Source organism: Butyrivibrio sp. WCD3002 (assembly GCF_000424265.1).
In the GTDB taxonomy this organism is placed as follows: Bacteria; Bacillota; Clostridia; order Lachnospirales; family Lachnospiraceae; genus Butyrivibrio.
Genome location: NZ_AUJO01000021.1, coordinates 1 through 57,671, shown reverse-complemented (window position 1 = coordinate 57,671; position 57,671 = coordinate 1). Strand labels below are relative to the sequence as shown.

The 57,671-nt window shown below is 41.6% G+C and carries 61 protein-coding genes and 3 pseudogenes (1 of these 64 running past the window's edge); 14 read left to right on the top strand and 50 right to left on the bottom strand.

Features of this window, described 5'->3' with window-relative positions; all coding sequences use genetic code 11:
* Positions 1–65: the start of a TetR/AcrR family transcriptional regulator gene (locus G608_RS0114065; RefSeq protein WP_013282475.1), read on the bottom strand. Its footprint begins 520 nt before the window's first position; only the first 65 of its 585 coding nucleotides appear in the window; it begins with the start codon at positions 63–65; its stop codon lies beyond the left edge, outside the window.
* A gap of 164 nt (positions 66–229) precedes the next feature.
* On the opposite strand from G608_RS0114065, the gene G608_RS0114060 reads away from it, so the two are divergent.
* The 5 genes and pseudogenes from G608_RS0114060 to G608_RS0114040 all read left to right on the top strand — a co-directional run bounded on the left by G608_RS0114060 (position 230) and on the right by G608_RS0114040 (position 7,026).
* Positions 230–1,717 (top strand): radical SAM protein, encoded by a 1,488-nt coding sequence (locus G608_RS0114060; protein WP_022766956.1) that lies wholly within the window; start codon positions 230–232, stop codon positions 1,715–1,717.
* A gap of 83 nt (positions 1,718–1,800) precedes the next feature.
* Positions 1,801–1,929: pseudogene (locus G608_RS0114055) on the top strand (4Fe-4S ferredoxin); the annotation flags it as partial.
* Between the two features lie 225 nt (positions 1,930–2,154).
* Positions 2,155–4,368 (top strand): EAL domain-containing protein, encoded by a 2,214-nt coding sequence (locus G608_RS0114050; RefSeq protein ID WP_026496577.1) that lies wholly within the window; start codon positions 2,155–2,157, stop codon positions 4,366–4,368.
* A gap of 127 nt (positions 4,369–4,495) precedes the next feature.
* A complete protein-coding gene (locus G608_RS0114045; protein ID WP_024864897.1) occupies positions 4,496–5,581 on the top strand; it encodes a tyrosine-type recombinase/integrase in 1,086 nt (361 codons plus the stop codon).
* A gap of 425 nt (positions 5,582–6,006) precedes the next feature.
* A complete protein-coding gene (locus G608_RS0114040; protein WP_026496576.1) occupies positions 6,007–7,026 on the top strand; it encodes a tyrosine-type recombinase/integrase in 1,020 nt (339 codons plus the stop codon).
* Positions 7,027–7,046: 20 nt separating this feature from the next.
* Here G608_RS0114040 and G608_RS0114035 read toward each other — a convergent pair whose 3' ends face one another.
* From G608_RS0114035 to G608_RS21255, 3 genes are all read right to left on the bottom strand, one after another.
* Complete coding sequence (locus G608_RS0114035) at positions 7,047–7,370, bottom strand: type II toxin-antitoxin system PemK/MazF family toxin (RefSeq protein ID WP_026496575.1); 324 nt, start codon at positions 7,368–7,370, stop codon at positions 7,047–7,049.
* The gene (locus tag G608_RS0114030) at positions 7,370–7,612 is read right to left on the bottom strand and encodes an AbrB/MazE/SpoVT family DNA-binding domain-containing protein (RefSeq protein ID WP_026496574.1); all 243 of its coding nucleotides are present in this window, start codon (positions 7,610–7,612) and stop codon (positions 7,370–7,372) included. The genes G608_RS0114035 and G608_RS0114030 overlap by 1 nt, the downstream gene beginning before the upstream one ends.
* A 126-nt stretch (positions 7,613–7,738) precedes the next feature.
* Entirely contained in the window at positions 7,739–8,125 is a 387-nt protein-coding gene (locus G608_RS21255; protein WP_242829395.1) for a hypothetical protein, read from the bottom strand.
* Positions 8,126–8,309: 184 nt separating this feature from the next.
* Between G608_RS21255 and G608_RS0114020 the strand changes: the two are divergent.
* Positions 8,310–8,471, top strand: a pseudogene (locus G608_RS0114020) (helix-turn-helix domain-containing protein); the annotation flags it as partial.
* A 53-nt stretch (positions 8,472–8,524) separates the two neighbouring features.
* On the opposite strand, the gene G608_RS23615 reads toward G608_RS0114020, so the two are convergent.
* The 20 genes and pseudogenes from G608_RS23615 to G608_RS0113905 form a co-directional block, all read right to left on the bottom strand.
* Positions 8,525–8,680 carry a hypothetical protein gene (locus G608_RS23615; RefSeq protein ID WP_196810205.1) on the bottom strand — a complete coding sequence of 52 codons (156 nt, stop codon included), beginning with the start codon at positions 8,678–8,680 and terminating at the stop codon, positions 8,525–8,527.
* 38 nt (positions 8,681–8,718) lie between these two features.
* Positions 8,719–9,507, bottom strand: coding sequence for a class I SAM-dependent methyltransferase (locus G608_RS0114015; RefSeq protein ID WP_026496572.1), 789 nt, complete (start codon positions 9,505–9,507; stop codon positions 8,719–8,721).
* Between the two features lie 260 nt (positions 9,508–9,767).
* Positions 9,768–10,241, bottom strand: a complete 474-nt coding sequence (locus G608_RS0114005; protein ID WP_026496571.1) for a GNAT family N-acetyltransferase — start codon at positions 10,239–10,241, stop codon at positions 9,768–9,770.
* Positions 10,242–10,582: 341 nt separating this feature from the next.
* Entirely contained in the window at positions 10,583–10,783 is a 201-nt protein-coding gene (locus G608_RS0114000) for an NAD(P)H-dependent oxidoreductase (protein WP_026496570.1), read from the bottom strand.
* 147 nt (positions 10,784–10,930) lie between these two features.
* Positions 10,931–12,025, bottom strand: coding sequence for an RNA-splicing ligase RtcB (locus G608_RS0113995; protein ID WP_035795713.1), 1,095 nt, complete (start codon positions 12,023–12,025; stop codon positions 10,931–10,933).
* Positions 12,026–12,328: 303 nt separating this feature from the next.
* Positions 12,329–12,526 (bottom strand): hypothetical protein, encoded by a 198-nt coding sequence (locus tag G608_RS21250; protein WP_035795692.1) that lies wholly within the window; start codon positions 12,524–12,526, stop codon positions 12,329–12,331.
* Between the two features lie 65 nt (positions 12,527–12,591).
* Positions 12,592–13,143: a hypothetical protein gene (locus tag G608_RS0113985; RefSeq protein ID WP_026496568.1), complete on the bottom strand. Its 552-nt coding sequence runs from the start codon at positions 13,141–13,143 to the stop codon at positions 12,592–12,594.
* 406 nt (positions 13,144–13,549) lie between these two features.
* Entirely contained in the window at positions 13,550–15,367 is a 1,818-nt protein-coding gene (locus G608_RS0113975; RefSeq protein WP_026496567.1) for a leucine-rich repeat protein, read from the bottom strand.
* Between the two features lie 520 nt (positions 15,368–15,887).
* Positions 15,888–16,139: a hypothetical protein gene (locus G608_RS0113970; RefSeq protein ID WP_026496566.1), complete on the bottom strand. Its 252-nt coding sequence runs from the start codon at positions 16,137–16,139 to the stop codon at positions 15,888–15,890.
* Positions 16,140–16,248: 109 nt separating this feature from the next.
* The gene (locus G608_RS0113965; RefSeq protein WP_026496565.1) at positions 16,249–16,782 is read right to left on the bottom strand and encodes a flavin reductase; all 534 of its coding nucleotides are present in this window, start codon (positions 16,780–16,782) and stop codon (positions 16,249–16,251) included.
* Positions 16,783–16,838: 56 nt separating this feature from the next.
* Positions 16,839–17,051, bottom strand: a complete 213-nt coding sequence (locus G608_RS0113960) for an SDR family NAD(P)-dependent oxidoreductase (RefSeq protein ID WP_026496564.1) — start codon at positions 17,049–17,051, stop codon at positions 16,839–16,841.
* Between the two features lie 124 nt (positions 17,052–17,175).
* Positions 17,176–18,318, bottom strand: a complete 1,143-nt coding sequence (locus G608_RS0113955) for an ATP-binding protein (RefSeq protein WP_026496563.1) — start codon at positions 18,316–18,318, stop codon at positions 17,176–17,178.
* A gap of 275 nt (positions 18,319–18,593) precedes the next feature.
* Positions 18,594–19,574 (bottom strand): phosphotransferase family protein, encoded by a 981-nt coding sequence (locus G608_RS0113950; protein ID WP_026496562.1) that lies wholly within the window; start codon positions 19,572–19,574, stop codon positions 18,594–18,596.
* A gap of 170 nt (positions 19,575–19,744) precedes the next feature.
* Positions 19,745–20,623 carry a J domain-containing protein gene (locus tag G608_RS0113940; protein WP_035795690.1) on the bottom strand — a complete coding sequence of 293 codons (879 nt, stop codon included), beginning with the start codon at positions 20,621–20,623 and terminating at the stop codon, positions 19,745–19,747.
* A gap of 1 nt (position 20,624) precedes the next feature.
* On the bottom strand, positions 20,625–21,503 hold the full coding sequence (locus tag G608_RS0113935) for an MBL fold metallo-hydrolase (protein ID WP_242829394.1): 879 nt from the start codon (positions 21,501–21,503) through the stop codon (positions 20,625–20,627).
* Positions 21,504–21,930: 427 nt separating this feature from the next.
* Positions 21,931–22,125 carry a hypothetical protein gene (locus tag G608_RS0113925; protein ID WP_026496559.1) on the bottom strand — a complete coding sequence of 65 codons (195 nt, stop codon included), beginning with the start codon at positions 22,123–22,125 and terminating at the stop codon, positions 21,931–21,933.
* A gap of 90 nt (positions 22,126–22,215) precedes the next feature.
* Positions 22,216–22,593, bottom strand: a pseudogene (locus G608_RS21245) (DUF554 family protein); the annotation flags it as partial.
* 66 nt (positions 22,594–22,659) lie between these two features.
* Positions 22,660–22,830, bottom strand: a complete 171-nt coding sequence (locus G608_RS23290) for a hypothetical protein (protein ID WP_155831034.1) — start codon at positions 22,828–22,830, stop codon at positions 22,660–22,662.
* Between the two features lie 24 nt (positions 22,831–22,854).
* Positions 22,855–23,400, bottom strand: a complete 546-nt coding sequence (locus tag G608_RS0113910) for an NAD(P)H-dependent oxidoreductase (protein WP_026496558.1) — start codon at positions 23,398–23,400, stop codon at positions 22,855–22,857.
* A gap of 28 nt (positions 23,401–23,428) precedes the next feature.
* Complete coding sequence (locus G608_RS0113905; protein WP_026496557.1) at positions 23,429–23,746, bottom strand: metallophosphoesterase family protein; 318 nt, start codon at positions 23,744–23,746, stop codon at positions 23,429–23,431.
* A 304-nt stretch (positions 23,747–24,050) separates the two neighbouring features.
* Between G608_RS0113905 and G608_RS0113900 the strand changes: the two genes are divergently transcribed.
* Entirely contained in the window at positions 24,051–24,248 is a 198-nt protein-coding gene (locus G608_RS0113900; protein ID WP_026496556.1) for a (2Fe-2S)-binding protein, read from the top strand.
* Positions 24,249–24,316: 68 nt separating this feature from the next.
* Here the strand turns inward: G608_RS0113900 and G608_RS0113895 are convergent, their stop codons facing one another.
* From G608_RS0113895 to G608_RS0113800, 20 genes are all read right to left on the bottom strand, one after another.
* Positions 24,317–24,856 (bottom strand): histidine phosphatase family protein, encoded by a 540-nt coding sequence (locus G608_RS0113895; protein WP_026496555.1) that lies wholly within the window; start codon positions 24,854–24,856, stop codon positions 24,317–24,319.
* Between the two features lie 15 nt (positions 24,857–24,871).
* Positions 24,872–25,507 (bottom strand): YunG family protein, encoded by a 636-nt coding sequence (locus tag G608_RS21240; protein WP_242829393.1) that lies wholly within the window; start codon positions 25,505–25,507, stop codon positions 24,872–24,874.
* A 29-nt stretch (positions 25,508–25,536) separates the two neighbouring features.
* Positions 25,537–25,977 carry a GNAT family N-acetyltransferase gene (locus G608_RS0113885; RefSeq protein ID WP_051209359.1) on the bottom strand — a complete coding sequence of 147 codons (441 nt, stop codon included), beginning with the start codon at positions 25,975–25,977 and terminating at the stop codon, positions 25,537–25,539.
* A 26-nt stretch (positions 25,978–26,003) separates the two neighbouring features.
* Positions 26,004–26,789 carry a class I SAM-dependent methyltransferase gene (locus G608_RS0113880; RefSeq protein WP_026496553.1) on the bottom strand — a complete coding sequence of 262 codons (786 nt, stop codon included), beginning with the start codon at positions 26,787–26,789 and terminating at the stop codon, positions 26,004–26,006.
* Positions 26,790–26,895: 106 nt separating this feature from the next.
* Entirely contained in the window at positions 26,896–27,159 is a 264-nt protein-coding gene (locus tag G608_RS0113875) for a hypothetical protein (RefSeq protein WP_035793279.1), read from the bottom strand.
* Positions 27,160–27,452: 293 nt separating this feature from the next.
* The gene (locus tag G608_RS0113870; RefSeq protein WP_026496551.1) at positions 27,453–27,920 is read right to left on the bottom strand and encodes a cysteine hydrolase family protein; all 468 of its coding nucleotides are present in this window, start codon (positions 27,918–27,920) and stop codon (positions 27,453–27,455) included.
* A 97-nt stretch (positions 27,921–28,017) separates the two neighbouring features.
* Positions 28,018–28,944 (bottom strand): glycoside hydrolase family 43 protein, encoded by a 927-nt coding sequence (locus tag G608_RS21235; RefSeq protein WP_051209357.1) that lies wholly within the window; start codon positions 28,942–28,944, stop codon positions 28,018–28,020.
* Positions 28,945–28,957: 13 nt separating this feature from the next.
* Positions 28,958–29,359 (bottom strand): hypothetical protein, encoded by a 402-nt coding sequence (locus tag G608_RS0113860; protein WP_026496550.1) that lies wholly within the window; start codon positions 29,357–29,359, stop codon positions 28,958–28,960.
* Positions 29,360–29,482: 123 nt separating this feature from the next.
* Entirely contained in the window at positions 29,483–30,613 is a 1,131-nt protein-coding gene (locus G608_RS0113855) for an aldo/keto reductase (protein ID WP_026496549.1), read from the bottom strand.
* A 44-nt stretch (positions 30,614–30,657) separates the two neighbouring features.
* A complete protein-coding gene (locus G608_RS0113850) occupies positions 30,658–31,584 on the bottom strand; it encodes an aldo/keto reductase (RefSeq protein ID WP_026496548.1) in 927 nt (308 codons plus the stop codon).
* A gap of 151 nt (positions 31,585–31,735) precedes the next feature.
* The gene (locus G608_RS0113845; protein WP_026496547.1) at positions 31,736–33,322 is read right to left on the bottom strand and encodes a bifunctional metallophosphatase/5'-nucleotidase; all 1,587 of its coding nucleotides are present in this window, start codon (positions 33,320–33,322) and stop codon (positions 31,736–31,738) included.
* 108 nt (positions 33,323–33,430) lie between these two features.
* The gene (locus G608_RS0113840) at positions 33,431–33,727 is read right to left on the bottom strand and encodes an STAS domain-containing protein (protein WP_026496546.1); all 297 of its coding nucleotides are present in this window, start codon (positions 33,725–33,727) and stop codon (positions 33,431–33,433) included.
* Between the two features lie 132 nt (positions 33,728–33,859).
* Positions 33,860–35,299 carry an N-acetylglucosamine-specific PTS transporter subunit IIBC gene (gene nagE / locus G608_RS0113835; RefSeq protein ID WP_330367024.1) on the bottom strand — a complete coding sequence of 480 codons (1,440 nt, stop codon included), beginning with the start codon at positions 35,297–35,299 and terminating at the stop codon, positions 33,860–33,862.
* A gap of 41 nt (positions 35,300–35,340) precedes the next feature.
* A complete protein-coding gene (locus G608_RS0113830; RefSeq protein ID WP_035795685.1) occupies positions 35,341–35,823 on the bottom strand; it encodes a PTS sugar transporter subunit IIA in 483 nt (160 codons plus the stop codon).
* A gap of 34 nt (positions 35,824–35,857) precedes the next feature.
* On the bottom strand, positions 35,858–37,831 hold the full coding sequence (locus tag G608_RS0113825; protein ID WP_035795683.1) for a glycoside hydrolase family 31 protein: 1,974 nt from the start codon (positions 37,829–37,831) through the stop codon (positions 35,858–35,860).
* A gap of 76 nt (positions 37,832–37,907) precedes the next feature.
* Positions 37,908–40,211 carry an Ig-like domain-containing protein gene (locus G608_RS0113820; protein ID WP_026496542.1) on the bottom strand — a complete coding sequence of 768 codons (2,304 nt, stop codon included), beginning with the start codon at positions 40,209–40,211 and terminating at the stop codon, positions 37,908–37,910.
* 157 nt (positions 40,212–40,368) lie between these two features.
* Positions 40,369–40,887 (bottom strand): cysteine hydrolase family protein, encoded by a 519-nt coding sequence (locus G608_RS0113815; protein ID WP_026496541.1) that lies wholly within the window; start codon positions 40,885–40,887, stop codon positions 40,369–40,371.
* A 190-nt stretch (positions 40,888–41,077) separates the two neighbouring features.
* The gene (locus tag G608_RS0113810) at positions 41,078–42,604 is read right to left on the bottom strand and encodes a hypothetical protein (protein ID WP_026496540.1); all 1,527 of its coding nucleotides are present in this window, start codon (positions 42,602–42,604) and stop codon (positions 41,078–41,080) included.
* Between the two features lie 239 nt (positions 42,605–42,843).
* Positions 42,844–44,394, bottom strand: a complete 1,551-nt coding sequence (locus tag G608_RS0113805; protein ID WP_026496539.1) for a hypothetical protein — start codon at positions 44,392–44,394, stop codon at positions 42,844–42,846.
* Positions 44,395–44,654: 260 nt separating this feature from the next.
* On the bottom strand, positions 44,655–45,227 hold the full coding sequence (locus G608_RS0113800; RefSeq protein ID WP_026496538.1) for a rhomboid family intramembrane serine protease: 573 nt from the start codon (positions 45,225–45,227) through the stop codon (positions 44,655–44,657).
* 176 nt (positions 45,228–45,403) lie between these two features.
* Here G608_RS0113800 and G608_RS0113795 point away from each other — a divergent pair, with 176 nt between their 5' ends.
* Together G608_RS0113795 and G608_RS0113790 are read left to right on the top strand one after the other, a co-directional pair.
* Positions 45,404–45,985 carry an SOS response-associated peptidase gene (locus G608_RS0113795; RefSeq protein WP_026496537.1) on the top strand — a complete coding sequence of 194 codons (582 nt, stop codon included), beginning with the start codon at positions 45,404–45,406 and terminating at the stop codon, positions 45,983–45,985.
* 13 nt (positions 45,986–45,998) lie between these two features.
* Positions 45,999–47,153: an MFS transporter gene (locus G608_RS0113790; protein WP_026496536.1), complete on the top strand. Its 1,155-nt coding sequence runs from the start codon at positions 45,999–46,001 to the stop codon at positions 47,151–47,153.
* Between the two features lie 58 nt (positions 47,154–47,211).
* On the opposite strand, the gene G608_RS21230 is transcribed toward G608_RS0113790, so the two are convergent.
* Together G608_RS21230 and G608_RS0113780 are read right to left on the bottom strand one after the other, a co-directional pair.
* Positions 47,212–49,413 carry a PEP/pyruvate-binding domain-containing protein gene (locus G608_RS21230; RefSeq protein ID WP_051209356.1) on the bottom strand — a complete coding sequence of 734 codons (2,202 nt, stop codon included), beginning with the start codon at positions 49,411–49,413 and terminating at the stop codon, positions 47,212–47,214.
* Between the two features lie 32 nt (positions 49,414–49,445).
* The gene (locus tag G608_RS0113780; protein ID WP_026496535.1) at positions 49,446–49,646 is read right to left on the bottom strand and encodes a CAP domain-containing protein; all 201 of its coding nucleotides are present in this window, start codon (positions 49,644–49,646) and stop codon (positions 49,446–49,448) included.
* 111 nt (positions 49,647–49,757) lie between these two features.
* Between G608_RS0113780 and G608_RS0113775 the strand changes: the two genes are divergently transcribed.
* Together G608_RS0113775 and fucO are read left to right on the top strand one after the other, a co-directional pair.
* Positions 49,758–50,486, top strand: coding sequence for a sulfite exporter TauE/SafE family protein (locus G608_RS0113775; protein WP_026496534.1), 729 nt, complete (start codon positions 49,758–49,760; stop codon positions 50,484–50,486).
* Positions 50,487–50,653: 167 nt separating this feature from the next.
* A complete protein-coding gene (fucO, locus tag G608_RS0113770) occupies positions 50,654–51,802 on the top strand; it encodes a lactaldehyde reductase (protein WP_026496533.1) in 1,149 nt (382 codons plus the stop codon).
* A 149-nt stretch (positions 51,803–51,951) separates the two neighbouring features.
* Here the strand turns inward: fucO and G608_RS0113765 are convergent, their stop codons facing one another.
* The 3 genes from G608_RS0113765 to G608_RS0113755 form a co-directional block, all read right to left on the bottom strand.
* Positions 51,952–52,776 carry a hypothetical protein gene (locus G608_RS0113765; protein ID WP_026496532.1) on the bottom strand — a complete coding sequence of 275 codons (825 nt, stop codon included), beginning with the start codon at positions 52,774–52,776 and terminating at the stop codon, positions 51,952–51,954.
* A 111-nt stretch (positions 52,777–52,887) separates the two neighbouring features.
* Positions 52,888–53,436: a TetR/AcrR family transcriptional regulator C-terminal domain-containing protein gene (locus G608_RS0113760; protein ID WP_035795697.1), complete on the bottom strand. Its 549-nt coding sequence runs from the start codon at positions 53,434–53,436 to the stop codon at positions 52,888–52,890.
* Between the two features lie 32 nt (positions 53,437–53,468).
* Positions 53,469–54,575 carry a GGDEF domain-containing protein gene (locus G608_RS0113755; RefSeq protein WP_026496530.1) on the bottom strand — a complete coding sequence of 369 codons (1,107 nt, stop codon included), beginning with the start codon at positions 54,573–54,575 and terminating at the stop codon, positions 53,469–53,471.
* Positions 54,576–55,092: 517 nt separating this feature from the next.
* Here G608_RS0113755 and G608_RS0113745 point away from each other — a divergent pair.
* Positions 55,093–55,329, top strand: a complete 237-nt coding sequence (locus G608_RS0113745; protein WP_051209354.1) for a hypothetical protein — start codon at positions 55,093–55,095, stop codon at positions 55,327–55,329.
* Positions 55,330–55,332: 3 nt separating this feature from the next.
* Here the strand turns inward: G608_RS0113745 and G608_RS0113740 are convergent, their stop codons facing one another.
* The gene (locus G608_RS0113740; protein ID WP_026496528.1) at positions 55,333–55,740 is read right to left on the bottom strand and encodes a DUF3237 family protein; all 408 of its coding nucleotides are present in this window, start codon (positions 55,738–55,740) and stop codon (positions 55,333–55,335) included.
* Positions 55,741–55,894: 154 nt separating this feature from the next.
* On the opposite strand from G608_RS0113740, the gene G608_RS0113735 reads away from it, so the two are divergent.
* Both G608_RS0113735 and G608_RS24570 read left to right on the top strand, forming a co-directional pair.
* Complete coding sequence (locus G608_RS0113735) at positions 55,895–57,352, top strand: integrase core domain-containing protein (RefSeq protein WP_442852210.1); 1,458 nt, start codon at positions 55,895–55,897, stop codon at positions 57,350–57,352.
* Between the two features lie 61 nt (positions 57,353–57,413).
* Positions 57,414–57,560 (top strand): hypothetical protein, encoded by a 147-nt coding sequence (locus G608_RS24570; RefSeq protein WP_196812581.1) that lies wholly within the window; start codon positions 57,414–57,416, stop codon positions 57,558–57,560.
* Positions 57,561–57,671 lie beyond the last annotated feature (111 nt).

Here is a 57,671-nt window from a genome sequence, read left to right as displayed (position 1 = left end):
TTATTATTCATCCTCAGAACTTCTTTTTTTTGCATTTCTGTTAAAGATTCTTTTGAGCTTTTCATTTTTTCTCCCTCTCGACGTTACAAAAAATGCAAGAATGTAACATCGGTTCACTTAAACGAAATATTGTCATGTCCGATGGTAGAGCCATTGTTATTAATATGCTGTGGCGTTACACTTGTTACATCAGAATAATTGTAGCATCGTTTGGGGAGGCATAACAAGTATGGAATTAGCAAAAAACATTTCTCACAAAGTACAAAGACAGGCTTTTAGCATACTGATTGACAGGTTCCTTGCAAATCTCGATAAAACGGAGAACAGGACTGCTACTTATCTTAAGCTTGTTGACCAGGCAGAGAAATTCTGGGGTAAAGATGGAGCCAGAAAAGAAAGCCTTGATAAAGTAAGAGCGGCATTTAAAGATCCGGATAACAGATGGGTTAAGTTTTTGAATAAAGTAATAGATGAGACAGATCCGCATGTTGCAAAGATGATGATGCTCAATCTTGGCTATGAGGCATTTTTCAGAGGCACAAAAATGATCAGGGCAAACAGGGAAAAATACGGATGCAATATCCCATGGCTTATTCTTTTTGACCCTACAAGCGCCTGCAATATGCACTGTGCGGGATGCTGGTCAGGTACTTATGGACCTAAGCACAATCTGTCTTTTGAAGATATGGACAAAATCGTTACCCAGGGAAAAGAGCTGGGAGTATATCTTTACATGATGACAGGAGGAGAACCTCTTGTAAGGAAGAAAGATATCTTGAAACTGGCAGAAAAGCACAATGATGTTGAGTTCTCTATCTATACCAATTCAACACTTATTGATGAGGATTTCTGTAAAGAAGTTGTAAGGCTTGGAAATCTCACATTCCAGCTTTCTATCGAGGGAACTCCTGAGACTAATGACGCAAGACGTGGCCTTGGTCATTATGATGCAGTAATGAATGCCATGGATCTACTCAAAAAGTACGGAATAGTTTATGGAACTTCCATCTGCTATACAAGAAACAACATCAAGGCAGTTACTGATCCTAAGTTCATCGAGTTTATAGCTGAAAAAGGAGCAAGATTTGGATTCTTCTTTCACTATATGCCGGTTGGAAACAATGCTGTTCCTGAGCTTATGCCAACGGTAGAACAGAGAAAGAAGATGGTGGATCAGATTAGATTCCTGAGAAGTGACAAATGTGACCTGGGATTCTTCCCTATGGATTTCCAGAATGATGGCGAAGCAGTTGGCGGATGCATAGCAGGCGGAAGAAATTACTTCCACATCAATTCAAGCGGAGATGCTGAGCCATGCGTATTTATCCACTTCTCCAACACGAATATACATACACATTCAATACTTGAGATGCTTCAAAGTCCTCTTTTCATGGAATATCATAAGGGGCAGCCATTTAATAAGAATCATTTAAGGCCATGCCCAATGCTTGAAAATCCGGCTCTTTTAAGGGACATGGTTGAAATATCCGGAGCTCATGGTACCAATGAAGAGTCTGAAGAAAGTGTTGAACATCTGTGTGCAAAGTGTGATGATTACGCAAAAGAGTGGGCGCCTGTAGCTGACGATATCTGGGCCGGACAGAAACACTATAAGAAGGCATATGAGAATTATGCAAAAAAGGATGAAAAGCCTCTAAACATAGTTGCATTTAAGCACAAACCCAGACAGCATCACTTTAAACATAAGAGAGCTTAAATGCCTCGAATTATATAGTATTGTTGTTTCATTTACCCTGTCGAATAAAGTTTTATACTTTTCTTTTTCTGATGCAAGGCAGGTTTACAATGATCGGATGTCCCAAACCGGATGAGGGAGATTACACTGAGAAACTGACAGAAGTTATCAGTAACAAGGACATAAGGGATGTTACTATTGCAAGGATGGAAATGCCATGCTGCGTCGGTCTATGGTGTTCCGATGACTCATATAGCGTCGGAACACTTTTTTTATGTTCTAATGGTGCTCCGTGAATCCCTGGTTCAAGTCCCGTATGCGCATAAGTTAGCAATGCCGGAATACTAGAAGTCGCCTTTATCGATTTGTTATTTATTATTTATCGTATTTTAACATAATAATGTTAGAATTAAGTGTGAGTATCTAAAGCAAAGAACAAACAATAAGGCGAGTGTATCATGAAATCAAAAAGGATCCATACTACTATCAGCATAGCCCTCCTTTTCCTGGTAATCTATCAGGGAGTCTTTTTGACGCCTGTTTATGCCTCGTCTGATTCTCCTGCTACAGAATTTACAGTCGGTGTGCCTGTAGACAGATGTCCTATGTTTTACATTGATAAAGACAACGGCAAGATTGCAGGAATCGGCGTTGATCTTATGGAATCCGCTGCCAAAGAAGCTGGTTTCAATGTCGCATTCAAAGCTATAAGTGAATCAAATCTTAAGGAAGCCCTTGATAGTACTGAGTACGATCTTGTTATGCCCTTTGGAAGTGCTGTTTCAAGTGCATCTGGTCAAGCGACCATCGTATCGGACAATCTCATCCAGACCCCATTTACCCTTGTGACTACAGATAAGCACTCTATTTCTGACATAAATACCATCAGAGTAGGCATGCTAAAATCACAGGGCGGAGTAGCAGAAACTGTAAAGCAGTTATACCCTGGAATAACGATAAACCTTTACAATTCCATGGCTGATTGCATTAAAGCGCTTAGAAATGAAGAGGTAGATGCACTTTTACATAACTCATATGCGTGGAGCTATGTGCTTCAAAAGCCATCCTATAATGATTTTAAAGTACAGCCTTCTGCCATGTTTTCAATGGATTTTCGTGCCGGAACTCTTGAAACCCCAGAGGGAAAAAAACGAATTGAACTTCTGAACGAAGGAATTGCAGCTATTCCTGAAACCAAAAAACAGGCTATAGCCCTTGATTACACTACCAGAGATCTTTATGTATATACTTTTGAAGACTATCTCTACCAATATAAGTACTTCCTTATTATTGGGACTATCCTTTTTGCTGCTCTTGTTATAATGCTTGTCCTAAGACAGAAAGCATATTTTGAAGAGCAGAAGGAAAAGATGCGGATAATGGAGGATATCGATCCTCTCACTGGTGTGCTCAGCCACAATGGATTCCGTAAAAAAGTTGAGGAACTACTCACTAACAACCCTGATACACCGTATACGATATCCTATAACAACATAAAAGACTTTAAGTTCATCAACGACAGCTTTGGCTGGAAGGCCGGAGATGAGCTGTTAAAATTTTGGACTGAGAGAAGCCTTGAAGTACTTACCGATAAAGAAGCTATAGGAAGGTATGATGGAGATCATTTTGTTATCCTTCGATGTATTGGCGGCAATGAACAGATTCTTCAGGATGAAAAATATATTTTGACTCCTGTTCGCAATTATTTTAGCGATCGTGGAAAAGACTTTGTTGTAAGGCTCTGCTCTGGTATTTATGTTCTTATGCCTGATGACTATAAAGACATAAACGTGGATAAGATGCTTGATTATGCCCGCATTGCAGAAAGAAAAGTCAGAGAATCCAAGAAAGAAGGATTTGAGTTTTATAACCCAAAGCAGTGGGACATGGGAAGGAAAAGTGCCGGTATCGCAAGTCGCCTTCCTGCAGCTATTGAGTCTGGGGAAATACAAGTATGGTATCAGCCACAGGTCAACTATAAGACTGGGATGATAACTGGTGCAGAGGCTCTTTGCCGCTGGAAAAGCAAGAAGGATGGAAACATTTCTCCTGGAGAATTTATTCCGGTTTTGGAAGATGCTGGGCTTATCTATGATCTTGACTGTCACGTTTGGGACACTGTGTGTAAGGATTTGAAGCGATGGAATGATCAGGGCAGACAACTGTGTGTATCAGTAAACCTATCAAGACTTGATATAGTAAAGAACCCTGATGTAGCCGACCACTTTAATACATTAAAAGAGTTCTATAACCTATTGCCTGGTCAACTTCGTATTGAGATAACGGAAAGCGTATATGTCGAAAACTCCGATACCATCATCAAAACAACAACCAAACTTCGTGAAGCAGGCTTTGAAGTTGAAATGGACGACTTTGGAAGTGGTTACTCATCACTGAATATGTTAAAAGAAGTTATCCTTGATCGCATAAAGCTTGATCTTCGATTTATTACCGGTTCAGGTGACCAAAAGATGGGTCGGACAATACTTAGCTACATGGTCCAGATGATCCATGCTATTGGAACTTCTATTATCGCAGAAGGTGTTGAGACACTGGAACAGGCTGATTTCCTCGGAAGTCTTGGATGTGAGGAAATGCAGGGATATTATTTCTACAAGCCTATGCCGGTAGATGAGTTTGAAGAATTAACGGCATATCCAACAAAGAAATAAAGCCAATAAAGAACGATGTCAGACAGGGGGTCCACCTCCCGCTGGAACGCGTTGCTAACGCAAATATCATTGCACAAAATTCCCCTTTTGTGTTACGATTATTTTAGAAAAGCGGAGGAGTTAAGTCATGGGTGAAAATTCAGAATATTACAATTCATTGAGGCAGAAACGCCGTAAAGATACTGAAAGCATTAAAAACATTCTTCCTCAGCATACACATGGATTTGTTGAGGAATGTCTTCTCAAATATCAGGAAAGCACCGCTTTAAATTATGCGCAGGATATTCTATTTTTCTACGGATTTCTCAAGGAAAAGAATCCCCTGTGCAAGAATCTTGAAATCAAAGATATCCCCTTTGAAGTTGTCGAAAATCTTGGTCCTCAGGACATCAATGAATTCCAAAATTATGTTGCATCAGGCCACAAACCGGATAAAAAAGGCAATGTAAAGCCTGCTAAAGAACGTGCAATTGCAAGAAAAATGGCGGCTGTACGGAATTACTATAAATATCTGATCAAATATGACTATCTTAAGATTGATCCCACAGTGAAAGCTGCTGTAAAGAAGAAAGAAAAGGTAAAGAAAGATATCCGAAGGCTGTATCCTGACCAGGTTCAGCTTCTAATGGATTCTGTCGCAGCTGTGAATTCTGCTAGTTACCATTCCAAAGTCATGTCTGAACCTACTGCAAAAAGAGATCTGGCCATTGTAACTCTTCTGTTAAATACTGGAATCCGCGTCTCGGAATGTGCAGGGCTTGATCTTTCAGATATAAATTTTGATGAAAATACAATTACTATCGTCAGAAAAGGCGGCGATGAAGATCATCTCTACATAAACGAGATTATCCGGAATACGCTGAGGGATTATATCAATCATGAACGCCCTACCCTACTCAATGATTCTGAAGAACCTGCTCTCTTCATATCTCTTCAGCATAAGCGTTTATCGATTAGAAGCATCCAATATATGATTTCAAAATATGGAAAAAACACAGGACTTACTCAAAAGCTCACCCCTCATAAGCTCCGTAGAACTTATGGTACAGCGCTTTATAACAGAACCAGTGATATTTATATGGTTGCTGATGTTCTGGGACATAAAGACGTAAATACAACTGTTAAACACTATGCTGCTATAGAAGAAGAACATAAAAGACAGGCATCTCAGGTAGACGTTTATGGAACTGATGATAACCAGGATAATGATTAAATTGCACACACTACAGTGCCCGGTTTTTTACAATTTTAGCTTTAATCCATGCGGCTTTTTACAGATTTTTCTTTAAAAGTACGGCTTTTTACATTTTCAAGCTTTATTTTTTTAAGTTAAAAAGTGTAAAAAGTCGTATTTTTGACTTTTTACACTCCTATCTTTAAACATATTACAAGTTTAGTTTAAACCGACAAATGTAGCTTATATAAAAACTGAATTGCTATGAACAGGCCTCTTTCATGGTCGTAAAATTTATATTTTTGGTACTTGGTCGCAAAACATTTAGTATAAATAACTTCATTTTATACCAAGGTCGTTTTTTGTGTTATTATGAATTCATAATATGTATGTAGCAAAATCCTTAGATTTATTTTGCATTTACACGCTTTATTGTATCACAGTTCATACCTTGGGAGGTTTTTATGGAACGAAAAAGCCGTTCTGATCAAATTGAATCACTTCTTGAAGAAATGCCGGAATTCGTTTCCGTTTTTATCTACAATTTTGGCAAGGTCGACGCACATAACACAAAGCTTGAATATTGTCGTGATATCAAGCGTTTTCTGGATTTTATCGTGAATTGCGTCCCTGAATATAAAAAGAAGAAAATCTCTGTGAAGGATTTGACCCTGGATGATCTGTCAAATTTAGACGTGCTTTACATAAATAATTATCTGACAGATATGGCTGAAAACTACGAAAACACCACTGCAAAACGCCGCAGAGCCAGTGTTGCCAGCATGTACAGTTATTTTATGAAGGCCGGAAAAATCAGGCTGAATCCTATGGCTATATCCAAGCGAATTGATCTTCCCAAAAAGGATGTTATTTTTTTAACAAATGAAGAACAGTCCAAATTATTGGATTCTGTCCGCAACGGTACGGGCCTTTCCACCGCACAGGCAAATTACCATAATTTGTACACAAAGCGAGACTCAGCAATGATCCTGCTTTTCCTTGATACAGGACTTCGTGTGTCCGAGCTTGTAAGCACAGATATGGATGACTTTGACCTTGCATCAGGCAGCGTTGTTGTGACAAGAAAAGGTGGCGATACACAGACAGTCTATTTTTCAAATGAATGCTCCGGTTATCTTCTTGATTATTTCACAACGCAGAAAGCCAAGTTCAATTTGAAGCAAACCAGGAACTTCCCCGCTTTCACTGCCCTCTCCGGCGAAAGAATCGGAGTTCGCGCCGTTGAGCGCCTTGTGAAAAAATACGTAAGAGCTGCCCTTCCGGACAGCTCCAATGTTGACAAAATCACGCCCCACAAGCTCAGATCCAGCTTTGCCATGAGCTTCTATGAGGCCACGGACCACGATATACTCAAATTGCAGAAAAAACTCAATCACAAGAGCCTTAATACCACAAATATCTACGCAGAGGCCGCCAAGACTGACATGAAAGAAACAAGGAATGTGCTTGAGGGGCTTAGGTGACATAGAAAACTACATCATCATTATCGATATCTGTCGATACTTACATAATCAAAAATGCTTTGTATAGCATCCGTAATGTCAATAATTTCTGGCATGTGTATTCTATCTAATTTAGAATATCCTCTTAAATTCATATCGAGTAGTGCCATTTTCTCACATTGAACATACCCAGTAACTTCATCAGAATTAATTCTAATATGTAAAGCACCTGGCTCTCCATTCTTGTAAATCGGACAACCAATAATTTCACCAGTTTGATTGAAAAAATCCTTACTTACTACCAAAACCGGCATCTTTATTTTTTCAATCTTAAGTATATCCCCCTGATTTATTTCTTCTTTCATTACCAAATCTCTCTTCCTACCGGCTCACCCCAGTCAAATTCTCCGTCAAGATCAAGCTTTCCGCCATATTCGGCAGCACGCTCCTCCAAAGTTTTATGTCTGAATGGCTTAACAAGCATGATAACTCCATTTGAAACTTTGACATCCAGCACATCATCAACAGCCACATCCGCTTCTTGAAGCACTTCCTTTGGAATTCTTATGCCTTGACTATTTCCCCATGTTTTTACCTGAGCTTGCATAATATATACCTCCTTTGTGTATATACATTGTATATCCATGGATGCATTCTTGCAATATTATCTAACTAACAGCTCGTAGAACATTTCCCGAAATGCAACCTTATAGCCCATCATCCACTTTTTCTATCATCCTGCCATCGCCACCATATCAGCGTAGCGTAAAAGCTCCATTTCTATCCTGTCCAAATCAAGAGTTGTACTCTTTTCATATTCGTCGGCATTGCATGCCCTGTCATCAATATAGACATCGCAGGTGATCTTCCTTGAATTGGAGCCATACTTCTCTATGGTCTCCGGTAAGTTGTCATTTACAGCATCAAAATATAGTCCGTTATCCCGGCAAAACTCTATGGCTTTTTCAAGAGGTTCTCCTGCTCTGCATGTCCAGAGAATCAGTTTATCCCCCTGCTTCTGCTTTTCTATCAAAAAATCTATCAATTCTATATTGGCAGGACCAACCGAAGGCCAGTCGCCCAGAGAGATGGTCCCATCGAAATCTACCGCAAATATCATATCTGTCCATACCTCCTGCCATTCTGAAACTAAGGCACACCCTGTGCGCACCGGCTTGCCCCTGAATCAATGAAAAAAGCATGCATAGCGAACAGCTGTTCTATTTGTAATTATACGAATATATGTTCTGTTTTGCAACCACTAGATATTGTGATGAGCGTTGAAAGGAGGATACATAACTGGTATGGATCAGGAAAAAATAGGGGCATTTTTGAAGGAACTTCGAAAAGAAAAAGGGATAACCCAAGAACAATTCGCAGAGGTACTTAATGTATCCGGCAGAACAGTATCGCGTTGGGAGACCGGAAGCAATATACCCGATTTGGAAGTATTGCATTGTATAGCAAGACTTTGGTATTTGTATCTGTAATAATGATGGCGGCATATTCAACCAATGCATTAAGTAAGCTCCGCCATAGGAGTAGATATCTTTTCACCCACCGGCGTAAATGTTGCATATGGCCAGGCTATATACTGTAATAGTTTCAGCTTCTGCAGTTTGTTAAACACTTCTTCCTTTGATGCCGGAAAAATAGAAGTTTTTATTACTATCATGGCTTTATTCTGTAATCTGTAAGTTTTATCATTATTCCTTATTTCTTCACTTGCAGTTCAGCAATTGATATGTAGTGTTTTACCATAAAGTTCTCAGAAGCCTCTTTTTGTAGCATCTCCATGTGATCTTTATTCCATGCATCCAGCTGCTTTGGTGACATTGATGCCCCTACGCCTCTGCAGGCCCGCATTCTTCCATGCCATCCCTCTTTTGTGAACGGAATGTCAACTCTGAATTGCTCTTGCGATAATAAATCAAAATACCTCAAGTACTGCTCCGGCACCCAGACAGGATGAACTGTATCACCATAAGCTGTCCAGTTTGGATTATGCTTTAAAATGATCTCTTCACTTTTACCTGCTATCGGATCTTCATATGGAAGCCACCCCATGTAAAGAATCAGAAATTTGCCTTTCGATTTAAGCATTCTTGCAAAGTTTGGCGCCGTAATATCATGGTCAAAGTACCATATGCACTGGCATGCCGTTATCACATCAAATGTATTATCAGGAAAAGAAACTTCTTCTGCCCTGGATGTAAAGAAATCGATCTTCATCCCGGCTTCCTCAGAAAGTTCTTTTGCCTGCCTGATCTGATTATCGGCAATATCAGTTCCCGTCCACTTCGCGCCATACTTATACATGTTCCTCGGAAGTACACCTGTGCCGGTTCCTATATCAAGTATCCTCTGTCCGTCCTTACACAAACCCAGCTGCAAAATGTACTCATAAAACTCCTGCGGATAAATGTCCCTGTACTTGGCATAATCTTCTGATGTTTTGCCCCAGTCAAATGGCATTCCTTTATCAATATCCTGAATTATCATCAGCCTTCTCCAGCATCATAACATCAACAAAAACACTGGCTTCCATAGTTTCAAAGCCTTTTGCAAGGAATAAAAGAATATTCAAATACCGCATCCTCCTCGATTGACAGTCCTTTAAGCCATGGCTTATGTAAATATATACTATCGTACAACCAAAGACAGACCTGATCCGCACACAGATAAAGATCTGTTTATCACTGCTTTTGCATTATGCACATTAATACTTTAGAACGTAATATTCAAAGATAAAGCGCCATCACTTACAACTTCAAACGCATATCTATGTATTTCTGAGTCCTGTCTTCAAAGCCGACCTTTTTATAGATCGGATAGCCTTCATCTGTTGCCATTAAATCTATTCGGCATAATTTGTTTTCTTTCGCAAACTCTATCATGTTTTTCATCAGCTGTGTGCAGATGCCCTTTCCACGGTATTCACTCTCTGTATATACACTGAGCACTTCTCCATCAAGTCCATTGGGTAAAAACAGGTTCGCCGGCTTCTCAATGATCAGCAGATATGCCGCTGCCACCAACCGTCCTTCTGCCCTTGCAACAAATGCGATCAGTTCTTTTCCAAGTCTTCTGTCAAAATATCCCGGAAGTTGTTCCTCCATACATTGCCGTTCATATTCACTGATAGTTCCGAAATCGTCTATCATATATGCAATTCTCAAACGAACCAACTCAGATATGTCATCTTTACCGGCCATGTCAAAAATAACATTGCTCATTAGTCATACTCCTCACAGTAGTACATAATATAAAAATACTCTCTTTTTACAAAAGTGTTCCTAAATATTTATAACGCGCCTTTTTGCACAACATATATAAGAAAAGCTCTTACGTCAAATTTATATACCTATTTCTCCCGTAACTTCTCCGCTCGGTATATAAATTGAAAATGATAATTTGACTTATATACTTTTTCGATAAGCATTTCCTGTAACACTCACCCCTGGTACTATAAAGCACAGAAAAAAGTATATAAAAGTGCATCATATTTCTATCCTTATATACCTGCCTCGCTCAGTCGCTTACAAAAAGATATATAATTTCTATGTATATTTATATCTTAGATACAGTGACCTTTATTCTGCTCCTTTTTGCATCCAAAGCATGAAATGCAGCCGGTGTAGCGTTCAAGTTTAAAGAGGTCATATCTAACAACCTCAGCCCCGGCGTCCTCACATCCCTTGGCTGCTTCCTTTAAAAGTGTATCTGTATTGAATCCTGCCCTTGGTCCTGCATTTACAACAACAATTTTCTTAGCCATACCTTCTCTCCTTATTCTGAATGTCTGAATTATGTGAGTTTACTTAATCAATCATAGCTTTTAAATCAGCATATTTCTTCTCATTATCCGACCCGGGATAGTGTAAATTTTGATGTTCTCTTAGAAGATTTTCTAATTACCTCCTCCCTAAGCATTCCCGCCTTTGTAGTTGTAAATAGGCTTAAGGATCTTTGTGATTTCAACGGTATCCTCAACAGCCTGCCTTATGTAATCAATGTCCCTGTAAGCGAAGGGTGCTTCATCAAGTGTATCCTTGCTGATGCAACTAGAGTAAATACCTTTCATGGATGCCTTGAATTCGGAAACTGTATGTGAATTCATTGCCTGTTCTCTTGTAGATAATCTGCCTGCGCCGTGTGGTGCAGAATAGTTCCACTCTGCGTTTCCCTTTCCTTTTCCAAGGATCACGCCATCCCTCATATTGATGGGTATGATTACATCCTCGTCTTTCTTAGCTGAGATAGCACCTTTCCTTAAAATTGCTCCGTTTTCGGTTTCCTCGATATAGTTGTGGATACAGCTCTGCTGATCTTTTATCTTCCACTTCATGCCCTTGAAGATTTCCTTAATCATGATCTGACGGTTCAAGGCGGCGTACTCCTGAACAAACTGAATATCATGAAGATAATCCGCTAAAAGTTCACCTGTGAGGAAGGTCATTTCATAAGGAACTTCTATTCCCTGTTTCTTAAGATAATTGTGGCCTTTTTCTATGTAGTATTCAGCCACTTCCTTGCCAAGATGGCGGCTCCCGCTGTGAATGATCAAATATCCTTCGCCATCATCGTCCGTATCAATCTCAATGAAGTGATTTCCTCCGCCCAGAGTTCCCAGGCTAAGCATTGCCTTGTCCTGTCTGATGTGTTTTGCACAGCGAAGCCAGCCCGGATCAAACTCGCAGGCATCCCTGTGTACTACGCTTCTGCTCTTGAATCCAACCGGGATGTTATCTCTGATCACGGTATCAAGCTTTTGGAAATCCTTTCTTACTTTTCCAATCGCTGCCATGCTCATTCCGCATCCGATATCAATGCCAATAAGTGCAGGAAGTACAGCATCTTTTACTGTCATGGTAAGACCTATGGGACCTACCTTTCCCGGATGAACGTCCGGCATAACGCAGATTTTACTGCCGGTTGCTGCCTCAGTGTCTGCTATCATCTGAACCTGAGCAATTGCGTACCGGTTCACGTTTCCTTCAGCAATATCGCCCATGCACATGATTTTTGCATCTGCATATTTTCCTGTTATTTGTATCAAAACAAACCTCCGTATTGGTGTCCTCGCAAAAAAGCGCACAAAAGACACCTCTAATTCTCAGAGGCTAATCACTTAATTGTCCTGTCAAAAATGGGTAAACTGATAGAACTATCAGCTATATAGACGGCGGACAATCATGCCTCTGTCATTTCTAGTTTCAGTTGTAAATATAATCATCATGTGTTTCATGATTGTCCTCCTTTCTGCTCGTTACGAGCACTTTGAATTCTTTGTTACAGACGTTAGTATATCACATATGGTGGGTTATGGGGTATCTTCTATTTCTTTCGCAACAACCCTTTCTCCATCCTCATAAAATATATGCAGGCTGTCATAGTCCTTGTCATCCATATCCTGATACACGCAGTTTTGTTCCACGACAAATATCTCTGCCCGAATTTTCAATATTTCATAAAGTTCTCTTGTTGATAGTTCACTGAAGAACTTCGATTTCATTTCCATATGGCTGCTCCAAATTATAGTTTTCTACAGTATTCGAAATAGCTGCTTCTTATACATCTAAAAGACTACTTTGTTAAAAATTCAAATACACCCATTGTAATTGCTTCTGTAATAAGCGGTACCATACCGAACAGATATCCCGTCATGGGCTTTACTCTGTAATACTGCAAATAGAAAAACAGACTCAGTATTGCAGCTATCGCAGTTAATACGAGAAGAATAACAGCCTTGTCTATCGTAATTGATTCCCAGGCAAAAGCACGGTTTATTGATGCCACTTCAAGCATCGACCATCCTACTATTAGGAACAGTTCAGACGTCACCTGCCTGTGAAGAAAAACTCTGGTTCCATATAGCAGAATCAAATATGTAGCAATGCCAGCGGCTATAATAGTTATTCCGGAAATAAACCCTTTTCCCGGTGGAGTTTTGATTATCCCCATCATATTTATGTATAGCCCTGCAAGTCCAAATCCCGCTGTAATAAGCAATAAAATTTCATCAAGTCCGGAAGTGTGGCTGTTACCATGATCAGGATGAAACGCCACTCCCCACCATACAAGGTAAAATATGCAGCATACGATCAACAGTGCTTGTCCCAACTTAATCTGAGCCATGTTAATACCTCACTTAATTCAGTTTCCGAGCAGATATTTTCCTGTAAGGATATTTTTCTCGCAGGCGCTCATTTGATACCATTCGCAAGTACCGCAGATTTCCTGCATCTTTTCATGAGTCATCTTTTCGTGGATCATACCGATCAGCTCCTGATATTTCTAGTTTTGACCTTTCAATCATAATACTTTTATTCACGTTATTTAGTATATCATGAACCATTCTTTTGGAAATAATGAAGGCCATCAGATTATGCTAAATCTGACGGCCGTTTCACCATTACTTATTATTATATACCTATTTCTCACATGACTGATATAAAAATCCCCTTAAGAGACTTTGAATATTTCCATTGTCTACTTAAGGGGAATCATATCAATTTTGACACACTCCCGGGATTGTCGTCACTTACTTTGTAATCGTCTGGGTCTTCTCTTTTACTCCCCTGGCCTTAAAGATCTTCTGATAATCCTTAAACTTTTTCTTAGGAACCTTGACCTTGGCATTAGGATGGATGCCCTTGAAAGCTCCGCTACCTACACTCTTCTTGGTAAGTAATTTCGTCTTAACTCTTACTTTCTTAAGCTTCTTGCACTTGTAAAATGCCTTACTGCCTATTTTCTCTACATTTGTTCCAATGGTCACACTCTTAAGCTTCTTGCTATTCTTGAAAGCTCCGGATGCAATCTCAGTAACCTTGAATACCTTGTTATCAATGGTGATTGATTCCGGGATGTTTGCACTTGAAACGGTGTTGGATTCAGCCTTCAGGATCTTAACTTTCTCCTTACCTTCTTCAACAGAAGTAATCTCGTATGAAAAACCACCGTCAGTTACAACATCGCCAACCTTGTGAGCAGGAGCAGGATCTGCTACTGTAGGTGTCTTAGTATCATCTGGTTTAGTTTCGTCAGGCTTCGTAGAATCAGACGTTGCAACTCCAATAATAGCCTTTGTTACTTTTATTGTGTTTTCATTAGAAGCATCCGATTCACTTGATGGATAGATACTTGTAACATGCTGATTTTCGTTCTTTTTTATAACAGCTCCAGCTGGTGATAAGATTTTTACATTATTTTCAAAGATTATCTCGGCGTCTTTTTCCGCTCTTAGAACGCCAGAATATGCCTGCGATACCTCTAGATCAAGCCTACCCCCACTCACAACAATATTGGCCTTTTCAGTTACAATTCCTCTTGCATAAATTCTTGTTGTTATATCACCATCAAGCTTGAGCGATGTATTGGTAGTTCCAGTTCCATCTAAGTGAATAGCATCTGTGCGACCACTAGTATAAGCAGGATCAATCATCACTTTTCCCTTTATTGTAAGAGAAATATCCTTGGCATATATTCCTGCATGTGGTCCTGCCGATCCTGACCCTTTATAAATATACCCTGTTGTTATCTTCGCATTATTAAAGGTAAGAGTATTAGTTGTAGGATCAAATGTTGCAGTTCCTATAGAGCAGGGGATGGAGTTCTTATTTTCTTCCGTAACCTGAGTATCACCTACCCATAAGTTATACTTATTTGATAATTTAAAAGTTTTTGTTGTGGTATCAAACTCTGCCTTATTTAAATCTACCCTTAAAGCGAGACGAAAAGCCCATGTATGCGATGCGTATTCAAAATAATCTTCATAGACATCATTAGCATAACTTTTTACTGTCAAAACTCCAGAACTATTTTCTGAATACGGTGTGCGTAGCCACCACATCTTAGAAGCGGAACCAACACCATAATTTTCACACTGCAATTTTTCTTTTTGAGTAATTGCTTTTGCCTCTGAATAACTTAGTAAGTATATTTTTGCTCCGGTAACTCCTACATCTGTTAAATCTGTCGGTTTTATAAGATCGGTCACGTCTGCAAATGCCCCAGATCCAGTTGTCAATCCTTCAAGATACTTCTGGACTGTCGAACCTTTATACAAATTGTTGCCTTCCTTGTTGAACGCAGAATAATCATAAATCTCCTTGGAAAAGAGTGTCACAGTGGGCTCCGCTCCAGTTGAATTATCCTCAATAATGTACCAATCAATTCCGTTAAACTTTACTGTATCCATGCTATCTATATAGCTACTATAACTACCGGATGCACTTACTACCATCTTAGGTAGAACTAAAAATGCCATTGAAAGCAAAAATAATAATCCAAATAGCAGTACCGGAAACTTTCCTATATTAGCGAAAATTTGGGTTGGTTCTTTAACTTTTTTCTTCATAATTACCTTCCTCTCCTTTCCCAATCGGAATTAATATCTTACATGAAACATTAAATGATTCGATGCGTAAAAAACGCACCTTAAGAAAACATTTCCTAAAGTGCGAATGTTACAATAAAAATGCTTATAAAATTGCCTGTTATGCCTAATCTGTCTGTAAAGATTATACTTTTCCCATGAACGCTATACAATTTGAAATCCCCCTGAAGATCAGGATGCTGTCCTATGTCTTTGCATAAAATAATTATACATGGCAATGGTTCTGTATAAACTACGGATTTTGCACAGTTTCATGCATATTCCGTACTTGACAGATGCCTCTTTTTTATTTTTTCACACCTATTGTAAACGTTCTAAAAAAATTCCACTACCGCCATTTGGGGGTGATTTGAAAACTTTTTAAAAAATATTTTAACAAAATAACGTACATCAGCATATTTTTTGCCAATGTACGTTAATGAATCCGGTAAAGCATTGTGCGTAATATCTCTACGTCCAATATTTCATAGACGCCTCCTTCTCACAAATAATCGATAGTATCATCGCAAAGCTCAAGTTCTTTATCATCTTCCTGCTTTTTTGAAACGTGATTTCTGATGGATTCCTTTATCTTGTTCTTTACACGTTTCTTAGTCTTCTTTTTGATGATATGGATAACTATCAAAATAACGATAGGTACAAGGACAATAGCACCAACCTTTAGTCCAAGCTTTATCTTAAGCCACATGAGCTCTTTCTTTTTCTTTTCGATGGCTTTGCTGATTTTACCCATGGAACACCTCCATCTGCGTGATTGATATATATACCTTAACATATTTAATCTCGCTTAAAGGGTTTGGGAAGTATTAAATTTCTATAATCTCTCAGCATTCTGCGCATTTTTACCTGATAATATATGCGTCAACTATTTCTCCAACATACATGGTATGAAAATCCTTATTTGCCATAGGGTATGTACCCTCCACATCCTGCGGATATGTCTTTTCTCTGATGCCCTCAGGGATCTTTGAAAGGTCCTGATCCTGGGCATAGAGCACCTTGCACTCGATTGTAAGCGGATACTGCTTAACGCCCGGAGTTTTGATAACCTCTGCATCCTCAAGTTCAAGGCCTGCCTCTTTTACCTTGTCGATATTAAAACCGGATTCCCAGCCACATATTTTGTTGATAGTAGGATCGGGATTTTCAAGAGGAATGCTTATCGTAAACTCTCCGGATTTATCCAGCTGTCCCTTTGTAAAACGCCCCTGTCTTACATAAACATGAAAAGTGGGCTTACCCCATAAAGTACCAAGATGTCCCCAACCTATTACCATTGAGTTGAACTTATCAGCATTTGTATTAAGCAATATTCCCTTGGGAAGCGCTTTTGTAATCAGATTTGCATAATCAGTAACATTTACCTTTTCCTTCATTTGATTCCTCCATTCTTAAATCTGTTCTGCACTATATTTCTCGAACTCAGTGTTTTTCACATATTCAGCCTTAAGCTCGCCCTGCTTTGCGAAGACGCGGCAATTTTACATTTATAAAAATACTCTCCGGTAACATCCTTCACTGATTCATCAGTTGCCAGAAATATTGCCGTCCTTGCACCTTCATCGCTTAGTGCCTCAACAGTAGCCATTCCCATCCCCGAATTGGCACCTGTGACTATCGCAACTTTTTCATCCAGTCTTCCCATCGTTACCTCTGTTTTGTATTTGCTGCCATTTGATTGTATACAACGTTTAAAGCAATAATAAACCGCCCATAATCAAAAATCAATGCTTAATTGATGCTGATTACGGGCGGCGCTACGTTACCTTTTAGTATTCATCCAGGAAGTTGTGCCTTTCGCCATTCTTCTTATACTCTATTACGGTATCCAGATTGACATTCTCCACACTACTGAAAATATTGGACTCGACAAACGGATTTGTCTTTTTCAGTTCTGCGATCAGTTTCTTTGTATCAAGACGCTTGCTTGAGGTTGTACCATCTTCATGACAAGTGCTACATGTATCTGTAAAGTGGCATGCACACTGCAAAAAGTGCAGTTCATTGTAATCTCTCCATGCGCAGATATCTGCTTCTCTCACAAGATACAACGGTCTGATCAACTCCATCCCTTCAAAGTTTGTGCTTCGAAGTTTGGGCATCATGGTCTGAATCTGCCCGCCGTGGAGCATTCCCATAAGTATCGTCTCTATTACATCGTCGTAATGGTGTCCGAGAGCTATTTTGTTACAGCCCAGCTCTTTTGCCTTACTGTACAGATAACCTCTTCTCATTCTGGCGCACAGATAACAAGGATTTTTATCTATTGTGTCCACGGTATCAAATATAGTGCTTTCAAATATTGTTACCGGAATTCCAAGCGCCTTCGCATTGCTTTCTATCAGCGCTCTGTTTTCCTTGTTGTATCCGGGGTCCATCACAAGAAATGTAAGCTCAAAGCTCACTTGCCTGTGGCGCTGAATTTCCTGAAACAGCTTTGCCATCAGCATAGAATCCTTGCCACCGGAAATACATACGGCAATATGGTCTCCTTCTTCAATAAGCTTGTAAATCTTACATGCTTTTGCAAAGGGTGAAAAGAGCTGCTTATGGTATTTTTTCTGTATACTTGCTTCAGCTTTCTTTTTTCTTTCTTCCAGCTCTGCCTGGTCATTCATGCATGAGCAGATATAGCCCACATAACCTTCCGATAAGCTATAGCACTCTCTTCCAGCCAAAACCTCAAGGGTATCGTCTATTTCTTTTGACTTACGACCAACCTGACAATAAAAAACAATCTTCTTATCCGATGATATCTCAGCCAGTTCCGCGCTATTTTCCAAATCCTCAGGAAAAATATGAATGGCGCCGGGTATAATGCCTTCATCCACAAGCTCATCATCCCTGATATCTATCAAAACATAGGAATCTCTGTCCCATTCTTTTAGTTTATCGTATGTTACTTCCTTCATCATGTCACTAAATCCTTTACAAAGATGCTACAAATAACATGAATAAACCAGAACACATCATTTTGAGTATTCTGGTTTATTTTGCATATATACCAATTAAGTCGAGAGGAATTATATATTCGCATTTTCCTTTTGTCAAATTCTTCTTAAGTAATCCGGATCGATTCAAACCATTTCCGCATCTGATCCACAGGTCATACGCGGCTTCATAGAAATCCAAAAACGTTCCTTACAAGCGGACCTGCGAAAAAGACCTGTTTCTTACTTGCATGCACTCAGAGAATCTCAAATGCCATATCATACATATCTCTTGCATCAACAGTATTCCTAATGAAGGTCGGATCATCGGGCTCGTATCTGACATATTTCTCCACTTCCTCAATAAGTGCCAGATAGCAGACCGCAAGAGCATATCTTATCTCTGTTTCCTTGGTCAGAGGAATTTTTTCCTCCACCATATTATTGTAAGTATTAAGTTCCTTCTGCTTAGCTGAAAGAGGCACCTTCTGACCAGGGCCAAGGGTAATAAAATCCGCGACAGGATCACCCCAAAAACCGCGCTCAGGATCTATCCAACAGATTTTTCCGGTATTGGTATCATAGAGAACGTTGCTGTCCCATAGGTCAAAATTCACCATTCTGCAGGGTACTTCCCTCAGAAGCTTTTCATGCTTATCAATCAGGCTTATGAACATCTCTCCATCGGGTGTTTCATAACCAAGGTTTTTGCAGTCGGTAACCAGCTGAAGCGCCATTTTCCTAAGTGCCTCATACCATGAAGGCATAAGTCCCATCTGCATATAACCGAATTCATCATTTGTAATTCTATGTATTTTGGCCAGCATGCCGATTTTCTGCTCTTGAACCGCCTCATATTCCTTGTCGGAGAAATCTATCGCCCACAAGGGCTCTCCTTTCATCATCTCCATAATAAAGCAGTTACTTTTTATAATAACCTTTGAAAAATCAGAAACATAGACCTTAGGGCAGAGAATATCTGTCATTTCATGCATTTGAGAGTACCAGAAAACCTCTGATTTCATCATATTTTTCTCATAGCTAAGGACAGTTGCAGCTTCCGAAGGAGCTATCTTTAATACGTAATTCACGCCATCATCGCAGGTTACCTTGTATGCTGCATTGAATTCCCCGTTTCCAAGAGTTGATATTTCTGTTACATTTCCTACTTTATGCTGTGAAAACAATTCCCTGATCTCTGCTTCTGATGCCTCATATTTAGTCTTGCTTATAACCATTCTCCGGTTCCCCCTTCTTCTTATGGTTCTGTGCCACCGGGGACGGTTCTAAATGGCACGAAATTTTTATCGTGCCATTTAGAACCGTCCCCTTTGGCACTATCTCCTTCTTCATTTCATCCCCTATAACATTTCTTGTTACTTTATCATCCTATGTCACAACATCACATCTACATTCCCAGCAAATCAAGGATCTGTCTTTTGTAGGATACCGGTATGTCCTTTAGCTCCTTTGGAATCTTAAGGACTATCCGTAACATTATGCTGTTTTTATTGCGACCTGTCTTAATGAGGCGCATCATCTGAGATGATATCTCGACTTCTGATTCCTCCAGAAGAGGTAAGATCACATAATAAAGAGCGTCATCGTCAAATGAAATATCCCCGAGGAACACTCCTGTCACAGGATTTTGAGCCACTGCCCTGTTATCAGATAGGAAAATATCAACCGGCTCACCTTCATGAAAAGCATCATCTCTTTTGCCGGCATTACATTTTATATAACCGGCGAACTGGTACGCTTCCGTACCGCCAACAGGTTCTCCAATTTTCCTTGCTGCGTCCGCAGGTAAGACATATTCCTGCATCATAAGATGGAACACTTCCATAAGAGCATTCCCGGAAAGGGTCCCTTCCGCTCCCGAGACTACATCCTTTGCCGCTTCAAGTACACTTTTAGCGAAAAATGGAAAATCCTCAAGATCGGGATCCCAGAAATACTTGCCCTCAGCTACCTTTGACAGCGGAAGGTCCTCATCATCATAGATTCTGTACTGCACATATACAGCTCTGTCGCAGAAAGCTTCCTCATTAACGGCAGCTTCCCACTCCCAGTCATCACTGCTTTCAAGCTCTAATTCCAGATTTTCCCGGATTACCTTATATGCCTCGATGACTTTGGTTATCATCCCATCATCGGACGCCTCTCCCCTATGCCTTTTCGCGTCGGGATGATGGACAAAAAGAAGTCTTTTATACTTTTTCTTTATGGTGTTTTCATCATCGCTCCTTGACGCGCCAAGGATACGATAAGCCTCAATTATATCCATGCTATTCAAGCACCAGCTCTTCGCCGGGTTTAACAATTATTCTTCCGGGAACATCAAAGCTTTCTGCTACAGACTGATCAAAGCAGTTGGTCTTATCTGCAGGGATCATGTGATAGGGAATGTTGTGCTTTGCGCCTACGGTTTTAGCGCACTCAATTGCTTCCTGTACATCCATATTGTAAACACCGTCGCAGCAGAAAAATGCATAATCCAAATTCCTCTCCGCCAAATCCTTCATCTGAGGTGTTGTGGAAGTATCTCCGGACAGATACAGTGTCACTCCATTTGAAAAAGTAAGGATAAAACCCACACATTCATTAACGTCATGATTCTTGTTGTAGCCTGCTTCCACAGCTTCAACCTTTACATATCCAAGATCAAAGTTCTGATGCTGTCCTCCGCTTAAGGCCTCAACCCATGAAATAGTCTCGCAGTCCGGATTCTTTGCAGCTATCTCATCTGTCTGGGTGTGATCATAGTGGCTGTGTGTCATAAGTATCAAATCTGCCGGTACATCATAGCCTTCCCCGGCAAAAGGATCCACATAGATCACTTTTCCCTCAGCTGTAGTAATCCTCATGCTTGCGTGTCCCTGGTACAAAAGTTTTGCTGCTCCCATGTCATCTCCTCCGTTTTCTGCATATGTGCTATTGTTATCGGTGGCTTCTTCCGTTACCGGAAGAGCATCCTGATCCTGCATTTCATTACTATCTGTACTCGGTTCATCCTTTGCCATCATCTCCTTGGCCTCGTCCTGCGATATCTGTGTATATTCAAACGTTTGAATCATTCCATCGCCATCCATGACCTGACCTTTTTCACCACAGGCAGTTATAAGTATGAAAAACATAAGTACCAAAATAGCATAAAGTTTTTTCATTTTAATCCCCTATATGTGCTGTATCCGTTACCTCATTACTTTTCTTTACTATAGACTCTTTATGGGCTTTTGCATAGGACCAGGGGACGGGGTTAGTAATGGCCCATGGGCCAAAAAAAGACGGTAGAAATTCATTTCTACCGCCAAATCTTTCTTAGGAGTTTTTCTCCTCTTCCATCTTTTTAATCAGCTTATCGATCTCTTCCTGAGAAAGCAGTGCCATATCGTTTGTATCAGCCATTGTTCCCTCCGTTCTCCGCTCTTTGTATGACTATATATATCATAGAAGGGGCCGCACGTCATTAACAATATCGTGTGTTTTTTAATTATCCATAAAACTTACAAAACATGAATTTATAAATCTGTTTTTTCATGAAAAATGGCATATTGCGTGAAGCAAATTTTCATGAAAAAATATGGAATTAAATCATTTTTGCTTCGACATTTTACGGTTCAAACGTGCAGATGCCGCAAAACAGGTGGCCGCTGCAAAGAAAACTGCTCCCAGTCCAAAATGTTTATCTGCTATCTGAAATACTGATGAAGCATAGAGAAGCGTTGCTGCAAGTGCATTTAGCTTTGAAATCTCTGCCTTCATCTCTTTAATTCTTTCACTTTCCATCTCTATTACCCTCCTTCTGAGAATAATTTACTCCGAAACATGAAAAATGACCGTTCCTACACCAGAAACGGTCAAATCTACACTGATTTATCATATTGGTATATATGCAGCAATTACTGCCACAATCAGCGCAGGAAGCATGTTGGCAACTCTTACCTTTTTGCCCCAGACAAGATTTACTCCAACGCAGAAAATCAACACTGATCCCACAAGTGACAGATTCGATATCGCTGTCTCAGTCATAATCGGTGCTACAAGCTTTGCCAAAAGGGTTATGGATCCTTCCAGGATAAACACCGGAATTACAGAAAATGCGCAGCCTTTTCCCATAGATGCCGTCATAATTGCGACTATGATGAAATCCAGCACAGCCTTTATTGCAAGAGTTGAATAGTCACCGCTTATACCATCCTGAATTGCTCCGACAATTGCCATTGCTCCTATGCAAACCGTAAGCGAAGCCGTTACATATTGTTCCCAACATAACTTATTTCCTTATAAATCCCTCATCACCTGAAGGCATGACATCCCCTTTTATAGTGACAAAGTCTCCAGCATTCCTGCCGGTGCATGCTTCTGAACAGTTCTTGTAAGAGTAAGAAGCATGTATTTGGCATCGCGTTCAGACATATCTTCTATAAGCTTATGAAGCTTTTCATCGTTCTTTTCCATTAGAATACTTGCAAACAATTCTGATCTGTTCATCGTAACCCCCCAATCCTGTTTACATCATTCTACGTGGGCAGCCTCAAGAATCGCGTCCACATCTGCCCCGACAACATCCAATCCCTCTGCCTTAAGTTGGTATACCTCGTCTATTCCATAAAAATTATTGGCAAGAGCTTTTACATAGCCAAATCCCAGCTCATCAGATAAAATCGGCCCTCCGGCGGTTGTTACATAATACAGCTTATCGGCTTTACATAAGCCTGTAGGTATGCCTGTTTCCGCATATGTAAAGGTCAGCCCAAGGACATTGATCTGTTCAAAAAACTGCTTAAGCATAGCAGGAAAAGAAAGGTCATAATAAGGAGCAGCTATGACTATTGTGTCTGCAGCCGCAAAATCCCTACCAAGAGAAAACATAGGATCATCGTATTTTCCGGCGTTCTTAAGTTCTTCTCGATGATTTATGAACTCTTCATCAACCACAGGAAAATCAACGTCTTCAAGACGGATTTCTTTTATTTCGCCCTCTAAGGTGCTTAAAAGTTTCTTAGCCAATATGAATGTTCTTGATTGCTTGCGAACACAAGCGTTAACAAATAAAATCATAGAATTCTCCTTTTCCTTAAACGGTGAACTATAGTGCTTCTATTTCCTTTATCTCCGGAATTATCTCGTAATCATCAGTTACGGTTATAACTGCATAAGTGGCTTTATCGCTGCTAAACTGTTGATAACAGATGGTACCCGGATTTACCAGTACAATGCCGGTCTCTTTGTCCTTTATGATCTCTGCATAATGTGTGTGACCAAAAAGAACTATATCGGCAATTGCTCCCTGCACATCTCCGCAATGTACTAGAAAATCAAAGGGATACTCCTTTTCAATTACTTTTCTGGCGAGGTTTGAATAACCATGTGAATCAGATATTACAAGGATTTTGCTCATGTTCATAATAATCACCCCTGCGGATTACTGTAGTCCTCACTCTATTATAAATTATGCCCCACTAATTGGCGAGACCAGACAATACTGAGAAAATCTCAAGCACTGCCTGGCCTCTAAAAAATAATTATTTGAAGTTTTTGTAATTCCTCGTCCTGTAGAAACATTTTAACTTGTGATAATGACTGATTCCTATTAGCAGAATTACCAAAAACAGCCACTTTTGAAAGATTTATTCACGCTATAAAGAATCTGATGAAAGAGTTTTCTGAATCTGCTATACTGATTCCAACATATATCAAGGAGGTCCTGTATGAAACGTGAAAAAATAGCCTGCCACTGCAAAAATGTCAACTATGGAATGATCCTTGATGCCGTAAAAGGCGGCGCTGACACCTTCGAAAAAGTCCAGGAGGTCACCGGGTGCAGTACCGGCTGCGGACAATGCCGCGATTTCATCAGCACTATGGTTCGCGATATCCTGATGTTTCCTGAGGATTACGAATCCTGATTCCTAAACCATTTCTCCGCACCAATGCTCTATAGAGCAATTTCCCCATACCTTTTCACAACAAAATATTAGTCAAAATCGTATCTTCTTATCTCACAATTCTTTATGCCGAAGCTTGAAAACTCCTCGTTATCCATCTCCCTGAAGTAGGATTCCACAATCCTTGCTATGCCGTTATGTGCCACAAGGATATAGGTCTTATCATCATCCCTTATGTCATCAAGGAGATTATATATCCTCTGTGCCAGCTGCATCATGGATTCACCTGTGGAAAACCTGCTTGCCATATGCTTTTTGGCTTCATGGAATTCTGCTCCGTCCCTGGGTGTGGACTCATACCTGCCAAAATTCTGCTCTATCAGCCGCTGTTCAATCCTCATTGGAATTCCTGTCATCTCTGATATATGGCGTGCTGTTTCGGAAGCTCTCACAAGCGGTGATGAAAGAATCTCATCCGCCTTTATTCCTTCCGAAAGAATCTTCTCCCCGGTCTCTATAGCCTGCTTATGTCCTCTATCTGTAAGTGCTATGTCTGTGGCTCCGCAGATTTTGTTCTCCACGTTCCATACAGTTTCGCCATGCCTTACAAAATAAAAATGATCACTCATTCAATATCTCCCTTATCAAAGCTTGGATAACAGCTCCGCTGCAAGAGTGCTTCCCTTTTTAGCAGCATAGCCTGCCCATTTCTTAGCTTTGGCCGGATTCTTGTCTCCATACTTACCTGTAAAGTACGCTTCAGCAAGCTCAGATGCAGCATCTATGCTGCCTTTCGCAGCCTTATCTATGAGCTCAAGCATCGATAATTTATCCAGTTTTTTACCAAGCTCCGCCTTAAGATACAGATATCTTTCATGCTTCTCTTCTTTTCCGAAATGCACTTCCCTAAGCTGGGCCGGATTGTTCTCATAATTAAGAACCTCATCCCCAAACTGCTCACTGGTAAGATCAAAGGTCATTCCATCAATCACGTTGTAGCAATGGAAGTTTCCGTCTTCAAGCTCTGTTCCGTAAACCTCTCCGCCAAATATATCCTGAATGAGAAATGCCGTGATGGAACACTGTCCAAGTGTCATGTTTTCCTTAGTCCAATCATCTCTCATCCTGGGTGCACAGGTCTCCCTGCACCAAATCTCGGTCATAATGTCATACATGAATCTGAGATCTTTTATCTTCTCATATCCCGGGGTCTTGGGAGCAACCTTATCGGCATCCTGCCATCCGTAAAATTTATAAGTCCTCTTTAATTCCACTTCCATGTTTCTCTCCTTGTCATTCCTCTTAGCATTTATTCCATGAACTTACTCATCAGTACAAAGTTATCAGCGGGATAAAAGCCTAAACCGGAATAGAATTTCTCATGCATTTCATCATTTACGCTGCTAAGCTCAACTATAGAAGCCCCGTTCTCTCTGGCTATCTCTTCTAAATGCTTCATGAAAGCTGTGCCGTAGCCTTTTCCCTGATGGCCCATAAATATCACGATTTCCTCAAGAAAATAGCCCCGTATATCATCATATTCCTTGAAATATCCCATAAGATATCCGGTTATATTTCCTTCCTGATCTGTCTGAACCATACACATGGAATCCTCCATAGTTAAAACCTGATGGATTCTCTTATATGCTTTCTCATATGTCCAGCAGCATTCCTCTACAGTGTTGTAGTATTCTGTGTATTTCTCTGCTACATACTGCAGGTCGTCTTCTGTCATTATTCTGTATTCCATTGTTTGTTAAATACGCTCCTGCTTTATCATTTAGAAATAAACATACCATAATCTTTAGGTAAGTCAATCGCACCATCTTTGACATGTTCCTTAAGTATTCTTCTGATATTCTCAACAGGAAGATCGATTATGGCTTTGAAGGATGCCAGACTTCGCAGATACTCCACAAGATCCTCTATATCAGTTACATGAAGTGAATCCTCGTAAAATACTTCTCTGACATCGGAAAATGCAGCCTTCAGCTTCGCTCCGCCATTCTGAAGCGTAAAATTGTGATTAGGGTTAAAGTTTTCTCCGCTAAGCTCGAACCACTCTGCAAGCTTATCGGTAAAATTATTTTCACCAAGGGTTGCACAGTAAAACGTACCGCCATCCTTCAGAACTCTTCTGACCTCGCGGATTCCCCGGGAAAGATCCGGAACATGATAGAGCATAGAATGTGCGATAACTACGTCAAACGCCCCATCCTCGAAAGGAAGATTCTGAATATCAGCCTGCTTATACTCAACATTGTCTCTTTCACCAATATTATTTCTGGCACTTTCAAGCATGGCCTCGGACAAGTCAGTAAGCATCAGCAAATCGCATTTCCTTATAAGATCATCACGCCCCATCCAAATGCTGCCGGTTCCGCAGCCAAGCTCCAAAACCTTCATGCCTTCCGTGATCTCATAATTCGATACAATCCAATTACCATATCCCTGCTTATTCGTGGAGCACTTGTCATGAAATGATAATCTCGTATTTATCCCCTTTGATGATGAGTACTGCTCCTTTACTGCCTTTGAATCGTTTGAACTACCAATCTGCATTTTCTTAACCTCGCTTTTTATTATTGTGTTTAAAGCATAAAGTATTCCCTAAGGGCAAGGTCAAACATATTTTAAAAATTTGTCACCCCAAAACTTTTCAAGGCTGTCACGCCTTTGATTCAAGGAACCATTTTGCTCCCCCGGGACAGTCCTCAAAATACAAATGTACCTCTTTTCCATCTACGATACATGTATAGACAAGCCCTGCTCCGCCTGCACGTCTGCTGGCTCCCGGAACGCAGTCCTTGACCCTTGTGATCTCATACCTCCTGCCATCCTCCCATACAATGGACAACGGCCTAATCTCCCCGTCAGACGAGAACCGTACAGTCGTATCCACATAAACCTTATAACCTATTCTCTTAGCCATAATACTGCTATCACCTGCCATTCCGAAACTAAGGCATGCCCTGTGCACACTGCATACCCCGAATCAATGTAAAACCCATGCATGGTGAACAATTGTTCTGTTTGTGTCTCTAATTATACGAATGTATGTTCTGTTTTGCAACCACTAAATATTGTACTGGGAAATTTATTGGACTCCATCGCCCGAAAGGCACATGGTGCCGTAAAAAAGCTGTCCCTGATTCATTTTCAGAGACAGCTATATTCATTAAAATTGTGCCAACAGCTTAGCATAGTTTTCTTTTTCCATTTATTCTATTTGCCTGATCCTGAGGATAAAACCGTAACTCCCGCTTCCTCAAGCTCTTCAAGCACCTTTTCGTAGATTTTCTCATCTCTGGCGCCGACACAGGACTTGACGATCTTGGTCTTATAGCCGTATTTTATGGCATCCATGGCTGTTTTCGCGATGCATGAGCTGCCGTCAACGCCCACAAGCTCAAGCTCTGTGGCTTTCAGACATTTAATTTTATCAGTAAAAGCTTTTGATGAAAAAGCGCTGGGTTCATCCTTTTCATACACAAGATTAGACACCAAAAGCAGACCATCAGAAAGCTCATACCCGGCTCTGCTTCCGGTTACCCCAACATTTTTCACATAAACAATGGAAACATCCTCTTCTTCGTGCGCCAGACGAATCTTGCGATTTATACTTTTCAAAAGTCCGTCGTCGTACTCATCAAGATACTTTTCCTGCATGTCAATGACTACAAGTGCCCTCATTAGTCCCCCTCTCTAATCCGTTTACCTGTTCATTGCTGCTTTTATTGATACTTACCTTAAATTCTATCCCTATGCATGCATTTTTACAAGAAAAAATCTACTGAATCTTGCTTACTCCGCCGCATTTATCGATTGTATCGCTGGAACCGTCGGCGTTATAGGAAAACTCTGCCACGCAGACGCTTCTGTGGAAAAGGCTTCCCCCGGGCAGATCTCCTGTGTGATAAAAGAGGTATGAATGCCCCTTAAAATCGGCAATACCGGGATGATTGGTGAAAACGCCGCCCTCCTCTGTCATGAGAACGCCCCCGTAAACCCAGGGACCTGTGGGTGATACTGAGGTTGAATAGGCCAGATGCTCATCCCTTTTATCTACTCCGAAGGCCGCATAAACCATGTAATAAAGGCCGTCCCTTTTATAGAACCAGGGGCCTTCACCATAGGAGGTGCCTGTGTCATGGCTACCCTTCGCAAAAGCCTCCTCCGTCATGGGAATCTTTACAACGCCCACCTTTTCATCATAAGAGATCATGTCCTCATTCAGCAGAACATAGCGCAGCTCCGGATTACCGAAATAAAGGTAAGCCTGTCCGTCATCATCAATGAAAACCGTAGGATCTATGTCATTCCAGTCCCCTTCATCCACAAGGGGATGACCCAGATCCTTAAAGGGGCCTGCCGGATTATCGGAAACGCCAACAGCTATGGCCATTCCTCCGTTTTTCTTATGAACAGGGCAATAGAGGTAGAATTTACCATTTCTCTCTACCGCCTGAGGCGCCCAGGCTCTGTCATCTGCCCACTCAATGTCATCCAGTGAAAAAATAACGCCGTGATCAGTCCAATTCACCATATCAGTGGTGGAAAAACAGCGCCAGTCCTTCATTGTGTAGAAATCGTTAATAAGCTCATCCTCGTCATGAGTTGTGTAAAGATAAAGAGTATCTCCCAAAACCATCGGCGCGGGATCTGCGGTATAGATGTTTTTTATAATCGGATTTTCACAAAAATTCTTATCTCCCATTGAGTCATTCTCCTTAAAATAATGTATTAACCAGGAATCGCTGCAGAACCTGAGAAACCACCAGCAGAACGCAAATTGCGGCGATACTCATGAGCCAGAACTGCGCAGGGCTGTATTTAAAGCTCTTCCAACACTTGTAGATTCGAACCAGTGCTATAAGATAGAACGCAATTATCGGGATCATGACAAGGGCAAACACCTGATATGAAAACAGGAAAAAGATGAACATTCCCACCATTGTTCCTGCCCACAGCTTCATAAGCGAATCCTTGGGATGCTTGTCGGTAACCTCCAAGGTCTTTTCCGAAATCTCATCCACGTCCATAAATATCTTCTTAAAATTGATAGTAAAGCGACCCTCATAGTCCTTCAGCGCCTTTACCTCAAAATCTGTATCATCGCCCCAATTTCCCATACAAAAACCTCCAATACATTAAAGTCACCCTAATTATACCCACAAAAAGAGCAGTACACTATTCACTAATAGTCATGTACTGCTCAGATTGTGCTATTTATTTGATATTAAGACTTCCCCTTATCAACCCTCAAATTCCTTGGCAACGTCCTTAAGCAGAGCGCGGATCTCCAGGTGCTGAGGGCAGGCATTTTCGCAGCCGCCGCACTCGATGCAGGCACTTGCTTTACCCTTATCGCCGGATGTAATTACGTTTTCGTAGTACATCTTCTGGTTCCAGTCGTTGAAGATCTTTCTGGTGTTCATGCAGGAGAAAATCTCCGGAATCATGATGTTCATGGGGCAATGATTCTGCTCAACGCAGTAATGACATGCTGTGCAGGGAATTGTATCAAGGCCCTTGTAGATGCCTGTAACCTTAGCGATAGCGCCAAACTCGTTCTCATCAAGAGGCTTAAAATCCTTCATGAAGGATACATTGTCCTTCATCTGCTCGAAATCGCTCATGCCGGAAAGAACAACTCTGATACCTTCCTGTGTGGCTGCGAATCTGATAGCGTAGCTGGCATTTGATAAGCCTGAACCGGTCTCATCATATACCTTCTGAGCTGCTTCAGGAAGATTTACAAGGCTTCCGCCCTTTACAGGCTCCATTACAACTACGGGCTTGCCATGCTTTTTGCAAACCTCAAGGCACTTGCGGCTCTGAACGCCGGGATCTTCATAGTCGAGATAGTTGAACTGAATCTGAACAAACTCAACATCAGGATAGGTTGTCAGAATCTTGTCCAGAACATCAGCGCTATCATGGAAGGACAGACCTACGTGTCTTATTTTGCCTTCTTTTTTCAGGTCAAATGCCGTCTCATAAGCTCTGCACTTCTTGAAATGCTCGAAATTCTTGGCATTCTGCGCATGCATCAGATAAAAATCAAAATACTCTACGCCGCAAAGCTCAAGCTGGCTCCGAAAGAAGGGTCTGATATCCTCTTCCTTGCTGAAATAGGGCTCAGTCAGCTTGTCTGCCAGAAGGAATTTTTCTCTGGGGTATCTGTCTGAAACAGCCACCTTAACTGCTTTTTCTGATTTTCCATCGATATAGCCGTGTGCGGTGTCAAAGTAGTTAAAACCGTTATCGATGAAGTAATCTGCCATCTGCTTAAACTGCTCGATATCTACCTCTGTGCCCTTCATCGGCAGTCTCATGCAGCCAAAGCCAAATAATTTTTTAATCTCCGGAAATGAATTATCCATATATAGTCCTCCAACCTACGCTTATTTCTGCGTTTATTATCTTTTTACGGTAAAAACTTGCCTGATGCAAGATACAGTTCATACCACTCGTGGTGAGTAAGATTAGCCTTTGTTGCATCACAGATATCCTTGAGATGTGCGGGATTCATGGTGCCTGCGATAGCCTGCATCTTTGCAGGGTGCCTTAAAATCCATGCGATTGCAACAGCGGTCTTGGAAATTCCATACTTATCGCCGATCTTTGCAAGTGCTGCATTAAGCTCAGGGAAATCAGGATGATCAACGAAGCATCCCCGGAACATGCCGATCTGCAGAGGTGACCAAGCCTGAATAGTAATATCGTTAAGTCTGCAGTAATCCAGAATGCCGTTATCTCTGTCGATTGAACGGTCTGTTGTCTTATTGTTTAAGTATAGCACAGTATCTATAAGCTGTGTCTGATCAAGTGAAAACTGCAGCTGATTGAAAACAAGAGGCTGTTTAACATATTTTTTCAAAAGCTCAAGCTGACCGGGAGTAACGTTGCTGACACCAAAATGTCTTACCTTTCCCTCTGAATGGAGCTTGTCAAAGGCCTCTGCCACTTCCTCAGGATCAAAAAGAAGATCCGGGCGATGAAGCAGGAGCGCGTCAAGATAGTCAGTCTTAAGTCTTGCAAGAATGCCGTCAACACTGCTTAAAATATCTTCCTTACTCCAGTCAAATTCCTGGCGGTCAAAATGAAGTCCGCACTTACTCTGAATATAGATGTCCTCTCTCTTAAGGCCTGTAAGCGGGAAAGCATCACCAAAACGGGTCTCTGCCTCGCCGTCGCCGTAGCATGTGGCATGATCAAAGAAATTGATGCCGGCTTCTGATGCGGTTTTAATGATTTTAGCGGCACCATCTACGTCAAGTGCAGGCATTCTCATGCATCCAAGAATGATTCTTGAGACATTCTGAGGCCCATTAGCTATATTTATATATTCCATGATTTTTCCTCCTGTCTTTAAGTCAAATGTGCACAATTTATGCTAACAAATTACAGGAATGCTTACTTATTACGGATTGAAATGGGTATTATCATTTTTTGTTGTGATAGTTTTGGGCCAGCGTCTTTCCATTGCTTCCGATAAAATGTAATCAGTATCTAACCGTATATTTACAGTTTACAATCTCCCCTACAGGTGAATGCCTCTTTATAAAATCAATGAGCAGATCCGGCATTTCCTCCGTATAGCTCCTTATGGTCTTACATCTTGCAATACTCTTGTAGCCGCCGGTTCCCGTGGCCCTGTAGTTGTTGGTGACAAGAGTATATTTCGCGTCATCCGAAAGCGCTGTTCCATCCAGCTTTTTCAGCATTACGACTCTGTCTCCCACAGGTCTTGATATATCAAACTCATACCAAAGTCCTGCGAAAAAATCATAGTTGTAGTGCTCAACCTTAGGCTTTAAAAAGGCCTCCGATACGCATAGCTCCCCTGTTTTTTCATCTATCTCAAAGTACTCTGCGGCCCGCTCCAAAGCCTCCTTAATATCCGCCTTCGTCACCTCCTTAACAACCTCTGTATTGGCAAAGGGATAAATGTTTAATATATCCCTAATCGTGAGTTTTTCAGGCAGTCCCATGGGCTCATTTGAAATACTTGAGCAGGAAAAATCTGCTCCTGTAAACTCCAACTGAACCTGATTAAAAATCGCCGCAACCTTACTGCCATTTAATGCGCATTCAAGCTTTTGTTCCGGCGCTATCTCCTTTTCAAGCCTGCCTATCGGCTCATCAAGCCATATCTGCAAATCCTCGTTCATCTTCTTCAGTCCGGGATTTGCTGCCTGAAGCTTTTCAAAATCAGCGTAGTGCGCCTCCACCGGAATAAGGAATGACATAACACTAAAGCCGCTATGTGTTATAGTTCTGCCCTTAATAGCCCTGTTATCATCTCTTCCCACGTATTCAGCGTCAAGTACACAGTACTGCATGGCTTTGTCTGGGGGCTGCACGCCGTAGGTTCCGCTCATGGCAACGCCTTCAATGGGTTTATGCTGATGCCCCGTCAGAATAATGTCAAAATCCATCTCTCTGATTATCCTGCAGGCCTGATTTTCCTCCGTATCTGAAAGTACACTGCCTGTGGTCAGATCCTCCTCGAAGCCACCATGGTAGATGCAGACCTTGATATCACACCTTCCCTCGAGCTCCGCTATCTCTTTTTTCAGAGCTTCTATTGGGTCCTCAACCACATATTCTGCAAGGTTTCTCTCCTGCTCCCAGACATTCACATATCCCGTAACCGCGCCTGTTATACCGACTCTTGTGCCATCCTCTAAAGTGTGGATCACATGTTTTTTTACTCCAAGTTCGCCTCTTTTATCTATTACATTGGCGCACACCAAAGTAGCTTTCATGGCCTTTGCAAAATCCTTAAAGGCCTCGTAACCATAGTTAAAATCATGGTTTCCGAAGGTGTAGTAATCAAGGCCCATGGCATTGAAGCCCTCAGCCATGGGATTTAGATCGTATTCATCCCTGTGGCTTAAATAATATGCCATAAGAGGCGTGCCCTGAAGGTTATCACCGCCGTCGATGACAAGGGTGTTGCCATCCTTTTCTCTTTCTCCCTCCATCTGGGCTGCGATGCTAAAAAGCCCGGAATTTTCGTGATCGCCGGTAGCATAATTGATTGGAAAAACATGACCGTGTGTGTCTGATGTGAAAATGATTCTCATTTTATTTTCCTCAATAGAATAATGGACTCATAAAATAGGCTTTCACCTGCGAAAAAAAATCTGAGTGAAGCGCTTTCGCACAACACTCAGACTCTTGATCACATATCATTATTCGATGGTCAAAATATCACTAAAGCCTGTCACCTCGAAAATCTCGCTGATCTCAGTGCAAACATTTTTGATGACCATGCTGCCCTGCTTATTCATAACCTTCTGGGCAGACAAAAGAACTCGAAGACCCGCAGATGAAATATACTCCAGCTTTGAAAAATCAAGCTCCAGCTTTTCTACGCCTTCGTATGATTTTTTTAATTCCTCTTCAAGCTGCGGTGCAGTTGTGGTATCAAGTCTTCCTTCAATCGCTACTTTTAAGCTGTTACCGTCTTTTGCTTTGTTAATCGTCATATCTGCGTATCTCCTTTCAAGGAATTGTTCATCTCACATAGATTATAACCTTGAAAACGTAATAAAACCATGCGAAAAATCGACATATTTCATTAAATTTCTATTAAAGGCATTACTGCAGTGACGGTAGTATTAGAGCATCTTCTTTAACTCATCATGAACAAATTGTACCTTAGGTCCTACAATAACCTGAACGGTTGTCTTGGAAGGACGGATAACGCCTGCAACTCCTGCCTTCTTGATAGCCTTCTCATCAACCTGAGTGTAGTCATTTATCTCAGCACGGATTCTGGTTGCGCAGTAGTCAAGCTCCTTGATGTTTTCCTTGCCGCCAAGGCCTGCAAGAACAAGACCGGCGATAGCTGTGAAATCATCATTGGCAAGAACAGCGCCTTCATCCTCCTCTTCGTCGTCAGTTCTTCCCGGTGTCTTTAAATCGAACTTAAGGATTACGATTCTGAAAAGAACATAGTAAATAACACCAAATACAAGGCCTACCGGAATAAGGATCCAGGGATTAACAGCCATAGGAGCCTTGAAGCTGAGGATCCAGTCTACAAGACCTGCTGAAAAGTTGAATCCTACTCTGAAAGGAAGCAGCGTACAAATGATAGCTGATAAGCCTGTAAGAGCTGCATGTACAAGGTAAAGGCCGGGAGCCATGAACATAAATGCAAATTCAAGGGGCTCGGTGATACCTGTGAAGAATGATGCCAGAGCACCTGCCATAAGCAGTGCTGCCGCTTCTTTTTTCTTAGTATCCTTGGCTGTATGATACATAGCCAGAGCACCTGCGGGAAGACCAAACATCATAACCGGGAAAAATCCTGTCATGTACTGTCCGGTAACGCCCTTTACAGCGCCCTCTGCGCCTGACCAGAAAAGGCCAAGGTCGTTGATTCCTGCTGTATCAAACCAGAATACCGCATTCAGTGCGTGATGCAATCCAAGGGGAATAAGCGCACGGTTAAGCATAGCGTAGATGCCTGAACCAACCGGTCCAAGACCTATGATAGCTGTACCGAAGGCAACAAGTGCAGCGAAAATAAGCGGCCATACAAAATAGAGAACAGCTGCAGTGACAATGGATACACCTGCAGTTACGATGGCTACGCATCTCTTTCCGCTAAAGAACGCCAGCCAGTCCGGAAGCTTTGTGTCCTTAAATCTGTTGTAGCAGCTTGAACCGATCACACCTGCGAGAATACCGATAAACGCATTGCTGATCTTTGAAAAAGCTGCGGGAACCTCTGATACGTCAACCCCTTTGTACATGGCAACGGCGCCGGAGCTAAGAAGTGTAGTGATCATCAGGAAAGAAACAAGTCCTGCAAGAGCACTGGTACCGTCATGATCCTTGGCCATGCCGACAGAAACACCGATAGCGAACAGTATGGGAATCTGATCAATGATAGCGGAAGCAGCCTTTATGAAAAATGCCGCAAGAACGCTGTTTGCGCCCCATCCGCTGGGATCGATCCAATAACCGATACCATAGAGAATACCTGCTGCAGGAAGAACCGCTACAGGCAACATCAGTGATTTGCCGATTTTCTGTAAATACTTCATCATACAACAACACCTCCCACTACATTATTAAATTGTTAGTTATATTACTGACTAAGAAGGATTACAGGTTCTCCGACTACCGCCTTACCACTCACCTTTTCAAGCCCCTTAAACTTTGCGTGATTAGAAATAATCACAGGTGTTATGATATCGTAGCCGGCGCCCTTAACGCCTTCTATGTCTACCTCTACGATCAGGTCACCCTTTTTTACTCTGGTTCCCTGCTGCGCATGTATTGTATAAAATTCCCCATTTAATTTTACAGTGTCGATTCCGATGTGGACTAAAAGCTCAGCTCCGTCATCAGTATTTATGCAGTAGGCATGTCCTGTAGGAAAAACTGCCACAAGCTCGCCGTCCGCAGGGGCATAAAACTTGCCGTCAGAGGGTATAATTGCCACTCCTTTTCCTACCATTTCCTGTGAAAAGGTGGGGTCGCTCACTGTGTCTATAGGAACGATCTCTCCGTTTACAGGTGCTGCAATCTCTATTTTGTTACCGTGAAAAAGCTTATCAAACAGTCCCATTTTTATGTCCCCTGAAATGAAATATTATGAAAAATTACAGTCTACTGATACCATCATCCTTATACATATCATAGCTCTCGGGCGCTGCATCAAAAGTGATGTAGCTAAGGTTATCCCAGCTAAGATCATCTACGCGCTCTGCGGGCTTTGTCAAAGGAAGAACCTTTCCGGGGCGAACAAAAACAAGAACCTCATTAAGCTCTGCCTTTACATAATGATCGCCGGCTTCAAGGATTTCCTCATCAAAATCGTTATAGCTTCTGAATCTTACAAGCTTCATCTTTTCAGGTAAATATACGTATCTGCCGGTCTTATTCTGCTCGTAAACAGGTGCGACCATAATGGAATCGCCCACAAGAAGCTGATCCTCTACCTCGCGGCATCTCTCGTCGTCTCTGTATTCGAAGGAAAGAGGTGCCATATACATTTTGTTCTGAAGAGCAGCCTTCATAAACTCTGAGTAGATATAGGGAATAAGTGAGTATCTAAGTTCTACGATATTCCTGAAATCCTTTGGCTTTCCAAACTGGTAAAGCTCCTGCTCTCTGCCGCCAAGGGCACAGTGATTTCTAAAGAGCGGTGTGAAAATACCAAACTCAGTCCAGCGCATAACAAGGTCCTCTGTGGTATTGCCACCAAAGCCGCCCACATCAGCTCCTGAATACAAAAAGCCTGTCATGCTAAGCGATGGCATCTGCTTGATATTAAGCAGCAGATGACTCCACCATGAAGTGTTATCTCCTGTCCATACGCCGCCATATCTGTGCATTCCGGTGTATGAAGATCTTGAGAACATAAGGATTCTCTTGTCCGGATTATTGCGCTCAAAGGCCTCTCCGGCAGATCTTGTCATATAGAAACCATAAAGGTTATGAACCTTGTCGTGACGAACCTTAACGCCGTCAAAATCATGATAAAATCTCTTGAAATCCTCAGGATTGTTATCTATGGAGCCAATGAGATTCTTAAATGCGAAAAATCCCCAGATATCAAGCTCTTTTTTCTCATAATCCTTTATCTCTGCAAAAACCTCCTTGAGGTGATCCTCGGTGTAGAAAATAGCAGGCTCGTTCATATCATTCCAAAAGCCCTCTATTCCTGCATCCGTAAGGAGCTTGTACTTATCTCCGAACCATTTTCTTGCAGCGCTGTTAAGGAAATCCGGGAAATGAACCTTGCCGGGCCAAACAGCCGCCACCAGATTTGTGCCGTCTTCTTTTTTACAGAAATATCCTTCCTTTACGCCTTCCTCATAAACATCATAGCCTTCCTCAATCTTAACGCCCGCATCGATAATGGGTACAAGACGGATGCCCTCACCCTTCATTTCTTTGACAAATGCCTCGAAATCAGGGAAGCGCTCAGGATTAATGGTAAAGTCCTTGAAATCCTGCATATAATCGATGTCCATGTAAATCATATCCAGCGGGATTCCAAGCTCCTTATATCTTCTTGCCACCTCGCGAACATCATCGGCTGTCTTGTAGCCCCAGCGGCTCTGACCAAAACCAAAGGCCCAAAGCGGCGGAATATAGCTTCTTCCGATAAGCTCTCTGAAGGATGTGACTATTTCATAGGGTGACTTACCCTCTATCACATAAAAATATGTATCATTGTCTTCAAAACGAATTGTAAATTTGTCGGCATCAGTGTATGCGATGTCAAACTTAATGATTCCGGGATTATCTACGAAAATTCCAAAGCATCTTGCGCCGTCATCAAACATAAGAAAATTCTGCGACGCATAGAGACCATGCTTTGTTTCCTCATGGTGAGGTTCATCGGCATTATTGCTGATATAGAGCCAGCCGCGCTTGTTGATTCCGCGGACAGTCTCTCCAAGGCCATACACTACGTCCTTTTTATTAAGGGCAAGGGACAGCTCTTTAGAGCCTTCCTCATAAGTAAAGCTTTCCGGAATTCCTGCTGTAATTGGGATCTGGGCTACTACTGCACCTGTACTAAGCGGGTTTCCAAACTGGTACTTCTTGATGTTTTCAAGTGACATATAGATCTCCTCCGTATTCGATTAGTCTTTTTCCGGTTTTTGCCGGGCTCATGCAATTATTTAAGAATGCATGGCTTTACTTTTTTAGTTTTTTGAATTTAAAAGAGGCATCTTTTACTCCGGCCTTTTTTAATTTCTTTATAATTCTGTTATATGTCTTTTTCGTTCTGCATACAATGACGATTTTTGTTCCTTTTTTAATTTTTTTGAGGAATCCGTTTCCGATGGATTTCAAATTGTCGGCATAAATCGTTACTGTATCCAGGTTTGTACAGTTTGAAAATGCCCCGTTTTCTATTTTGACAATATTTGAACCTATTGTAAGTTTTGTAAGATTCTTAAGTTTCCTTCCGGCATTCTTTCCTATAGTGGTTACTTCATAAGTTTTTCCATCATATTCTACGGTTTTCGGAACCGTAAACTTCTTAATCTTCTTATTGGATACACCATTAAGGCAGACACTTCCTGAAGCATCTACCTTATATTCAGTCTGATCCGTCACAAATGACACTACTTCAGGCAGGGGCTGAGTCTCCTCCTGCTGAATTACGTTATCATCACTTTTTGGCACATCAGCATTTTTACCGGATTCCTGCTCCTGTTCTTCTTCCTGCTGCGGTGCAGTGCTCTCATCCTCAGAAACCTTTACATAGCAGTATGCCTCGTAGCCGCCATCCTCTGTAGAGAAAACAATACAGGTTTCCCCGCACTTTACAAGCTTATATTCCACTGTTGCCTCCTCTGTCTTTGTGATAGTGATAATGTCATCATCCGCACAGATAAAACTAAATTCCTTGTTTGTAGCATCTGAAGGTTTAAAATTAAAGGAAATGGTCCCGCTATCGCCAACCTTGCCCTCAATTTTTTCAGTTGATATGCTAAGTCCGCCTACAGAAATATTGCCCTCGGTATCACTTATTGAAGCAATAATCGTGGCAGATGCCTTGCCATCGCTGGATGTAACAGTGACCGTAGCATAGCCGGGACCTGTTATGGAATAATTTCCGGCCTGGTCAACGGTTATAACCTGATCATTGGAGCTTCTCCAAATAAGCTCAGTATTAGTGGCATTTTCAGGCTCTATATCTGCTGTAAAAGTGCCCACGCTTCCAATAGCATCCGTTATTAAAGACGGCGATACCGTGATCTCCGTTACAGGAGTTACAGTGATATCTTCCGCTCCTGAAATGGCTGCCAGCACGTTTTCATAGTTGTAGGTTGTTCCATGGGCTGTAGGTATTAATGTGGAAAAACCATCTCTGCTTCGCCTGGTATATTTTGAGTAGGAGTAACCGTCCCCGCTTATCTTACGGCTAAAATTCTGGATTCCGGCGGTTGTAAGATTATAATAGAAATGCCTGACCTGTCTGATATATTCTTCAGGGCGCTGTTCCTTAACATCTGTATCATCCCAGGTTAAGTCTACCTCATACCAGTCATCACCCATTTCAACCACACTCCACGCATGTCCGCCCATATTTGTATAGCCGGCTACACCTGAAAGCACGTAAGAATTGATCCCTACACCATCAAGAAGATACTCAAATGCTATGGCATAGCCGTCGCAGACACATAAATTATTGATAAGAGCGCCATAAACCGTATGTCCAAGATTATATGGCGTGTTCTGATTGCTGCATGCAGTGTCATAGGTGATATGGTCAATCAGATAATCATGAATTGCCAACTCCTTTTCCAGGGCGCCGCCGGCTGTTGGAAGTACAGCTCCTGATAAAAGCTCATTTCTTTTCGCTACTACCTGCTGAGCCATCTGATCAAAGGTCTGCTGAGTATATGCGCTATTTAAAGAAACCAGATAAAGACAGTTGTCATATTTTTTTATACCCAATTTCGGATACTCAATTGGATATGCCTTAAAATGAATCTTTGCCATTGTCAGCTGAACAAGCTCCGGATGGTCATATCTCGCCGCCTCATAGGCATCCTGAAAATCCATACTGTCGAGTTTGTATTTTGCATCCTCATTCATAAAAATGGGAATAACACCCTTTCTGTATCTGGTTATTTCCTTAGACTTTTCGTCGTCTTCATATTCATAGGTAAAAACATCGGTACTGGCCTTGATAATAGCCCTGTACATTGCCTTCGCTTCATCGGAGAGATAATTATAGTGTTTTCCGGTGTCAACATCATAATTGAGGTCTCCACCGTTAAGAACGGCAGGCATATATTCGTCTACAACAACAGTATCCCCGATTTCAACCTCAGGCAGCGGAATCTGCTCAAGATCATTAATCGGATAGTCAAAAGTCTCGTCATCGTAGGCTTTTGCAGTAATGGCAAGCCCATCAAAGCCTGCAGATGCAGACAGACCTGCCACCACAACCGCCATTACTCCGGCAATTATTCTGTTTTTCATAATTCTAAAAACAGATCTCACAACTTAACCTCAAAAAATCTTTATAAATGATATACGAATTGCTCCGTTTCTTCGAAACTCTCGCAATCCTATCATAATATTACTTTACCACAATCTGAACAGATTTACCGTTATCTTATACATCGGCATAAATGCTTTAGTCTATTACATTTATCTGGCATGACTTCATGGCTTCCAGCGCATTCTGATGGCTCTGCGGTGTTACGCCGGCGCAGCAGGATGCATCAACTGTAATTTTTACTTCAGGCAAAAATGCCTTAATAAGAAGCGCATTGGAAATTACGCAAATATCCGTGCAAAGACCAATAACTTCAATCTCTTCTATATCATTCTCCTTAGCCATATTTTCAAGATAAAGGCCAAGCTCCTTAGAGCCAAAGGTGGGCTTGTCAATGATCACTGCATCTTCACTTACAGGAAGCGCTGATGAAATCTGCCAGCCCTCGCTGTCCTTAATGCAGTGCTCTACAGGCAGGTTATGACCTTCCTGAGTGTTCATGTAATCTGTCTGGTGCGTATCTCTTGTGAAAATAATCTTGCCATCAAAATTCTTAATTTTCGCAGCAACATTGTCCACAATCCCTACAGCTTCCTTTGTCCCCAGCGCCTGATCGATAAAATCGTTCTGCATGTCTACAACTACCAAAACCTTCATTTTCCATTCCTCCATTATGTAAATTATCCGCATTTTAGCGGTTTATTTCCTAATATCACAACATGTAACAAATTATAGCAAAAGCCCTGCGATTCTCTCAAGAAAAATGCAGTACTTAATATAAAGAAACTCCCCGGATTTCCGGGGAGCCAAAAAATATCAATATTAGCAAAATAGTACAGGCTAAGCATTACTTGTTTACGCTACGCATAATAATAAATTCACTTGTACCATAAGATTTTGAAAGCTTATCATAGAAAACAATTCTGATGCTTGTTGCTGCGTAGAAGTTTCTACTCTTAGTATTAGTAGTGCTTGTGTTTAATTCACCCTTTCTGTTCTTAGCACTCTTAGATGTATAACTGTACGCTGAATCATAGCTTGTGCCTACAGAGTTTAACTTGATAGTCTTTCCGGACTTAACTCTGGTGTATTTCCAGGTTACGCTGTCTTCTTTCACACCATTTATAACATCCTCGTAGTCACCATCTCCATTAAGATCAACGTAGTGAGAAGTTGTCTTTCCGGATTTGCTGAATGCTGAATAAAACTTTGAATTGTCATATTCTTTACCATTAGGATATGTTCCGCTCATTCCCTCACTATATGGCTCAGAATAAAGCCTACCAACCTCTATCTTCTTTATCACAAAATTCTTGTTCGCTTTGGCAACAAGCTTGCCCTTTGATTTTGTAGTGTAGAAAATACCATCTTCGTAAGCATAGAATGACTTTTTATAGAAATCTTTTTCATTAAGTAATGACTGACCGGCAAATGTTAGCTTGCTAAACACGTCCATGTCGTCAACTACATAAACTGCAATCTTTACTTTGGATATGGCACCATTGATATTAACAATGTTGAAGGTCAGGTCTGTCTTTCCGGACTTCTTACCATCAATCTTAATGTAACGCTTTGCAGAAGAAGATGTCATTTCTACATTCACTGCAGCAGCTTTTGCATCTGCCTCATTTGAGAATGTTCCTACAATTACCTTAGCGCCAACAGTTGTGTAATAATAAACTGAATAAGTTACATATCCTGTAGCAGGATCTGTTGTCCTGTCGATTTTTACATTATCCTTGTTAGTCGTAGTTTCACTACCCATCTTGCCGTAAAGGCTTGCTTTTGCAACACTCTTTTTAGAAGACTTAATTCCGGTGATCTTTGTGTCACCGCCTGATAATTGAACGCCAAGATATGTAGTAAAGCCTTTCATAACTCTGATAGCAGGCTGGAATGCCCTTGCCTGTGCTTCATTTGCTGTATAGTTTGCGTATACTTCTTCTTTGAAAATACTTGATTTCTTAGTCTGAGAATTATAGTATTTAACGCCTGTGGCATATCCCACATAAACTTTACCAACTTTTTCACAAGTCACATAGGCATTATTATTTGAGTAATAAATTACATCATTGGAATCAGTATATGTTCGAATATCTTTTATGGTATCAGCAGGTTTAACAGTAGTCATCATTCCTTTTGCCACTGCTGCAGCCAAAACCTTATCTTTGGTTTCATAATAATATGAGCCTGTAAAGACATCTGTTTTCACATAATCTATATCGATTACTGAATCCGTATCTGTAAAGTCGCTTACCTTTCCCAGTTCCTGCGTTGTCTCGTATTTTGCAGCCTGTGCGTGTACAGGTGCTAAAAGTGTTACGGATAGTGCAAGTGCGATCGCAGCTGCACCAAGTTTAGAATGTTTCCCCATTTAATTCCCTCCAACAATATATTTTACGGTTTTGACACCGTTTTTCATAACAAATTCGATTCTATCATCTGAGAAACATAAGTCAATAAAATATCCGTAAAAAATTTAATAAATATTTTATAAATTTTATAATTTGTTAATAATTTAGTTTCTGTCAGGAAGCTTCTTGGCTTATAGAAAATGCGAAGAAATGTAATATAAAAAACTCCCCGGATTTCTCCGGGGAGTCGAATCCCAAATTACTTGGAAACTCTGAGCCTGATTGTATATGCTGATGTTCCGTATTGTTTCAGAAGCTTATCATAATATGTAATGCGAATCTGTGTAGGTGCGTAGAAGTTTCTATCCTTTATAGTTGTGCTTGTTGAGCCATATTCATCAGACCACCAATTCGTATATTTTTTAGTTGAGCTATATGATGAATCATAATCCTTTCCAACTTTACTAAGCCTTACTGTTTTGCCGGATTTGGTCTTAGAATACTTGTATGTAACATTTCTTTCAGACATGCCGTTTATGGTGTCATCGAAGTCTCCATCACCGTTTAGATCAATGCAATGCTCCGTTGTCTTACCGGTTTTACTATATGCTGAGTAAGAACCTGAATGGTCATATTTTGTTCCATCCGGATTTGTTCCACTCATTCCTTCATTGTAAGCCTCAGCATAAAGCGTTCCAACCTCTATGCTCTTTATTACATAATTCTTATTTGCTTTTGCTACAAGCTTACCCTTCGCCTTAGTTGTATAGAATGTTGAACTACTATATGCATAAAAACTCTTTTTATCAAGATCTTTATCATCTATAAGAGACTGACCGGCATATGTGAGCTTATTAAATATTCTTGTATCATCTACAACATATATTTTTGTTGAAACTTTTGATGTATTACCATTCTTATTCTTGATGCTGAAAGTAAGATTTGTATTTCCGGGTTTCTTTGCCTCGATCTTGATGAAGCGAGTAGCTGAAGCAGAAGCGGTTGTCTCGGTCTGGATCATAGCCTTTTCTAAATCAGAGAAATTCTCGAATGTTCCAACTACAACCCTGGCACCAACAGTAGTGTAATAATATAGTACATAAGAAATCTTATTTGTTGCAGGATCTGTTATTTCCTCCCAATCAGTATGCAGCTTAGAGGTGTCTGTAGTATCCTCACTCATCTTATTGTAAAGACTGACCTTTGCAATAGCTTTCTTCGATGATTTAAGACTTGTAATTGCTGTATCGCCACCTGTAAGAGATACTCCTAAATATGTAATCTCACCCTTCTTAACTCTTATTGCAGACTGGAAGGTTCTTTCCTTAGCTTCATTCCCTGTATAATTACTATCTACTTCTCTTCTAAAGATACTAGTCTTCTTTGTCTGGGAATTTGTGTACTTGTAAATATATACACCTTTATATGTGTATGTATAAACACCACCAGAGGAAGAAGAATCCGTCTTATCATGGTAATAATCACTATAATAATATACCGTTCCATCTATTGCTCTTGACTTACAAGCACATACCGGTTTTGTTGTAGTTACAAGTCCCCTTGCAACCAATGCCCTTACAATTTTATCTTTAGCATCTTCTTGTGCATCATAACTATTTGTACCTGTTCCGGTTACATCGCCGATCGTTATCTTATCGTTGTCCACTACACCGGAATCAGAAATGTCTTTATTCAAATTAAGCTCTTCTGTATACTCATTTTTTGCAGCCAGAGCATTAACCGGTGTTAAAAATGTTACGGAGAGTGCAAGTGCGAGCGCAGCTGCACCAAATCTAGAGAGTTTCCTCATATGAATTACCTCCACTCATAAATTTTTACGGTTTTGCAACCGAATTTCGTGACAACTTCGATTCTAGCATTTGAAAGATATAAGTCAATTGCAAAACTGGCGCGGTTTTTCGGCACTTTATAAACTTTATAATTTGTTTATAATTTCGTTCTGATCATGTGTAGATAAAATCATTGTTTCAAGGATAATTGTCATGATTTTGCACAATTTATGATTGGATGAAATTTTATACTTTTTATATTTTTATTACATATTTTTAATCAACCAAAACCATACAAATTTATCAGAACCAACCCACAGATAATTCCTGTAACGAGGCCGGTAAAATGCCCGATAGAATCTATCTTTTTTGAAGTGGTCATAAGCGCAAGGATTGCGAAGGTTGGCAACATGGACCGTATCGCAGAAAATCCCATTACTGAATATGCAATAACCACATAGATTCCAAGAAGTCCGCATATTACGCCGGAGGCGCCGATGCAGAGAACAAAGGGTGACGTCTTTTTATGGATCCTTGCTGAAACAAGCCCGCCTACGAGCATTATTACAGCATAGCAAATGGCGTAAAGCTCGGATTTTAGCGCATGCTCCATTACTCTCCCAATGTTATAGAGAGAATACATGTTGCAGGCGAGATGAAGAAATTCCCGCTGGGTGAATGCCGCAGTAACTATGCGATAATACTGCTTTTCCTGGAGACTTGTTATGTATGAGGAACCCAGCTTAGATACACTTACCACCTTAAGATTTATTAGTATAAAAATAATTATGTTTGCTGCCATTATTCCATATGTCACGGGATATGCGGCAAAATCAAAATATCCGTTATACATGATATTATTCCATCCTTTTACGGCTTATTTTTATTCTAATATACATTAAAATACCCTGCATTTCTCCAAGAAAATGCGGAGCCATAAATACATTTCATACGGAAAGTATTTCTTGTTTATATCCCACCACAACTGTGATAATATGTATTGACTGACTACCCCGAGAGGAAACTAATATGTGCGGACGTTATCATATAGATCCTGAATTAGCTATAGAAGTTCAGGAAATTTTAGGCAAAAACGTGAAGAAATTGCGGTTTAATGAAAAGGATATTTTCCCCGGCTCAAAGGGGCTTATTCTCATGCCCGGAAACGAATCCATCGTACCAAAAGAAATCACGTGGGGCTTTCCCGGGAAGGAAAAGAACAGACTCATCATCAATGCGCGGTCTGAATCTGCCCTTCAGAAGCCCATGTTTTCAGAAAGTCTTGAGCGCAGAAGATGCATCATCCCTGCAAGAAGCTTCTATGAATGGGATAAAGAGAAAAACAAGGTCACCTTTAGCAGAAACGATGCCACGGCTATTTATCTGGCGGGGATTTATAACAGATTTAAGGATGAAGACCGGTTCACAATCTTAACCACCGCAGCAAATGAATCTGTATGCGATGTTCACGAGCGAATGCCTGTGGTTATAGAAAAAGATGCTATTTCAGACTGGCTGTTTTCTTTTGAAAGAGCGCCTAAGCTACTGCAGCAGCCCATGCCGCTGTTTTCATCCAAAAAGGACTATGAACAGCTGAGTTTTAATCTGTAAGATTGGAGGCCTTATGGCAGGATTACTTATTTTTATCATCTATCTTTCTTTTATATCACTTGGATTGCCGGATTCACTTCTTGGAAGTACCTGGCCCAGCATGTACGCGGACCTTGGCTCAACCATTACCGGGGCCGGTACCCTTGCAATGCTCATTAGCGGATGCACCATCGTATCAAGCCTTATGGCTGATAAGGTGATTCACAAATTCGGAACAGCGAAGGTGACAGCATTTTCCGTTGCCATGACAGCGGCTGCTTTGTTTGGTTTTAGTACCTGCACAAGCTATCTTCAAATGGCTATCTGGTGCATTCCATATGGTCTTGGTGCAGGCGCCGTGGATTCAGCGCTTAACAATTACGTAGCACTGCACTACAGCTCAAGGCATATGTCCTGGCTTCACTGCATGTGGGGTGTCGGCGCATCAATCGGTCCCTGGATCATGTCCCTTTGCCTCACAAACGGACTTAGATGGCCCAGCGGATACCGCACCATCAGCCTGCTTCAGGTGATACTGACTGTAATTCTTGTATTTTCAGTGCCTCTTTGGAAAACCGAATCCAACGCGGAAAGTGATGAGAAAAGCAGGAACGTCCTAAGCCTGCGACAGGCCATTGCCCTTCCCGGCGCAAAGACAATACTTGTGGCATTTTTCTGCTACTGCGCTCTGGAAATGGCCACAGGTCTTTGGGCTCCCAGCTGGCTTGTTACGGAAAAAGGCATAAGCGCCACCGACGCTGCAGGTCTTGGCGCTCTGTTCTATCTTGGAATTACGGTGGGAAGAGCTATCAGCGGCTTTATATCCAATAAGCTTGGTGATCAGAACATGATAAGACTTGGAGAGTTCATAATTGTAGCAGGCGTTGCCATCCTGATGTTTTCAGGTAATCTCACACTCTCAAAGTGTGCTCTTGTACTTATAGGACTTGGCTGCGCTCCGGTTTATCCCAGCATCATCCACTCAACACCTGCAAGATTTGGCAAAGAAAATTCCCAGTCTCTTGTAGGCATTCAGATGGCCGCTGCTTACGTCGGATCAACCTTCGCACCTAAGATTTTCGGTCTTATAAGCGATTACATCGGAATGTTCATGTATCCCTTCTACCTGTGCTTCTTCGTTGTTTTAATGATCCTCATGACTGAAAGAGGAAGTAAACATATCAGCTGATATCTTTTGTCAGAGCGGCTCATAAATGCCCTTTTTCGTAATTCTCGTGGTTATTTCATCATCGAAGGGTGCAGAGTGTCCGCTCTGTTTTCATGTCATGGTAAATATAAAAATCCGCAGCTGAGACATCGTAGGCCGCAATGATATCCTTAAGGGAATTGTATTCTGAGGATTCATCGGCGAAACGATTCTCAAAGGCACTTAAAAGCTCCCGGTTAAATACCCGGGTCTTTTCATTTTCAAAGATGGCGTTGTAGAGAATGCCGGATTCTACGAGATCCTGGAAAAAGTGACTTCCATAGGACAGCTCCGGATTGTACCCAACCTTAGAATCCGCTATTTCACAAACCGCATCAAATTCACTGATATCTGAAAAGGTAGTGGGTACGCCAAGCTCGGGAGATGTGGTTCCGACTCTTCCCGGAACCATAAGAAGCATGTGTTTATCCTGGCCTCTCATAAGCCAGTTGACTCTTCCGATGGCTCTTGCAACCTGATTTTTCTCCTGATAGGGCATGCTGTAGTATTTTACCGGGTCAACGTAGACGATATAATCAAGCTTTTCCGCCCTTGACAGCCCCATGGCGGACTTATTGCAATCAAATAGTATCTTTTCCTCGGATACATCCTCAGGAATCTGCATTTCTTCAGTGTCCTGATACACCTGAAGCGGCCTGCACTGCAGGATATTTATCACATAGTCCCCATTTTCAGAGAAATTGATGGTGAACTCAATATCCACAGGATGCTGATATTCTGTCTGCAGCGCCTGCAAAATCTCCTTCATCTGTGCCATCAGCTCGTCTTTTCGCACAATTCCCCTGCAGGAAATAAATTCAATATACCTGTCCTCACCTCTGTCCCTGAACATCCGCTCAGTATCGGTATCGTGCTCAAGCAGCAGTCTTTTTAGGAAAAACGGCATGTATTGCTTCACATCATCAAGCGTTACCCTCTCAAGCTGTCTTGTAGCGCGGTTCATAAGTTCAAGTTTTCTCTGGGAGTACTGATGCCTCTCGATGGAATTGCGGGCCGTGGTTGCTGTAGGATTATCCATACTGACAAGTCTTGGATATGAACCTTCGGTCCTGTCTACAGCCGAGGTTCCAAGGCCCATTACAAGGCGAAGCATACCCGCCGCCTGATCTATGGATTCCATGAATTTGTAGGGGCTGTAGGAATATCCGACGCCTGCTGCGCAGGGCATGTAGAACTCGCCATAATAGGAACCTGACACCCTCTGAACCAAAAGAGCCATCTGTTCATCTCTTTCCTGTAGGCCTCTTCTGCTGCGGTAATCAAGGGCAGATCTGCTCATTGTGCTGGCATAAACTGTGCGGATAGCGTTTTCCAGCTCCTCAACTCTCTGCTCCATTGTGCCAATATTCGAGCAGAAAACGGACTCATATTTTCCCGCAAAGGCATTGCCAAAGCCGTCCTCAAGAATTGAGCTGGACCTGACGATAATGGGGTCCTGACCGTAGTATTCAAGGAGTTTTTGGAACTCCTCTTCCATTCCTCTCGAGAATTTACCTCTGCGAAGCTGCTCGGCGAATTCTTCTGCCACCGAGAAAAACTCCTCCTTTGTCCTCTGCCTGATTCGAAGGTCCCAGAACTGATTATCAACAATGAAGGTATAGAAAACATCAGAGCCGATATAGAAAGAATCATGAGGCTCTAAATATCTATAAATTTCAGGTCTTCTGTGCTCAATGATCTTACGAGCCAGCAACATACCGCAGGCTTTTCCTCCGATCATGCCGGTTCCGATCATTCTGTCCTTCACATCAAGATAGTCGTCCGGCGTAAAAAGCTCTTTTATCATCTCACGAAGCCGGGAATCTCTGGTCATCATGATGTTACACATGCGGCTGCAGTTTTCCGATACGTCCTGCCCCGCCTGATGCATCATTCTTGTGAGAGCAAAAAATCTGTCCCAGCTGTCCATATTTTCAGAATCTGTAAGGGATCCGCTTTTTCCAAGCACCTGATAAAAATGGCTGGCCATAACTCCATCCAGAATGGGCTTAAAATCGCCATTTTCTGGATTGTAAAGCTGTGGCAGGAACATGGTCTCCGAGTATCTGTTCCAAACCTTATCGGGTCTTACGTATACATTTTTATCATCGGAATAAACATCAAGGAAAAGCTGGGTTGTGTCCCTGATTTTTGCAATCGCCTGAAATGAATGTTTACCGCGGATCAGCGGGAAAAAGGCAAAGATGCTTTGTTTTAAGCACCTTTGCCTATCTGTAATCATTATATCACATTTTCAGACTGTTTTTAATCCGCTCACAGCCCAAATTCGCAGGCAATATAGGTTATACCATCTATTTCATAGTAGGCCACACCGATCTTGGTGAATCTTTTCTCCAGCAGATTCTGTCTGTGGGAGGGATTCAGATACCACCCCGCGGTAATGTTGAGGTTCCCTGCCTGCTCCTCGTTTGAAGCCTTGGCAAGATTCTCCCCGAAGGACGCGTTATAGCGCATAGAACTTGACAATTTGGCGCATTTGTATTGTAATTGAAAGCTGTTGTGGAAATATGAATTACAATCGGCCGCCTAATTACAACGGTCGAATTTTGAAAAGGATTTATTTAAATGAACTCTCTTGGAATATGGATTATCGCCACTTTGGTGGCTTTTTTTGTAAAGGGTCTTTGCGGCTTTGCCAACACACTGGTTTTTACCTCGATTCTTGGTTTTGGAGTAAATAATGTAAATATCTCTCCCGTAGAGCTGGTTCTTGGTTTTCCCAGCAACGTGATCCTCACCTGGAGCAACAGGAAAAAGCTGAATCCCAGAATTTTCGTACCTCTTATAATACTGACGCTTCTTGGCAGCATCCCCGGCGCGTTTTTATTGAAAAACGTGGATGCTCACATCATCAAGATCATCTTCGGCGTAGTGGTTGTGCTGGTTGGTATCGAGATGCTTCTTAAGGAATACGACAAGCTTCACCTGAAGGATTCCAGACTCGTTCTGTTTATCATCGGCATGATCGGCGGCCTTATGTGCGGTCTTTTTGGTGTAGGCGTCCTGATGGCTGTATGCGTCAGCAAGGTTACAGTGACAACCTCAGAATTCAAGGCAAATCTCAGTGTTATTTTCATAATAGAAAATATAGTTCGAATAATAACATATGCTTTTGTCGGAATAATAACTCCGGAATCCCTGAAAATGGCCTTTATTCTCATACCCTTCATGCTTATCGGAGTTTTCACAGGAATGAAGAGTGCCACTCTCCTCGATGAGAAGAAGGCAAAAAAGCTGGTCATCGTGCTGCTTATTATTTCCGGCCTCTCATTGGTTGTGAAGAATCTTGCGTAAAGAATCACTTTTTTCAGGTTCTCTTGTTTTTATCCTGCGAATAAATCTTCCAAAATGTTACACAAGCCATTAAGTGTAACTTCTTTTAAACGCCCATAAATGCTATGCTTTCTTATGGTATAGAAATCCTGTGTAACGCAGGTTTTAAAGAAGGAGGACAAAGAAAAATGGCAAACAGAATTTCATTAAACGGCACATCATATCATGGGGCAGGCGCCATCCAGGAAGTAGTTAACGAGATCAACAATCACGGCTTCAAGAAAGCTTTTGTAGCTTCTGATCCCGACCTCATCAAGTTCGGCGTAACTGCTAAGGTTACAGATCTTCTTGACGGTGCTAAGATCCCTTACGAAATATATTCAGATATCAAGCCCAATCCCACAATCGAGAACGTTAAAAACGGTGTTGAGGCCTTCAAAAAGTCAGGTGCCGACTGCATCGTAGCAGTTGGTGGCGGTTCTTCAATGGATACCTCAAAGGCTATCGGTATCATCATTACAAACCCTGAATTCGCAGATGTTCGCTCACTTGAGGGCGTTGCACCCACAAAGAATCCCTGCGTTCCGATCATTGCAATCCCTACAACAGCAGGTACAGCAGCTGAGGTTACAATCAACTACGTTATCACAGACGTTGAAAAAGAGAGAAAGTTCGTATGCGTAGATACACACGATATGCCTATCGTAGCAATCGTTGATCCCGAGATGATGGCATCTATGCCTAAGGGTCTTACAGCAGCTACAGGTATGGACGCTCTCACACATGCTATCGAGGGCTACACCACAAGAGCAGCTTGGGAAATGACAGATATGTTCCATCTTGAGGCAATCAGACTTATCTCCAAGCACCTCCGCGGTGCTGTTGAAAACACCAAGGAAGGCCGTGAAGGCATGGCTCTTGGTCAGTACATCGCAGGAATGGGCTTCTCAAACGTAGGTCTTGGTATCGACCACGCTATGGCTCACACACTTTCAGCTCACTATGACACACCTCACGGCGTTGCTTGTGCAATGTTCCTTCCCATCTCCATGGAGTTCAACCGCGAGTTCACAGGCGAAAGACTTCGTGAAGTAGCTAGAGCTATGGGTGTTGAAGGCGTTGACAACATGTCACAGGAAGAATACAGAGATGCTGCTATTAACGCAGTTAAGAAGCTTTCTGAGGATGTTGGAATTCCGAAGACACTTGATAAGATCACAGAAGAGGATCTCGATACTCTTGCAACAGATGCACTCAACGATGCATGCTATCCCGGCAACCCGAGAGAAGCAACAAAGGAACAGGTTATTGAGATGTTCCGCATGCTGATGGCATAAAAAATAATTCGGCTTCCTGTCTGGTAAATCACAGACGGGAAGCCGTTTTTTGTGCCACTGGGTGTGCCACCGGGGACGGTTCTCTTTGGCACGCAAGTCTCTTGCGTGCCAAAAAGAACCGTCCCCAATGGCACAATGGCATGATAACATCAATCATCCTGCCCGGATGTCTCTCTTTTCGTAAGGTGCGTAAGTGTGTACCCATGATACATGATAAATACCGACACCAGCAGGAACAAATGAGTATAAAAGATACCCATAATGTAGTAATTACGCTCAAGGAAAAACCCAAGACTAAAGCCCAGATAGCATAATCCGCCGGACAGTATAAGTCCCAGCACCATAAGCGGAAGCCTCAAGAATACATTTTTCATATTTGCAAGAAAATCCGCAAAGGATGCGTCAAAATACACGAATCGACCTACCATAAGTCCCAAATAATACATCATGACAGGGCTGTATTCGCTCTCATCTCCTATTACATTTAAAAACAACAGAATAATGATTACGTAAAACATAGAGAGCATTCGCACGGATGCTATTTCTTCACGTTCCAGCTTTTTAAGGGGAATGATGAGCTTATCCAGAATAGAATTAATGACGCAGGATAAGCAGATAAGGAACAGCAAAACGAAGTCTTTTCCATTCTCCCAGACAAGCATGACCGGCTCCCACTGCAGGGCAGGCGTGCCAGACTGCACAAGGGAATATACATGATTTAATACCACATAGGCGCAGGCAAAGGACATAACCGATGTGGCAGAGATTATCATTTCATAAAAAAGCTGAATAAGGGTATGCTTTTTAAATTCCATATATTCAGCATCTCTCGCTCTTGGTGTCCCTGCCGCCACAAGCTTTAAGCCTCCTCGGATCAGCAGATCGCACAGCAGCACCGCCACCATGGAAATAAGAAAAAATAATAGGATTTTAGGCAAGGTAAAATCCGGGTTTAAATATGCATCAATAGTCATTTTGTATCACCTCATAGAAATAAGTTTTGTCTGCTCGTGCCACTGGGGACGGTTCTAAGTGGCACGTTTCTAAAAAATGTGCCATTTAGAACCGTCCCCGGTGGCACGAAATCAAAGTATAGCCAGCTCCGTAAAAAGCCGCGAAAGCTCCGGTGGCATGGCGGCTATCATCAGATCCGCAAGTTCTTCCTCCTGCTCCTTCATGCCCTTAAGTACCCACTGAACTGTCATGTAGATGGATGCCTGACAGTACATTTCCAGCAGCTTTCTTATTTTTTTCGCCGGTAAATCTCCTGATTTTTCTCTGATAAGCTTACAGTAATGCTCGAAAATCATGTAGAAATCATGATCCTTTAGATTGTTCTGCTCATCCACACGAAAAGCAGCTGTGAAAAACAGCCGCTCCTCTTTGATGTATCTAAACTTTTTTATAAGACCATCTCTTAAGGTCTCACCGCTTCCCATTTCCTTGAAGGACTGCTCAAGAAGGCGGTCAAAATACCAGTTGATAAGGTCGTATTTATCTATGAAATTGCGATAAAAGGTCTGCCTTGAAACTCCGCAAACATCTACGATCTGCTTGACCGTAATGTTTTCCACGGAGGTGGTTTTCATGCACTCCTTCACCGCCTGTGCAAGCTTGTATTTACTGTTTTCCATACCTCTCCCAACTATTCCCGGAATCACTGAAATCAACCGGGTGTAACGTTTTGCGCTGCTTCTTCCTTGGATTTTTTCTTGTGTACATACATAAGCTGGTCCGCTCTTCCGACCACATCGCCAATTTTATCGCTTTCAAGGCGCTCCGCTATACCATAGGCAAAATCGATCTTGAAATCCCCATACTGTTCATCGCATTTTCCCTTATGAAGAACGCTGTCAACGATGCCCTTAAGAACAGGCTTTGTGTTCTTTGAAATAAGGATAAATTCATCGCCCCCGATACGGTAAAGCATTCCCATGCCCTTAAATGCATCGGATAAGGTCTTAGCGGTAGCAAAAATATACTGATCGCCAACGTGATGACCCATGGTGTCGTTGAATTTTTTTAGGCCGTTAAGATCTATAAGCACAATTGTGTTGTAGTTATCTTTGATGCGGGATATTGCCCTTGCATAAGCATTTCTGTTAGGCAGCTCCGTTATGACATCCACCTTATTATACAACGCTGACAGCGCAAGGTACATGAGCAGATAAGAAAGTCCGAGACTTATCCACAAGGTTTTCAGGTCGTAATTTATCCATGATGCCAAAAATCCGATAAACATGGTCACCCCGACAAACGTTGCAAGGAACATATCCTCATAATCAAAGAATTTGGTCCTTATCATATCCCACAGCAGGATAACGAATGCGAGGTAGCATACTATGTGCATTCCAAATCCCCAGGGCACATAGTGCATGTAGGAATCCTTGTGATAGAAAAATATGGGTCTGAAGATGTTCACAATATCCGCTATCATAAGAATAAAAATGAAAAGAAGACCAAGGTTATGCCTGATGGTACGTTTTCGCAGTGTATAAACGATAAAAAATGTGCTGAGCGCCGCGGGAACCATCAGATAAATAATGCAGGTGATAAGATTCAGGATAAAATCGGTTTTCTCCGATACGGGAAGGAAATAGACACATATATACCAGAGCATATCAAAGATATACAAAATGGCCAAAGCGATACCCGTGCCTATTATACCTACCCTTATGTCCTTACGAAGATAAGAATTATTAAGGGTAAGCACAGAGACATATATGACAATCAAAATACCGATAATGTCGGAAAACTCCAGCCAATCGAACATTTCGTCTCCTGAGGATCAAAACAGGATCCATCTCCAGTAAGCCATGATTCCAGCGCTTTTATATAAATATCATTTTATAAAGTCACATTAACCTAATTTAATTATGAGGCAAATTTATAAAATACTTATTAATTCCGGCTAAAGTTATGCTTAAAATCTGCATAATACTTATAGATGTTATTTCTCTCTTTTTTCTCCTCCATGGATAACGTCTCGCAACCGGTTATATCATAGGCACCGAAGGTATTTTTAAGGCGTGAAGTGGGATCAAGCTCCACATAGGTAACCCATGGAAGCCAGTGATGCAGCGTATTCAGGTTTTGATCGGCAAAACCGTCGCCATAATCCCGACCGCATCCCGCCTTTTTTGTTCGAAATTATGAATAAATATTATCAAATTTCTGTCGTTTCTGCTTATCACACCTTGGTATTGATATCATTATTTTTTGTCCTTGTTTCTATGAAAAGCAAAATGGTGTAATATATAGTTTCATGAATATTTAAAGGAGATAGGAAAATGCCAAAAATAAATCCCATGGCTATCATGGAGCTTCAGCAAAAATTTAATACCTTCAAAGAAGAACACCCCAGGGTACTGCCCTTTTTCAATGCACTAAAGGACAACACACCTGAGGTGGGTTCGGTTTTCGATATGAAGGTCACTAATCCTGATGGCACAGTGATGCAGTGCAACATCAAGCTAACTGAAAATGACCTGGAGATGTTCAGAACTTTAATGAACATGAAGGGATGATTTTCATCCCTCGAAAATGTGGATTCTTACGCCGCCTTCGATACCCTCGATAGTACCGTAAAGATCAGCGGTTTCAAGGAATGCCAGTGCCTGGCTGTCCGTAATAACCTTGGGGGTTGTGGTGTTTTCACCGCCCTCCCTGAACTGGCCGTTATTCTCGATAAAGATGTGAGAGGGATTGCCCTCCTTATCGGTTCCTTCGAGAATATATCTGGCAGAAAGAAGCGTGGGCTCATCACCCAGCTCCTTCTGTGTATCTACGCCGCCGGGAAGAATTTTTCCCTTAAAATTGTCACAATCAACGGTGCCATCAAAGAGAATCATTCTTGCCGTGCCGGTGTGTCCCTTAACCTCGTTTACTCCCGTAATTCTTACATTTATCGTAAGTACTTCCGTACCTGCATTACTCATTTTTGATTCCTCCTATCAGAACTCGGTAGTGTCTAATCGACACTCCTTTTTTCTTTATAAATCCTCTATTTTTCGGGAGTTCAAAATAAAAAGAGCATTGACCTCCCTTTTGGTATAATGTTAACGACCAAGAAAACATCCCGCAAAGGAAACAATGCTCGTGAACATTATACTTTATTTACTTGAAATCATCCATCAGCTCTATCAACAAAACTGCTGGTTGATCAACTTTATCTGTAGATATATTCCGCTTAAACAGTGGGCTTATGAGGATTCTCATTCTCCCAAATATCAAAAATTTAAGATTGATAAGCTCCCTTTGATTCTGAATGTAGAGCCCTGGGATTACAGGGATTTCATGGCTTACCTTCAGTGGCGTTACCCGGATGACAAGCCCATCAAACCTATACGGCGTCGTTCTGAATGTGACATTCCCGATGATTGCAAATGTCCAAGGTGCAACGCTCCCAAAATATACCTTTACAAGAATAATGGCTCTAAAGGCCAGCTCCAGTGTAAGGTATGCCAGACGCTTTTCTCACCCGAGGATAACCGTCATACTTCACTTAAGCTCAGATGTCCGTACTGCACTCACACTCTTGTTCCAAAGAAAGATCGTAAGCATTTCATCGTTCACAAATGTGTTAATCCCAAATGTCCTTACTACCTGAGCAATCTCAAGAAGGTTGATAAAGAAGATCTTGACGAAGACTATGGCAAGAACAAATATAAGCTTCATTACATCTACCGTGAGTTCACGATAGATTTCTTCAAGATGGATATAACCACACTTCCTAAGAATGCTTCATCCCTTAAGTTCACAAAGAACAATGCATATATCATGTCCCTATGTCTAACCATGCATGTTAATCTTGGCTTATCACTACGTAAGACTTCCCATGCTCTCAAGGATCTGTACGATATTTCTGTTTCACATCAGCAGGTGGCAAACTATTGCAAGACTGCAGCTTTGTGTATAAAGCCGTTTGTTGATACTTACCCTTACGAAAAGGGATCTGTATTCACTGCCGACGAAACTTATATCAAGGTCCTTGGTATAAAAGGCTTCATCTGGTTCATCATGGATGCCGCCAGCAGGGCTATAGTCGGATATCAGGTATCAGACAACCGTGGTGTCGGTCCATGCATCATGGCTATGCGCATGGCCTTTCAGCATCTTAAGGAACTACCTAAGAACTTCAGATTCATAGCTGATGCTTACAGCGCCTACCCTCTGGCTGCTCAGCAGTTTCTTATCAATGCTGGAGAAAAGTTCAAGTTCGATATCACACAGGTTTTAGGTCTTACGAACGATGATGCAGTATCTGCAGAGTTCCGCCCGTACAAACAGATGATTGAACGACTCAACCGCACTTACAAAGAATCCTACCGGCCTACCAATGGCTTTAATAACTACGATGGTGCCAACTACGATCTCGCATTATGGGTTGCGTACTACAACTTTCTTCGGCCGCATAAACACAATGGTTTCAAGCCACCTGTCTTAGATGATATGGTCATGAATGCTGGCAACATGCCTGGTAAATGGCAGATGCTGATAATACTTGGTCAACAGACCATTCTCAACATCCAACAGGGTGCAACCGCATAAAACGGAGCGGAACCGTTGTCAAGGAAAACGTGGAATACCGAAGCGGCAGCGCCGCGAGGATATGCCGCGAAAGTTCCTTGACATAAGGTTCACGGATAATCCTGATACATTGGTCAGCAAGTGTGCTTGCTGGCCTGCTTCCGGCGAGGACGGGTGCGGGCAGAGCCCGCTTAACGGGTCAAGGGACTGGTCCCTTGCAGGTTCTTAGGGCGGAGCCCTAAGCCCTCGGAGAGCTTGTCGGTATCAATATCTACATTTTCAAGGTTCTTTTGAGCCTTTTTTCTTTGGCTCATTTTTCCATAGCAGACTTTACACTATC

Coding starts and splice junctions, on each gene's coding strand:
- G608_RS0113765 (WP_026496532.1), bottom strand. CDS start 52,776: ATGACTATTGATGCATATTTAAACCCGGATTTTACCTTGCCTAAAATC.
- G608_RS0114045 (WP_024864897.1), top strand. CDS start 4,496: ATGGGTGAAAATTCAGAATATTACAATTCATTGAGGCAGAAACGCCGT.
- G608_RS0113800 (WP_026496538.1), bottom strand. CDS start 45,227: ATGTATAACGGATATTTTGATTTTGCCGCATATCCCGTGACATATGGA.
- G608_RS0113880 (WP_026496553.1), bottom strand. CDS start 26,789: ATGCAGATTGGTAGTTCAAACGATTCAAAGGCAGTAAAGGAGCAGTAC.
- G608_RS0113830 (WP_035795685.1), bottom strand. CDS start 35,823: ATGGGACTGTTTGATAAGCTTTTTCACGGTAACAAAATAGAGATTGCA.
- G608_RS0114060 (WP_022766956.1), top strand. CDS start 230: ATGGAATTAGCAAAAAACATTTCTCACAAAGTACAAAGACAGGCTTTT.
- G608_RS0113860 (WP_026496550.1), bottom strand. CDS start 29,359: ATGGGAAATTGGGGCGATGATACAGATTTTGAGGTAAAGGCGCTGAAG.
- G608_RS0113970 (WP_026496566.1), bottom strand. CDS start 16,139: ATGGGTAAAATCAGCAAAGCCATCGAAAAGAAAAAGAAAGAGCTCATG.
- G608_RS0113905 (WP_026496557.1), bottom strand. CDS start 23,746: ATGAACATGAGCAAAATCCTTGTAATATCTGATTCACATGGTTATTCA.
- G608_RS0113780 (WP_026496535.1), bottom strand. CDS start 49,646: ATGCGCTATAACGCGTCCTTCGGGGAGAATCTTGCCAAGGCTTCAAAC.
- G608_RS0114015 (WP_026496572.1), bottom strand. CDS start 9,507: ATGATAATTCAGGATATTGATAAAGGAATGCCATTTGACTGGGGCAAA.
- fucO (WP_026496533.1), top strand. CDS start 50,654: ATGGCAAACAGAATTTCATTAAACGGCACATCATATCATGGGGCAGGC.
- G608_RS0113935 (WP_242829394.1), bottom strand. CDS start 21,503: ATGAAAAAACTTTATGCTATTTTGGTACTTATGTTTTTCATACTTATA.
- G608_RS0113740 (WP_026496528.1), bottom strand. CDS start 55,740: ATGAGTAATGCAGGTACGGAAGTACTTACGATAAATGTAAGAATTACG.
- G608_RS0113735 (WP_442852210.1), top strand. CDS start 55,895: ATGCTCGTGAACATTATACTTTATTTACTTGAAATCATCCATCAGCTC.
- G608_RS0113805 (WP_026496539.1), bottom strand. CDS start 44,394: ATGAGGAAACTCTCTAGATTTGGTGCAGCTGCGCTCGCACTTGCACTC.
- G608_RS0114030 (WP_026496574.1), bottom strand. CDS start 7,612: ATGCAAGCTCAGGTAAAAACATGGGGAAATAGTCAAGGCATAAGAATT.
- G608_RS0113745 (WP_051209354.1), top strand. CDS start 55,093: ATGCCAAAAATAAATCCCATGGCTATCATGGAGCTTCAGCAAAAATTT.
- G608_RS0113840 (WP_026496546.1), bottom strand. CDS start 33,727: ATGACGATTAACAAAGCAAAAGACGGTAACAGCTTAAAAGTAGCGATT.
- G608_RS0113955 (WP_026496563.1), bottom strand. CDS start 18,318: ATGAAGGAAGTAACATACGATAAACTAAAAGAATGGGACAGAGATTCC.
- G608_RS0113775 (WP_026496534.1), top strand. CDS start 49,758: ATGAACTCTCTTGGAATATGGATTATCGCCACTTTGGTGGCTTTTTTT.
- G608_RS0113975 (WP_026496567.1), bottom strand. CDS start 15,367: ATGAAGAAAAAAGTTAAAGAACCAACCCAAATTTTCGCTAATATAGGA.
- G608_RS23290 (WP_155831034.1), bottom strand. CDS start 22,830: ATGAACAGATCAGAATTGTTTGCAAGTATTCTAATGGAAAAGAACGAT.
- G608_RS0113995 (WP_035795713.1), bottom strand. CDS start 12,025: ATGTGCATGGGCGATATTGCTGAAGGAAACGTGAACCGGTACGCAATT.
- G608_RS21250 (WP_035795692.1), bottom strand. CDS start 12,526: ATGGAAATGAAATCGAAGTTCTTCAGTGAACTATCAACAAGAGAACTT.
- G608_RS0114040 (WP_026496576.1), top strand. CDS start 6,007: ATGGAACGAAAAAGCCGTTCTGATCAAATTGAATCACTTCTTGAAGAA.
- G608_RS0113820 (WP_026496542.1), bottom strand. CDS start 40,211: ATGAAAAACAGAATAATTGCCGGAGTAATGGCGGTTGTGGTGGCAGGT.
- G608_RS23615 (WP_196810205.1), bottom strand. CDS start 8,680: ATGATAGTAATAAAAACTTCTATTTTTCCGGCATCAAAGGAAGAAGTG.
- G608_RS21235 (WP_051209357.1), bottom strand. CDS start 28,944: ATGGGAGATAAGAATTTTTGTGAAAATCCGATTATAAAAAACATCTAT.
- G608_RS0113870 (WP_026496551.1), bottom strand. CDS start 27,920: ATGAGGGCACTTGTAGTCATTGACATGCAGGAAAAGTATCTTGATGAG.
- G608_RS0113760 (WP_035795697.1), bottom strand. CDS start 53,436: ATGGAAAACAGTAAATACAAGCTTGCACAGGCGGTGAAGGAGTGCATG.
- nagE (WP_330367024.1), bottom strand. CDS start 35,299: ATGATGAAGTATTTACAGAAAATCGGCAAATCACTGATGTTGCCTGTA.
- G608_RS0113900 (WP_026496556.1), top strand. CDS start 24,051: ATGAAACGTGAAAAAATAGCCTGCCACTGCAAAAATGTCAACTATGGA.
- G608_RS0113810 (WP_026496540.1), bottom strand. CDS start 42,604: ATGGGGAAACATTCTAAACTTGGTGCAGCTGCGATCGCACTTGCACTA.
- G608_RS0113950 (WP_026496562.1), bottom strand. CDS start 19,574: ATGGTTATAAGCAAGACTAAATATGAGGCATCAGAAGCAGAGATCAGG.
- G608_RS0113825 (WP_035795683.1), bottom strand. CDS start 37,831: ATGTCACTTGAAAACATCAAGAAGTACCAGTTTGGAAACCCGCTTAGT.
- G608_RS0113895 (WP_026496555.1), bottom strand. CDS start 24,856: ATGAGTGATCATTTTTATTTTGTAAGGCATGGCGAAACTGTATGGAAC.
- G608_RS0113795 (WP_026496537.1), top strand. CDS start 45,404: ATGTGCGGACGTTATCATATAGATCCTGAATTAGCTATAGAAGTTCAG.
- G608_RS24570 (WP_196812581.1), top strand. CDS start 57,414: ATGCCGCGAAAGTTCCTTGACATAAGGTTCACGGATAATCCTGATACA.
- G608_RS0113875 (WP_035793279.1), bottom strand. CDS start 27,159: ATGGCTAAGAGAATAGGTTATAAGGTTTATGTGGATACGACTGTACGG.
- G608_RS0114035 (WP_026496575.1), bottom strand. CDS start 7,370: ATGAAAGAAGAAATAAATCAGGGGGATATACTTAAGATTGAAAAAATA.
- G608_RS0113815 (WP_026496541.1), bottom strand. CDS start 40,887: ATGAAGGTTTTGGTAGTTGTAGACATGCAGAACGATTTTATCGATCAG.
- G608_RS0113960 (WP_026496564.1), bottom strand. CDS start 17,051: ATGGGAAGACTGGATGAAAAAGTTGCGATAGTCACAGGTGCCAATTCG.
- G608_RS0113965 (WP_026496565.1), bottom strand. CDS start 16,782: ATGAAGGAAAAGGTAAATGTTACTGATTATGCAAATCTGATTACAAAA.
- G608_RS0113910 (WP_026496558.1), bottom strand. CDS start 23,400: ATGATTTTATTTGTTAACGCTTGTGTTCGCAAGCAATCAAGAACATTC.
- G608_RS0114000 (WP_026496570.1), bottom strand. CDS start 10,783: ATGGCTAAGAAAATTGTTGTTGTAAATGCAGGACCAAGGGCAGGATTC.
- G608_RS0113755 (WP_026496530.1), bottom strand. CDS start 54,575: ATGTTCGATTGGCTGGAGTTTTCCGACATTATCGGTATTTTGATTGTC.
- G608_RS0113925 (WP_026496559.1), bottom strand. CDS start 22,125: ATGGAAAGTGAAAGAATTAAAGAGATGAAGGCAGAGATTTCAAAGCTA.
- G608_RS0113940 (WP_035795690.1), bottom strand. CDS start 20,623: ATGGATATAATTGAGGCTTATCGTATCCTTGGCGCGTCAAGGAGCGAT.
- G608_RS0114005 (WP_026496571.1), bottom strand. CDS start 10,241: ATGAGCAATGTTATTTTTGACATGGCCGGTAAAGATGACATATCTGAG.
- G608_RS0114050 (WP_026496577.1), top strand. CDS start 2,155: ATGAAATCAAAAAGGATCCATACTACTATCAGCATAGCCCTCCTTTTC.
- G608_RS0113855 (WP_026496549.1), bottom strand. CDS start 30,613: ATGGATAATTCATTTCCGGAGATTAAAAAATTATTTGGCTTTGGCTGC.
- G608_RS21230 (WP_051209356.1), bottom strand. CDS start 49,413: ATGATTACAGATAGGCAAAGGTGCTTAAAACAAAGCATCTTTGCCTTT.
- G608_RS0113790 (WP_026496536.1), top strand. CDS start 45,999: ATGGCAGGATTACTTATTTTTATCATCTATCTTTCTTTTATATCACTT.
- G608_RS0113985 (WP_026496568.1), bottom strand. CDS start 13,143: ATGGCTCAGATTAAGTTGGGACAAGCACTGTTGATCGTATGCTGCATA.
- G608_RS0113845 (WP_026496547.1), bottom strand. CDS start 33,322: ATGAGAATCATTTTCACATCAGACACACACGGTCATGTTTTTCCAATC.
- G608_RS21240 (WP_242829393.1), bottom strand. CDS start 25,507: ATGGAAGTGGAATTAAAGAGGACTTATAAATTTTACGGATGGCAGGAT.
- G608_RS0113850 (WP_026496548.1), bottom strand. CDS start 31,584: ATGGAATATATAAATATAGCTAATGGGCCTCAGAATGTCTCAAGAATC.
- G608_RS21255 (WP_242829395.1), bottom strand. CDS start 8,125: ATGATATTTGCGGTAGATTTCGATGGGACCATCTCTCTGGGCGACTGG.
- G608_RS0113885 (WP_051209359.1), bottom strand. CDS start 25,977: ATGGAATACAGAATAATGACAGAAGACGACCTGCAGTATGTAGCAGAG.